At 67.5% G+C, this 53,970-nt stretch carries 57 protein-coding genes and 1 tRNA gene (1 of these 58 only partly in view); 25 read left to right on the top strand and 33 right to left on the bottom strand.

The window, feature by feature from the left end:
- The 7 genes from ACMUOO_RS00290 to ACMUOO_RS00260 form a co-directional block, all read right to left on the bottom strand.
- Positions 1-639, bottom strand: partial view of an OmpA family protein gene (locus ACMUOO_RS00290; protein WP_413854652.1) — the 5' portion only. Its footprint begins 42 nt before the window's first position; the window shows 639 of its 681 coding nt (coding positions 1-639); its start codon is at positions 637-639; the stop codon falls past the left edge of the window.
- Between the two features lie 4 nt (positions 640-643).
- Positions 644-2,056, bottom strand: coding sequence for a type II and III secretion system protein family protein (locus ACMUOO_RS00285; RefSeq protein WP_301919304.1), 1,413 nt, complete (start codon positions 2,054-2,056; stop codon positions 644-646).
- A 240-nt stretch (positions 2,057-2,296) separates the two neighbouring features.
- Positions 2,297-3,169: a Flp pilus assembly protein CpaB gene (gene cpaB, locus ACMUOO_RS00280; protein WP_301919303.1), complete on the bottom strand. Its 873-nt coding sequence runs from the start codon at positions 3,167-3,169 to the stop codon at positions 2,297-2,299.
- Between the two features lie 231 nt (positions 3,170-3,400).
- Complete coding sequence (locus tag ACMUOO_RS00275; protein ID WP_301919302.1) at positions 3,401-3,595, bottom strand: hypothetical protein; 195 nt, start codon at positions 3,593-3,595, stop codon at positions 3,401-3,403.
- Positions 3,596-3,821: 226 nt separating this feature from the next.
- Positions 3,822-4,016 (bottom strand): hypothetical protein, encoded by a 195-nt coding sequence (locus ACMUOO_RS00270; RefSeq protein ID WP_291335765.1) that lies wholly within the window; start codon positions 4,014-4,016, stop codon positions 3,822-3,824.
- Positions 4,017-4,296: 280 nt separating this feature from the next.
- Complete coding sequence (locus ACMUOO_RS00265) at positions 4,297-4,491, bottom strand: hypothetical protein (RefSeq protein WP_291335765.1); 195 nt, start codon at positions 4,489-4,491, stop codon at positions 4,297-4,299.
- A 280-nt stretch (positions 4,492-4,771) separates the two neighbouring features.
- Complete coding sequence (locus tag ACMUOO_RS00260; RefSeq protein ID WP_291335765.1) at positions 4,772-4,966, bottom strand: hypothetical protein; 195 nt, start codon at positions 4,964-4,966, stop codon at positions 4,772-4,774.
- Between the two features lie 348 nt (positions 4,967-5,314).
- Between ACMUOO_RS00260 and ACMUOO_RS00255 the strand changes: the two genes are divergently transcribed.
- Both ACMUOO_RS00255 and ACMUOO_RS00250 read left to right on the top strand, forming a co-directional pair.
- A complete protein-coding gene (locus ACMUOO_RS00255; RefSeq protein WP_301919301.1) occupies positions 5,315-6,199 on the top strand; it encodes a lytic transglycosylase domain-containing protein in 885 nt (294 codons plus the stop codon).
- 10 nt (positions 6,200-6,209) lie between these two features.
- Entirely contained in the window at positions 6,210-7,643 is a 1,434-nt protein-coding gene (locus tag ACMUOO_RS00250) for a UbiA family prenyltransferase (protein WP_301919300.1), read from the top strand.
- A gap of 3 nt (positions 7,644-7,646) precedes the next feature.
- Here ACMUOO_RS00250 and ACMUOO_RS00245 read toward each other — a convergent pair whose 3' ends face one another.
- Positions 7,647-7,889, bottom strand: coding sequence for a hypothetical protein (locus tag ACMUOO_RS00245; protein WP_301919299.1), 243 nt, complete (start codon positions 7,887-7,889; stop codon positions 7,647-7,649).
- A gap of 148 nt (positions 7,890-8,037) precedes the next feature.
- On the opposite strand from ACMUOO_RS00245, the gene ACMUOO_RS00240 reads away from it, so the two are divergent.
- The 3 genes from ACMUOO_RS00240 to ACMUOO_RS00230 all read left to right on the top strand — a co-directional run bounded on the left by ACMUOO_RS00240 (position 8,038) and on the right by ACMUOO_RS00230 (position 9,564).
- Complete coding sequence (locus tag ACMUOO_RS00240) at positions 8,038-8,745, top strand: M48 family metallopeptidase (protein ID WP_301919298.1); 708 nt, start codon at positions 8,038-8,040, stop codon at positions 8,743-8,745.
- A gap of 90 nt (positions 8,746-8,835) precedes the next feature.
- A complete protein-coding gene (locus ACMUOO_RS00235; RefSeq protein ID WP_301919297.1) occupies positions 8,836-9,111 on the top strand; it encodes a DUF6455 family protein in 276 nt (91 codons plus the stop codon).
- A gap of 90 nt (positions 9,112-9,201) precedes the next feature.
- A complete protein-coding gene (locus tag ACMUOO_RS00230) occupies positions 9,202-9,564 on the top strand; it encodes a diacylglycerol kinase (RefSeq protein WP_301919296.1) in 363 nt (120 codons plus the stop codon).
- 178 nt (positions 9,565-9,742) lie between these two features.
- Here the strand turns inward: ACMUOO_RS00230 and ACMUOO_RS00225 are convergent, their stop codons facing one another.
- The 5 genes from ACMUOO_RS00225 to ACMUOO_RS00205 all read right to left on the bottom strand — a co-directional run bounded on the left by ACMUOO_RS00225 (position 9,743) and on the right by ACMUOO_RS00205 (position 15,104).
- Positions 9,743-10,117 (bottom strand): hypothetical protein, encoded by a 375-nt coding sequence (locus ACMUOO_RS00225; protein ID WP_301919295.1) that lies wholly within the window; start codon positions 10,115-10,117, stop codon positions 9,743-9,745.
- Positions 10,118-10,273: 156 nt separating this feature from the next.
- Entirely contained in the window at positions 10,274-11,644 is a 1,371-nt protein-coding gene (gene rimO / locus ACMUOO_RS00220; RefSeq protein ID WP_301919294.1) for a 30S ribosomal protein S12 methylthiotransferase RimO, read from the bottom strand.
- Positions 11,645-11,690: 46 nt separating this feature from the next.
- Positions 11,691-12,452, bottom strand: coding sequence for an ABC transporter permease (locus tag ACMUOO_RS00215; RefSeq protein WP_301919293.1), 762 nt, complete (start codon positions 12,450-12,452; stop codon positions 11,691-11,693).
- Positions 12,449-13,387 carry an ABC transporter ATP-binding protein gene (locus ACMUOO_RS00210; protein ID WP_301919292.1) on the bottom strand — a complete coding sequence of 313 codons (939 nt, stop codon included), beginning with the start codon at positions 13,385-13,387 and terminating at the stop codon, positions 12,449-12,451. The genes ACMUOO_RS00215 and ACMUOO_RS00210 overlap by 4 nt, the downstream gene beginning before the upstream one ends.
- Positions 13,388-13,472: 85 nt before the next feature.
- Entirely contained in the window at positions 13,473-15,104 is a 1,632-nt protein-coding gene (locus ACMUOO_RS00205; protein ID WP_413854645.1) for a hypothetical protein, read from the bottom strand.
- Positions 15,105-15,268: 164 nt separating this feature from the next.
- Between ACMUOO_RS00205 and ACMUOO_RS00200 the strand changes: the two genes are divergently transcribed.
- Positions 15,269-15,484: a hypothetical protein gene (locus ACMUOO_RS00200; protein WP_301919290.1), complete on the top strand. Its 216-nt coding sequence runs from the start codon at positions 15,269-15,271 to the stop codon at positions 15,482-15,484.
- A gap of 62 nt (positions 15,485-15,546) precedes the next feature.
- Here ACMUOO_RS00200 and ACMUOO_RS00195 read toward each other — a convergent pair whose 3' ends face one another.
- Positions 15,547-16,146 carry a GcrA family cell cycle regulator gene (locus ACMUOO_RS00195; protein ID WP_301919289.1) on the bottom strand — a complete coding sequence of 200 codons (600 nt, stop codon included), beginning with the start codon at positions 16,144-16,146 and terminating at the stop codon, positions 15,547-15,549.
- 336 nt (positions 16,147-16,482) lie between these two features.
- Between ACMUOO_RS00195 and ACMUOO_RS00190 the strand changes: the two genes are divergently transcribed.
- The 3 genes from ACMUOO_RS00190 (at position 16,483) to ACMUOO_RS00180 (ending at position 19,508) form a co-directional block, all read left to right on the top strand.
- Positions 16,483-17,676 carry an aspartate aminotransferase family protein gene (locus ACMUOO_RS00190; RefSeq protein WP_301919288.1) on the top strand — a complete coding sequence of 398 codons (1,194 nt, stop codon included), beginning with the start codon at positions 16,483-16,485 and terminating at the stop codon, positions 17,674-17,676.
- 64 nt (positions 17,677-17,740) lie between these two features.
- Positions 17,741-18,667, top strand: coding sequence for an ornithine carbamoyltransferase (gene argF / locus ACMUOO_RS00185; protein ID WP_413854642.1), 927 nt, complete (start codon positions 17,741-17,743; stop codon positions 18,665-18,667).
- A gap of 145 nt (positions 18,668-18,812) precedes the next feature.
- Positions 18,813-19,508, top strand: coding sequence for a hypothetical protein (locus ACMUOO_RS00180; protein WP_301919286.1), 696 nt, complete (start codon positions 18,813-18,815; stop codon positions 19,506-19,508).
- A 3-nt stretch (positions 19,509-19,511) separates the two neighbouring features.
- Here ACMUOO_RS00180 and hrpB read toward each other — a convergent pair whose 3' ends face one another.
- Positions 19,512-21,965, bottom strand: a complete 2,454-nt coding sequence (hrpB, locus tag ACMUOO_RS00175; RefSeq protein WP_301919285.1) for an ATP-dependent helicase HrpB — start codon at positions 21,963-21,965, stop codon at positions 19,512-19,514.
- Positions 21,966-21,972: 7 nt separating this feature from the next.
- Positions 21,973-22,698, bottom strand: a complete 726-nt coding sequence (locus ACMUOO_RS00170; RefSeq protein WP_301919284.1) for a DUF3108 domain-containing protein — start codon at positions 22,696-22,698, stop codon at positions 21,973-21,975.
- Between the two features lie 123 nt (positions 22,699-22,821).
- Here ACMUOO_RS00170 and meaB point away from each other — a divergent pair, with 123 nt between their 5' ends.
- Positions 22,822-23,811, top strand: a complete 990-nt coding sequence (gene meaB / locus ACMUOO_RS00165) for a methylmalonyl Co-A mutase-associated GTPase MeaB (RefSeq protein WP_301919283.1) — start codon at positions 22,822-22,824, stop codon at positions 23,809-23,811.
- On the opposite strand, the gene ACMUOO_RS00160 is transcribed toward meaB, so the two are convergent.
- Positions 23,812-23,985 carry a hypothetical protein gene (locus ACMUOO_RS00160; protein ID WP_301919282.1) on the bottom strand — a complete coding sequence of 58 codons (174 nt, stop codon included), beginning with the start codon at positions 23,983-23,985 and terminating at the stop codon, positions 23,812-23,814.
- Positions 23,986-24,081: 96 nt separating this feature from the next.
- Here ACMUOO_RS00160 and ACMUOO_RS00155 point away from each other — a divergent pair, with 96 nt between their 5' ends.
- Complete coding sequence (locus ACMUOO_RS00155; RefSeq protein ID WP_301919281.1) at positions 24,082-25,044, top strand: LysR substrate-binding domain-containing protein; 963 nt, start codon at positions 24,082-24,084, stop codon at positions 25,042-25,044.
- Here ACMUOO_RS00155 and ACMUOO_RS00150 read toward each other — a convergent pair.
- The 5 genes from ACMUOO_RS00150 to ACMUOO_RS00130 all read right to left on the bottom strand — a co-directional run bounded on the left by ACMUOO_RS00150 (position 25,025) and on the right by ACMUOO_RS00130 (position 28,915).
- Positions 25,025-25,762 (bottom strand): SDR family oxidoreductase, encoded by a 738-nt coding sequence (locus tag ACMUOO_RS00150; RefSeq protein ID WP_301919280.1) that lies wholly within the window; start codon positions 25,760-25,762, stop codon positions 25,025-25,027. The two genes, ACMUOO_RS00155 and ACMUOO_RS00150, sit on opposite strands and share 20 nt — an antisense overlap.
- Positions 25,759-27,072 (bottom strand): FAD-binding oxidoreductase, encoded by a 1,314-nt coding sequence (locus ACMUOO_RS00145; protein ID WP_413854638.1) that lies wholly within the window; start codon positions 27,070-27,072, stop codon positions 25,759-25,761. The genes ACMUOO_RS00150 and ACMUOO_RS00145 overlap by 4 nt, the downstream gene beginning before the upstream one ends.
- The gene (locus tag ACMUOO_RS00140) at positions 27,053-28,063 is read right to left on the bottom strand and encodes a lysylphosphatidylglycerol synthase transmembrane domain-containing protein (RefSeq protein WP_301919278.1); all 1,011 of its coding nucleotides are present in this window, start codon (positions 28,061-28,063) and stop codon (positions 27,053-27,055) included. Before ACMUOO_RS00140 ends, ACMUOO_RS00145 begins: the two co-directional genes overlap by 20 nt.
- A gap of 266 nt (positions 28,064-28,329) precedes the next feature.
- Positions 28,330-28,405, bottom strand: a tRNA-Ala gene (locus ACMUOO_RS00135).
- Between the two features lie 183 nt (positions 28,406-28,588).
- Positions 28,589-28,915: a TIGR02300 family protein gene (locus ACMUOO_RS00130; RefSeq protein ID WP_301919277.1), complete on the bottom strand. Its 327-nt coding sequence runs from the start codon at positions 28,913-28,915 to the stop codon at positions 28,589-28,591.
- Between the two features lie 159 nt (positions 28,916-29,074).
- Here ACMUOO_RS00130 and ACMUOO_RS00125 point away from each other — a divergent pair, with 159 nt between their 5' ends.
- From ACMUOO_RS00125 to ACMUOO_RS00115, 3 genes are all read left to right on the top strand, one after another.
- Positions 29,075-29,782 (top strand): M48 family metallopeptidase, encoded by a 708-nt coding sequence (locus ACMUOO_RS00125; protein WP_301919276.1) that lies wholly within the window; start codon positions 29,075-29,077, stop codon positions 29,780-29,782.
- A gap of 28 nt (positions 29,783-29,810) precedes the next feature.
- On the top strand, positions 29,811-30,467 hold the full coding sequence (locus ACMUOO_RS00120) for a GntR family transcriptional regulator (protein WP_301919275.1): 657 nt from the start codon (positions 29,811-29,813) through the stop codon (positions 30,465-30,467).
- Positions 30,468-30,554: 87 nt separating this feature from the next.
- Positions 30,555-31,052, top strand: a complete 498-nt coding sequence (locus ACMUOO_RS00115; RefSeq protein ID WP_301919274.1) for a DUF4405 domain-containing protein — start codon at positions 30,555-30,557, stop codon at positions 31,050-31,052.
- Between the two features lie 48 nt (positions 31,053-31,100).
- Here ACMUOO_RS00115 and lpdA read toward each other — a convergent pair whose 3' ends face one another.
- The 9 genes from lpdA to mdh all read right to left on the bottom strand — a co-directional run bounded on the left by lpdA (position 31,101) and on the right by mdh (position 41,857).
- Positions 31,101-32,489: a dihydrolipoyl dehydrogenase gene (gene lpdA / locus ACMUOO_RS00110; RefSeq protein WP_301919273.1), complete on the bottom strand. Its 1,389-nt coding sequence runs from the start codon at positions 32,487-32,489 to the stop codon at positions 31,101-31,103.
- 117 nt (positions 32,490-32,606) lie between these two features.
- Positions 32,607-32,849, bottom strand: coding sequence for a hypothetical protein (locus ACMUOO_RS00105; protein WP_301919272.1), 243 nt, complete (start codon positions 32,847-32,849; stop codon positions 32,607-32,609).
- Positions 32,850-32,896: 47 nt separating this feature from the next.
- Complete coding sequence (gene odhB / locus ACMUOO_RS00100; RefSeq protein WP_301919271.1) at positions 32,897-34,450, bottom strand: 2-oxoglutarate dehydrogenase complex dihydrolipoyllysine-residue succinyltransferase; 1,554 nt, start codon at positions 34,448-34,450, stop codon at positions 32,897-32,899.
- Positions 34,450-37,419: a 2-oxoglutarate dehydrogenase E1 component gene (locus tag ACMUOO_RS00095; protein WP_413854633.1), complete on the bottom strand. Its 2,970-nt coding sequence runs from the start codon at positions 37,417-37,419 to the stop codon at positions 34,450-34,452. Before ACMUOO_RS00095 ends, odhB begins: the two co-directional genes overlap by 1 nt.
- A gap of 93 nt (positions 37,420-37,512) precedes the next feature.
- Complete coding sequence (locus ACMUOO_RS00090; protein ID WP_301919269.1) at positions 37,513-38,232, bottom strand: sulfotransferase family 2 domain-containing protein; 720 nt, start codon at positions 38,230-38,232, stop codon at positions 37,513-37,515.
- A 22-nt stretch (positions 38,233-38,254) separates the two neighbouring features.
- Positions 38,255-39,139, bottom strand: coding sequence for a succinate--CoA ligase subunit alpha (gene sucD, locus ACMUOO_RS00085; protein WP_301919268.1), 885 nt, complete (start codon positions 39,137-39,139; stop codon positions 38,255-38,257).
- A gap of 3 nt (positions 39,140-39,142) precedes the next feature.
- Complete coding sequence (locus tag ACMUOO_RS00080) at positions 39,143-39,457, bottom strand: hypothetical protein (protein WP_301919267.1); 315 nt, start codon at positions 39,455-39,457, stop codon at positions 39,143-39,145.
- Positions 39,458-39,459: 2 nt separating this feature from the next.
- Positions 39,460-40,653: an ADP-forming succinate--CoA ligase subunit beta gene (gene sucC, locus ACMUOO_RS00075; protein WP_301919266.1), complete on the bottom strand. Its 1,194-nt coding sequence runs from the start codon at positions 40,651-40,653 to the stop codon at positions 39,460-39,462.
- A 241-nt stretch (positions 40,654-40,894) separates the two neighbouring features.
- Entirely contained in the window at positions 40,895-41,857 is a 963-nt protein-coding gene (gene mdh, locus ACMUOO_RS00070; protein WP_301919265.1) for a malate dehydrogenase, read from the bottom strand.
- Positions 41,858-42,018: 161 nt separating this feature from the next.
- Here mdh and ACMUOO_RS00065 point away from each other — a divergent pair, with 161 nt between their 5' ends.
- The gene (locus ACMUOO_RS00065; protein ID WP_301919264.1) at positions 42,019-42,768 is read left to right on the top strand and encodes a sulfite exporter TauE/SafE family protein; all 750 of its coding nucleotides are present in this window, start codon (positions 42,019-42,021) and stop codon (positions 42,766-42,768) included.
- Here the strand turns inward: ACMUOO_RS00065 and ACMUOO_RS00060 are convergent.
- Positions 42,765-42,920, bottom strand: a complete 156-nt coding sequence (locus ACMUOO_RS00060) for a hypothetical protein (protein ID WP_301919263.1) — start codon at positions 42,918-42,920, stop codon at positions 42,765-42,767. The two genes, ACMUOO_RS00065 and ACMUOO_RS00060, sit on opposite strands and share 4 nt — an antisense overlap.
- A gap of 210 nt (positions 42,921-43,130) precedes the next feature.
- Here ACMUOO_RS00060 and ACMUOO_RS00055 point away from each other — a divergent pair, with 210 nt between their 5' ends.
- The 10 genes from ACMUOO_RS00055 to ACMUOO_RS00010 all read left to right on the top strand — a co-directional run bounded on the left by ACMUOO_RS00055 (position 43,131) and on the right by ACMUOO_RS00010 (position 52,219).
- On the top strand, positions 43,131-44,006 hold the full coding sequence (locus tag ACMUOO_RS00055) for an HpcH/HpaI aldolase/citrate lyase family protein (protein WP_301919262.1): 876 nt from the start codon (positions 43,131-43,133) through the stop codon (positions 44,004-44,006).
- A gap of 40 nt (positions 44,007-44,046) precedes the next feature.
- Positions 44,047-44,604, top strand: coding sequence for an NnrU family protein (locus ACMUOO_RS00050; RefSeq protein ID WP_301919261.1), 558 nt, complete (start codon positions 44,047-44,049; stop codon positions 44,602-44,604).
- Between the two features lie 33 nt (positions 44,605-44,637).
- Positions 44,638-45,669, top strand: a complete 1,032-nt coding sequence (locus ACMUOO_RS00045; RefSeq protein ID WP_301919260.1) for a MaoC family dehydratase — start codon at positions 44,638-44,640, stop codon at positions 45,667-45,669.
- 35 nt (positions 45,670-45,704) lie between these two features.
- Positions 45,705-46,397, top strand: coding sequence for a DUF1194 domain-containing protein (locus ACMUOO_RS00040; protein WP_301919259.1), 693 nt, complete (start codon positions 45,705-45,707; stop codon positions 46,395-46,397).
- Between the two features lie 185 nt (positions 46,398-46,582).
- Positions 46,583-46,972 carry a succinate dehydrogenase, cytochrome b556 subunit gene (gene sdhC / locus ACMUOO_RS00035; RefSeq protein WP_301919258.1) on the top strand — a complete coding sequence of 130 codons (390 nt, stop codon included), beginning with the start codon at positions 46,583-46,585 and terminating at the stop codon, positions 46,970-46,972.
- A gap of 12 nt (positions 46,973-46,984) precedes the next feature.
- Positions 46,985-47,356, top strand: a complete 372-nt coding sequence (locus tag ACMUOO_RS00030) for a succinate dehydrogenase, hydrophobic membrane anchor protein (RefSeq protein ID WP_301919257.1) — start codon at positions 46,985-46,987, stop codon at positions 47,354-47,356.
- Positions 47,357-47,367: 11 nt separating this feature from the next.
- Positions 47,368-49,173, top strand: coding sequence for a succinate dehydrogenase flavoprotein subunit (gene sdhA / locus ACMUOO_RS00025; protein WP_301919256.1), 1,806 nt, complete (start codon positions 47,368-47,370; stop codon positions 49,171-49,173).
- Positions 49,173-49,469 (top strand): hypothetical protein, encoded by a 297-nt coding sequence (locus ACMUOO_RS00020; protein ID WP_301919255.1) that lies wholly within the window; start codon positions 49,173-49,175, stop codon positions 49,467-49,469. The genes sdhA and ACMUOO_RS00020 overlap by 1 nt, the downstream gene beginning before the upstream one ends.
- A gap of 3 nt (positions 49,470-49,472) precedes the next feature.
- On the top strand, positions 49,473-50,249 hold the full coding sequence (locus tag ACMUOO_RS00015; protein WP_301919254.1) for a succinate dehydrogenase iron-sulfur subunit: 777 nt from the start codon (positions 49,473-49,475) through the stop codon (positions 50,247-50,249).
- Positions 50,250-50,467: 218 nt separating this feature from the next.
- Positions 50,468-52,219 carry a PHA/PHB synthase family protein gene (locus tag ACMUOO_RS00010; protein ID WP_301919253.1) on the top strand — a complete coding sequence of 584 codons (1,752 nt, stop codon included), beginning with the start codon at positions 50,468-50,470 and terminating at the stop codon, positions 52,217-52,219.
- A gap of 47 nt (positions 52,220-52,266) precedes the next feature.
- Here the strand turns inward: ACMUOO_RS00010 and ACMUOO_RS00005 are convergent.
- Positions 52,267-53,970: NADP-dependent isocitrate dehydrogenase (locus tag ACMUOO_RS00005; protein ID WP_413854625.1), on the bottom strand; the 1,704-nt coding region annotated here is incomplete at its 5' end.

Here is a 53,970-nt window from a genome sequence, read left to right as displayed (position 1 = left end):
GACCGAGTCCACCGTATGCGCCGTGGTTGCGCTGGTCACATACTCGCGCCAGATGATCTCGGCGTACTTGCCATTGAGGACCAGCGGGTTCTTGGCGACAAAGCCCGACACCTCCGTGACCGTGCGGCGGTTGCGCCGCTCTTCGGTCTGGACATAGACGAGCGGCTGCGTTTCGCCGAAGGACGCGACGGCTTCCAGCCGCGACCGGCTGATGCCCTGGCTTGCCAGGAAGGCGACGACGGCCTTGGCTCGGCGCAGGCCCAGCCCCTTGTTGTAGGCGTCCGAGCCCACGAGGTCGGTATGGCCGTAGACGCGGAAGCGCACCTCGGGGAATTGCCGGATCCAGTCGGCCTGACGCATCAGCGCCTGCTGGGCCTCGCCGTCCAGAACCGCGCTGTCGAAGGCGAAGTTGACCGTATTCGGTACCTCGGCCGCGAAGCGGCGCGTCAGGTCGATGACATAGGACCGTTCGCCCTGCTGGATGAGCGTGTTGTTCATCGTCGCGTTGCCGAAATCGTGCGTCTCGATCTCGGAACCTGCCTCCGAATAGAAGGTGCGGGCGATATTGGTTTCCTTTGAGCAGGCCGCAAGAGCGGTCAGGCTTGCCGAAAGGAGGAGAAGGCTTGTCTTGGCTCGCATCGTCTCACTCCATCACATAGCCATAGGAGCCGCTGTAGTCCTGCTTCGACACTTCGCCGATGGCGCCCTTCGACTTCCCGGTCGAGGCCGTCTTGCCGAAGAGGAAGAGCTCGGCTTCGGTGGGCGCCTTCACGCGGTCGGTCGGCAGCGCCAGCGCCTCGCCCCGGGTGGGTGACACGAGGTGCGGCGTGATGATGATCACGAGCTCGGACTGGTTGCGCTGGAAGTCGGCGCTGCGAAAGAGCGCGCCGAGCACCGGAACGTCGCCAAGCCAGGGGATCTGGCCGTTCGAATCCGTGAAGTCGTCCTGCAGGAGCCCCGCGATGGCGAAGCTCTCGCCGTCGCGCATTTCGACCGTGGTCTGCGCCTCGCGGCGCTTGAAGGCGTTCAGGGTGATACCGGTCCCGACACTCGTCTGGATCGTCGTGTCGATGCTCGAAACGGCTGCGTTGATCGAAAGGTTGATGATGTCATCATCCACGACGACCGGCTTGAACGTGAGTTCCACGCCGAACGGCTTGTATTCGACGGTCACGGTGTTGTTCTCGCTGGCGACAGGGATCGGATATTCGCCGCCGGCGAGGAATGCCGCCTCCTGTCCCGAAAGCGCGGTCAGGTTCGGCTCCGACAGGGTTCTGACAAGGCCTTTCTGTTCGAGCGCTTCCAGCAGGATGCCGAACTGGACGCTTCCGCCCGTGAAGCCGATGCCGAAGCCGCCGGTCTGGGCCGTCGTGAAGCCGCCACCGCCGGCGACGCTGACAGCGCCGTTCAGGTTTGCACCCGTGCCGGCCTCGACGTTGACCGACCGTGTCGGGTCGGGGGTGCGTATGCCGAGACTCGTTTGCAGTCGCTTGGTGACCGAACGCTGCATCTCCGCGAAGCGGACCTTCAGCATGACCTGCTGGGTGCCGCCGACGACCATCAGGTTCGACACCCGGTCGGGCGCATAGCGCTTGGCGAGGTCGAGTGCCCGATCGAGCTTCGCGGTCGAGGACACGACCCCCGAAAGCACGATGCCGTCGTTCGCGGTCCTGACCTCGATGTTTTCACCGGGTAGAATTTGTTGCAGCCGTTCCTTGAACTCCGCCACGTCGAGCGAGACCTGAACGTCGACGTTGGTGATGAGCTTTCCGTCCGGCGCAAGAAGCGTAAGGGTGGTGCGCCCCGGCGCCTTGCCGAGGACGTAGATCGACCGGTCCGACAGCGTCGAGATGTCGGCGATGCCTGGGTTGGCGATCGACAACTCGGCGAAGGGTTGGTCGGATTCGACGACGACCGCCCGGTTCATCGGGACCGTCAGCGCGCTCGTGGCCGATCCGTTCACGATCTTGAGGGTTTCCGCTTGGGCGGCCGGGACGGCGACGGTGCAGAGCGAAACGCCCAGCATTCCCGCCGCAAGGGTTCTTTTCATGCTCATGTGACCTGCCTCTCCGATCACGCCTCTGGGATGGGTCTTCGCGCCCGTTGATCGGGTCTTGGATGCCCATATTGCTGCCAGAATGCGGGACGCGGGCTTTTTTTGCAAGAATCAACCGGTTGCCGCAGGGTTCTTATGTGGATAACCGGCAACACAAGGGAATCTGTGGTGCGAAATGACAGCACCGGCCACTTGATGTTGTGGCCGGTGCGGATAACGGATGGCGGCTTTCGGCCCGCGTCAGTTGGTGCAGGGAATCACGGTCTCTACGATTTCACCACCCTTGTTGGTGCGGATGGTGCAGACCTTCGGCGCCGCCACCTCCTGGACCGGGGCTTCCTCGACGATGCCGAGAAGCGTGTTGCGGTTGATCTCGATGGCGCCCACCTTCTGCTCGTCTCCGGTGCCCACGAGCGAGAGGGTCAGCCGGCCGGTCTGCTGGGCGAGCGCGAGCGCCGCGACCTGCTCCGGCGTGGCCTCGACGGTGACGGTGCGGGCGATCATCGTTTCCTCGCTGCGGTCGGCGTCCGCACTCTGGTTGATCGCGATGAGGCGCACGGCCGAGTCGATGAGCTTCGCCACGTCCTGGCCATTGACGGCGCCGGACCAGTATACGTCGACCCGGTCTCCCGGTCGCAGGAAGCCCGACACGCCCGAGGTCACGTCCACGTTGATGGCGAAGGCGCGCATCCCGGCGGACAGATTGGCGTTGATCCCGGCATCGATACCGGGTTCGGTGATCTTTGCGAGAAGGACCGGTTCGAACGGCTCATAGCTCCGCAGCGCGGCGCGGGGGCGGGTTTCGCCTTCCCAGAACACCGGCACGATCGCAGGGTCGCCGCCCTGAGGGGCCACCACCGCGTTGAAGATGCCGGTGGGCGTCTTGCCTTCTTGGACCTTGATCACCTCGAGGTCGTCGCGGGTGAAGCGGTCGCCGTATTTCATCGCCCTCTTGGCAACGACAACGTTCACGAGCTTCGGCGCATTCGCCTGTTCGGCCGCAAGACGGTCGCGTTCGGCCTGGGTCTGGGCGATGAAGCCCTGCGCCATGTAGACGGCAAAGCCGGCAAGCGCGACCCCCAGAACCAGAACCAGAGCAAATACCAGACGCATCGTCCTTCCTTTCGTCCATCGGCATGATGTCCGGATCCCATCAGGATCGGGCCTCCTGCCTCATCAAGGTTTATATCTTAACCGAATACGGCGAAATGGTGGTCAAAGCACGCCCGATAGGTGGAATTTCTTCTGCTTCGGAAACATTTGCCCCGGAAGTCTCTCCCGAGACAGCAAATCGGGCGCCGCGTTGCCGCGCGCCCGATCCTGTCACTCCTGTGCGCCGGGCGCTCAGAACGTGGTGTTGATCGATTGGGAAGAAAGCCAGGATTCCGTTTTCTGGCCGATGCTTGTCATCTGGCCCTTGAGGCCGGCCATGGCGACCAGCACCAGACTAACCACGCTTGCCGTCAGCACGACCCAATCCACGGTGACCGCGCCATCGTCGTTGGCGAGAAACCGCTTGCTACGCTTGAATACCGTCATTTCACGCTCCGTTGTCTTTCGCGGCGCCGCATCCGGGCGGCCGGCACAAGTCTCGCCCTTGACCCTTGTGTTCAGTAAAGGCGCTCAAGATGGCACGATTTGGGCACTCGTCGTCCTTTTTCGCGCAAGGGCGGCCGGCATCTGGAAACGATCGGTTGCAGTTGCCGAAACGAAAACCGCGCCCGGGTTGGGCGCGGTTTCGCAGTCGTCCTGGTCCTGAGCCGGATCAGAAGGTCGAGTTGATCGACTGGCTCGAGAGGTAGGAGTTGATCTTCGTGGTGAGCGAGCCCGTGCCCTTCTTCACCGCGGCGAGCGCGGCGACGCCGAGGCCGACGACGGCGGCGGTCAGCACGACCCAGTCGACGGTCACAGCGCCGTCTTCCTCGTTGTTGAACTTCTTCGCAAGCTTGAACAGTTTCATGTCTCTCTCCGTAGGTTCGCTTCAATGCACCCGCGAACCGTGTCGGTCGTCTCTCCGACCCGTAACTTCCCGTCGCGGAATGAGTGCAAGGTGCCCCCGAATCGTGACCCAAGTTGGGCGCTGTTCGTATATTTCGGTGGAGGCTCGCGCGTTTCGGGAAACGTTCCGGATGCGCCGTTTCCATCCCGTCGATGCCGGCCGAGCGAGCTGCCCGCCGCCCGAAACGAAAACCGCGCCCGGGTTGGGCGCGGTTTCGCAGTCGTCCTGGTCCTGAGCCGGATCAGAAGGTCGAGTTGATCGACTGGCTCGAGAGGTAGGAGTTGATCTTCGTGGTGAGCGAGCCCGTGCCCTTCTTCACCGCGGCGAGCGCGGCGACGCCGAGGCCGACGACGGCGGCGGTCAGCACGACCCAGTCGACGGTCACAGCGCCGTCTTCCTCGTTGTTGAACTTCTTCGCAAGCTTGAACAGTTTCATGTCTCTCTCCGTAGGTTCGCTTCAATGCACCCGCGAACCGTGTCGGTCGTCTCTCCGACCCGTAACTTCCCGTCGCGGAATGAGTGCAAGGTGCCCCCGAATCGTGACCCAAGTTGGGCGCTGTTCGTATATTTCGGTGGAGGCTCGCGCGTTTCGGGAAACGTTCCGGATGCGCCGTTTCCATCCCGTCGATGCCGGCCGAGCGAGCTGCCCGCCGCCCGAAACGAAAACCGCGCCCGGGTTGGGCGCGGTTTCGCAGTCGTCCTGGTCCTGAGCCGGATCAGAAGGTCGAGTTGATCGACTGGCTCGAGAGGTAGGAGTTGATCTTCGTGGTGAGCGAGCCCGTGCCCTTCTTCACCGCGGCGAGCGCGGCGACGCCGAGGCCGACGACGGCGGCGGTCAGCACGACCCAGTCGACGGTCACAGCGCCGTCTTCCTCGTTGTTGAACTTCTTCGCAAGCTTGAACAGTTTCATGTCTCTCTCCGTGACTTCACCCGTTGCACCATCCGCTTCGCCGGGGCGGGGTCGCCATTTCCACCCCGTCTGCGTTGCGGCATGGGCTCATGAGGCCCCCGAATCGTGGCGGCAATTGGGCAGTGATCGTACATTTTGAAGTTGTGTTAACATCAGCCTCAGAATGCGATAAAACATTGTAATATATACAAAAAAGCTGCGCCTGCCGGGCGGATCGCCGCCCCGACCTGTTGCCGAAAGGCCGAATCGCCGTGAAATGGCGCGCCAGGGACGCAAAACCCTTGGCTCCGCGATGCGATTTCTGCGACAACTCGACCAACGATAAGATCATGAGGCAGGTTGGGCGGAATGCTGCGAGGCATCGCACCAATTCTATCTTGCGGCGCGGTTCTGAGCCTGATCGTAGGGATTGCCGTCGCCGAGACCCCGGCGGGCGCCACGTCCGGCACCGGGCCTGCGGGCTATGCGGAGTTCACCTTCAAGCGCATCAGCGCGCCTTCGGCCACCTCGGCCAAGCGGATCACCGTCCAAATCGACCCCGAGGAGCAGGCGAAGCGGCTCGCCACCGGGCCCCTGCCGCCGGCGGTGCATCCGATCCCGCACGGTGGCGCAGCGCCCGGGCTCGAACCCGCCTTGCCGCAGCCGAGCGCCTACGACTGGTACTGGGAAAAGGTCTCTCCCGCGATCGGTAACCGTGACGGTCGCTTCCCGGCGGCGCTCGCCGCGCTGACGCAGGGTCCCGCCGGCACCCAGGTCGGCGCTCCGCGCCTGCAACGCCTGCAGGAAATCGCGACCGTCCACGGGGCCGAGATCCTCAAGGCCACGATCGGCACCGAGGTGTCGCCCGCGCTCGTCCTCGCCGTCATCGGCATCGAAAGCGGGGGCCGGGTCGATGCCGTGTCCACGGCGGGCGCGATCGGGCTCATGCAGCTCATCCCGGCGACGGCGGATCGCTTCGGCGTCGTCGACAGCGCCAATCCGGTCGACAACATCAAGGGCGGCGTGGCCTATCTCGACTGGCTGATGAAGGAATTCGACCGCGATCCCCTGATGGTGCTCGCGGCCTACAACGCGGGTGAGAACGCGGTGAAATCCAATGGCGGCGTGCCGCCCTATGCCGAGACCCGGGCTTATGTGCCCAAGGTGCTCGCCGCCTGGGCGGTCGCCCGCGGGCTCTGCGTCACGCCGCCGGAGCTGGTGACCGACGGCTGCGTCTTCGCCGTGAAAGGATGAGTGTTCCGAGATGACCGAGGTGAAGCCGCTTGTCCTGGACGTCGACGGGACGTTCCTGAAGACCGACATGCTGTTCGAATGCCTCTGGGCCGGGCTCGGCACCGACCCCCTGCCAACGCTGCGTGCCGCCGTGACGCATTTCCGCCACCCCGAGCGGCTGAAGGCCGAGCTTGTGCGGATCGCGCCGATCCGCACCGATCTTCTGCCGGTGAACCCCGCCGTCGCCGACCTCGCGCTCCGCTCCCGCATGGCCGGCCGCGAGGTCGTGCTCGCCTCGGCGTCCGACCGCAGCCTCGTCACCCGTCTCGCCGCCGAATACGGACTTTCGGAACGCGTCTTCGCCTCGGATGCGACGCAGAACCTCAAGGGCGCGCGCAAGGCCGAGGCGCTTGTGCAGGCGTTCGGCGAGCGGGGCTTCGACTACGCGGGCGACAACCCCGTGGACATGGCGGTCTGGGCGCGGGCCGAGAACGCCATCGTCGTCGGTCGGGTGCCGCAGGCGCGGGAGCTTTCCGCGCGCGGGCAGAACGTGGTGGAGATCGGCGGCGGCTGGAACTGGCGCGCGCTGGTCAAGTCGCTCCGGCCGCACCAGTGGGTGAAGAACGTCCTGCTTCTCCTCGCCATGATCGCGGCGCACCGGTTCGACCTCGCGACGTTGATTCCGATCCTCTGGGCCATCGTGGCCTTCTCGGCCGCCGCCTCGTCGATCTACATCGTGAACGACCTTCTCGACCTGGAGGCGGACAGGCTCCACCCGACGAAGTGCCGCCGACCCTTCGCCAGCGGCGATGTCCCGATCCAGGTCGGCATGGTGGCCTTCGCGGGGCTCGCCATCCTCTCGCTCGGCATCGCGGCCACGCTCAACGCCCAGTTCTTCGGTGTCGTGGTGCTCTACATGGTCACCTCGCTCGCCTATTCGCTGAAGCTGAAGCGGATGCGCTGGATCGACATCTCGACGCTTGCCGCTCTCTACACGATCCGCGTCGTCGCCGGCGCCGCCGCGGCGCAGGTGGATGTCTCGGTCTACATGCTCATCTTCATCTTCCCGATCTTCATCACGCTCGGCTGCGTCAAGCGGCTGACCGAGCTGACGCTCGCCACTTCCGACGACCGCCTGCCAGGGCGCGGCTACGGCCGGCCCGACCGCAGCGACCTTCTCAACGTCGCCATGCTGGGCACCTTCTGGGCGCTGGTGATCTTCTTTCTCTACTCGCTCAGCGATCAGGGACAGGAACTTTATCCCACGACCTGGATTCTCTGGGTGGCGATGATTCCGATGACCCTTTGGCTCGTGCGGATGGTGATGCTCGGCTGGTACGGCAAGCAGGACTACGACCCGATCGTCTTCGCCATGCGCGACAAGTTCGGGATCGGGTTGTTGATGATAATCCTCAGCCTGATGTTCTGGGCGGCCGGACTCTGGTCCCAGTGGTTCGGCGGCTGACGCTCAGTCCTTGCGCCTCGGCGCGAGCCGGTAGATCCCCTCGGGCAGGTTCAGCGCGGCGGCGAGTTCGTTCACCTGCGCCATCGACAGGACGATCTTCACCACCTCGTCGCGGCGCGGGTCGTACTGTTCGATTGTCACGCATTCCTCGAACGCCTGGATCGTCACATCCTCTTCAAGATGCGGGCTGCCCTCGTCCACGAGGGTGATCACGGTGGCGTCGAAGTCGTGCTCTATGGTGAACATGGAGCAAGCCTAGCGCGCCCGGCTCGCGTCCACAATGCCGGTTCCCCGTCGCTCAACCCCGCGTGACGTCGGCGGGCCGGGGCTTTTCCGCAGGCCACTTGGGCGCTACCTTGTGACGCAAGAGCAGCAATGGCCCGGGAGAGGCGCAATGAGACACCTGACCACGGCGGTGATGGCGCTCGCCCTCGGGGGATGCGTCGCAACCGCCCCGCCGGCGCCGATGCCGATGGAACCGCTGCCGCCGGCCGGAGCAATGGTTCCACCCGACGTCGCTGCCGCGAACTTCGTCTCCGTCGTTGCCCGGATGGAGCCGGTGGTAGAGAGCGAATGCCTTGCGCGCCGCGCCGCCACGAACTGCGATTTCCGCATCGTCGTGGATGACCGCCCGGGCCAGCCGCCCAATGCCTACCAGACGCTCGACCCCTCGGGCCGGCCAATCATCGCCTTCACGATCCCGCTCATCGCCGAGGCGCGCAACAGAGACGAGCTGGCCTTCGTCATGGGCCACGAGGCCGCGCACCATATCGCGAGCCATATCCCCCGCCAGCAGCAGGAGGCGGCGACGGGGGCGATCATCTTCGGCGTCCTCACCGCCGCCACCGGCGGGGACGAGCGGGCCGTCCAGACGGCACAGGACATCGGCGGCAACCTGGGCGCGCGCCGCTACGCCAAGGACTACGAGCTTGAGGCCGATGCGCTCGGCACCGTCCTGACCTGGAAAGCGGGCTACGACCCGGAGAGGGGCGCGGCCTTCTTCGCGCGCATCCCCGACCCGGGGAACCGCTTCCTCGGCACCCATCCGCCGAACGCCGCCCGGATCGAGACGGTGCGACGGACGCTCGCGACATTGCGATGACGGCCGAGCGCGGGCTTGATCCAAGTCAATGCGAGGCGCATGCTGGTGCGATGATGCTGGGGCCAACGTAACGCATCGGGAGCGTGAGCCATGGGCAAGATCGTGCAGATGGATGCGACCGGAACGCCGGACATCCCCTATTTCCTGACCGAGGCCGAGACGCGCCGCCATGGCGTCGACATCGGCGAGGCAGTCCAGACGGGCATGTTGACGGCCGAGGACTTCCGCGCCTTGCTGGCCGCCTGCCGGACCTGCGACGACGGGCAGGCTGTCCGCTGCGAGCCCGGCCACGACCGCACCGCCCGCGCCGCGCCGGACTGGTGTGCGAACCGGACGGTGCTGGAGGCGCTGCGGGGTATCGTCTGATCCGCCGCGACCGCACCGCCTGCCACTCCGGGCGCGTGACAACGGGGTGCGGGCGCCGCTAATCTTTCCCCGAGGACGGGGGAGGATTACATGCGCGACCTGCTGGCCGGCGAAATCCGGCGCTTCGCCAATACCTGCATCTGGTCGGTTCAGGGCTGGCGCGCGGCCTGGGCCAGCGAGAAGTCGCTGCGCCAGTGGACGCTGGTGAACCTCCTGTCGGCCACGCTCGCCTTCACGCTGGACCTCACCTCCGGCGAACGCGCGCTTATCGTTGCGCTCGGTCTCGTTGTCCTTGCGGCCGAACTTCTGAATACCGCCATCGAGGAGGTTGTGGACCTCGTCTCGCCGGGGCCGCATCCGCGCGCGGGAAAGGCGAAGGACTGTGGCTCGGCCGGCGTGGCGCTCGCTGCGCTGGCGGGTGGCGCCGCCTGGGTCGTGATCCTCCTCGGCTGACCCAAGGTAAGGGATACCAGTATCGGCACTGCACCGGTGGCGTGCTAGACCTTGCGGAAGTCGAGGCTCATCGGTTTGGGGTGGGTGACCCCGGGGCACCGGGCGCGAGGGTAGGGCGCGCCCCTGCCGTGGTCCCGCCGCCGCACTCTCCCGGCGGCGGCGGGTCCTTCCTCAGGGCTCAGGCGTTGCGCCAGACGTTATGGGCGAAGCTTGCCACCCCGAGCAGCACCAGAAGTTCGGCAAGGGGCGCCAGTGGCGGCATGCCTGCTTCTGTTATGCGGCCAGTCAAGAGCATCGACAGCATGATCAGCAGGATCACCGACCCCGCCAGATGCAGCCAGAAATGCGCCCGCGCCAGCGACGTCGCCGCCATCGCCGGGATTACCCTGTAGACCAGTCCGAAGACGGTCATCAGCGTGAAGCCGAGAAGGTTGATGTGCGCGTGCAGCGGCGCGAGCGAATGGTCGCCCGAGCCGCCCATGTACATGCCGAGAACGATACCCAACACCAGATAAGCAACACCGATCACCATGAAGTTTCTTGAGATCTGCATAGCCGTTTCCTGATTGAAAGCGGGTGTCCTGTCGCCCGCGGGCCGGACTCTATGCACGTTCACGGAAACGTGAAGAAAAATCGGCCCGGACGGCGCCGTTTGCAACCCGGGAAGGAATTCGAGAAGGGGACTTCGTGCGAAGCGGTCAGAACAGCGTCAGAGCCTTCGCGCCCAGAGGTCGTAGTCGCCCGCCTCGTCCACCTCGACGGTCACGATGTCGCCGGGCTGGACCCCTTCGAAGCCCTCGTCGATGAAGAGGTTTCCGTCGATCTCGGGCGCGTCGGCCTTGGTTCGGCAGGTGGCGCCCTCGTCATCGACCGCATCGACGATGGCTTCAAGCCGGGTGCCCACCTTCGCCGCGAGCCTGGCCGCAGAGATCGCCTGCGCCTTCTCCATGAAGCGGTGCCAGCGTTCGTCCTTCACCTCTTCAGCCACATGGTCGGGCAGTTCGTTCGACCGCGCGCCGGCGACGTTCTCGTATCTGAAGCATCCGACCCGATCGAGCCGGGCCTCGTCCATCCAGTCGAGAAGGGTCTGGAACTCTGCTTCGGTCTCGCCGGGGTAGCCCACGATGAAGGTTGACCGGAGCGTGATCTCGGGGCAGACGCGCCGCCAGGCCGCGATCTCGTCTAGCGTCTTTGCGGCGGCGGCCGGCCGCGCCATACGCTTCAGGGTGTCGGGGTGGGCGTGCTGGAACGGGATATCGAGGTAGGGCAGGATCAGCCCCTCCGCCATCAAGGGCACAAGGTCGCGCACATGGGGGTAGGGGTAGACGTAATGGAGCCGCACCCAGGCACCGAGCGACCCGAGGTCGCGGGCGAGGTCGGTGACATGGGCGCGGTGGCCGTTCTTCTCGGCGTGCCTGATGTCGACGCCATAGGCCGAGGTATCCTGGCTGATGACGAGGAGTTCCTTCACCCCCGCCTCGACCAGCTTCTCCGCTTCGCGCAGCACCGCATGGGCGGGGCGGCTGACGAGGCGGCCCCGCATGTCGGGAATGATGCAGAAACGGCAGTGGTGATTGCAGCCTTCGGAAATCTTCAGGTAGCTGTAGTGCCTTGGCGTCAGCTTGACCCCTGTCGCGGGCAGGAGGTCCACGAACGGGTCGGGAGCGGGCGGCACGGCGGCGTGGACGGCGTTCAGCACCTGCTCGTATTGCTGCGGTCCGGTGACGGCCAGCACTGACGGGTGGACCCCGGTGATGTAGTCGGGCTCCGCACCGAGGCAGCCCGTGACGATCACCCGGCCGTTCGCGCTGAGCGCCTCGCCGATCGCCTCCAGGCTTTCCGCCTTGGCGCTGTCGAGAAAGCCGCAAGTGTTCACGATGACCGCGTCCGCGCCCGCGTAGTCCGGGCTGATCGCATAGCCCTCGGCCCTCAGCCGGGTCAGGATGCGCTCGCTGTCCACCAGCGCCTTGGGGCAGCCGAGCGAGACCATGCCGACCCTCGGCTGGCCCGGACGGGCCGCGGTGTCGAAGACCGGTTTCGGTGCGAGGTCGGGGCGGAGGTTCGGCGGGTTCTGGGTCATCGCGCGGATATAGTCGCTCGGCGAGTGGCGGAAAAGCGGGATCGCGTCAGGGCCTCAGCCGCCAGCCGGTACGGAAGATCGCCCAGACCGCCGCAAGGCCGAGGCCGAGGAAGACCGCGAGGGCCGCGAGCGAAGCCGCCACGGGCACGTCGGCAAGCCCGAAGAACGCCCACCGGAAGCCCGAGACGAGGTAGAGGACCGGGTTGAGATGCGCGACCGCTTCCCAGAACGGGGGCAGCATCGAGGCGGAGTAGAAGGCGCCGCCAAGGAAGACCAGGGGCGTGATCACCATCAGCGGGATGAACTGCAACTGCTGCCAGTCTTTCGCCCAGATGCCCATGAGAAACCCCATGAGCGAGAAGCCGAAAGCGGTCAGCACCAGGAATCCCAGCGCCCAAAAGGGGTGGACGATGGGAATGTCGACGAAGAAGAGCGCGGTCAGGTAGATCACCACCGCAATGATGACCGACTTCAGCGCGGCGGCGCCGACGTATCCCATCACCACTTCGAGAAACGACACGGGCGCCGAGAGAAGCTCGTACATGGTGCCCACGAACTTCGGGAAGAAGATGCCGAAGGAGGCATTGGACAGCGACTGCTGCAGCACCGTCAGCATGATGAGCCCCGGAACGATGAAGGCACCGTAGCTGACGCCCTCCACATCCTGGATGCGCGCCCCGATCGCGGCGCCGAAGACGACGAAGTAAAGGACCGTCGAGACGACCGGGGAGGCAAGCGATTCCCAGGGCGTGCGCCAGAAGCGCGCCATTTCGTGGTTGAAGATCGTGGCGACAGCCTGCCAGTTCATCCGCCTTGCTCCACCAGGTGCAGGAACACTTCTTCGAGCGAGGACTGCTCGGTCTCGAGGTCCCGCACGGCGATTCCCGCCGCCGCGAAACCGGCCAGAAGCCGCGCGATCCCGCTCCGGTCGGCGCGGGTGTCGTAGTCGAAGCTGACGTGGAGCCCGTCCGGCGAGAGCGTCGGCATGTGGCCCGTCATCGTCTCGGCGACCCCGGCCGGCAGCGCAGCCAGCGGTTCCGCCAGTTCCAGCGTCAGCCTCTTGCGGCCGAACTCGTGCATCAGCTTCGCCGTCTCCTTCAGAAGGAGAAGGCGTCCCTTGTCGATGATGCCGATCCGGTCGGCCATTTCCTCGGCCTCCTCAAGATAATGCGTCGTGAGGATGATCGTCACTCCCGAGGCGCGCAGGTCGCGCACGACCGCCCACATCTCTCGGCGCAGGTTCACGTCGACGCCGGCGGTCGGCTCGTCGAGAAAGAGGATGCGCGGCCCGTGCGACAGCGCCTTGCCGATCAACACCCGCCGCTTCATGCCGCCCGAAAGCTCGTTCAGCCGCGCATCGCGCTTGTCCCAGAGCGCGAGCGAACGCAGGACCTGTTCCAGGTGCGCATCGTCCGGCCGCTTGCCGAAAAGCCCGCGCGAGAAGCGCAGCGTGTTCATCACCCGCTCGAACGGTTCGACCGCGATCTCCTGCGGCACGAGACCGATGAGCGCACGCGCCGCGCGGTAGTCGCGCACGATGTCGTGCCCGCCCACCAGTGCCCGGCCACCCGAGGGCGTCACGAGGCCGCAGAGGATGGAGATGAACGTCGTCTTGCCCGCGCCGTTTGGCCCGAGCAGGGCAAGGATCTCGCCCTCGGCGATATCGAGCGTGACGCCCGAAAGCGCGACCGTGCCGCTCGCATAGGTCTTGGAGAGGTCCTGGACCTCGATGATGGGGGACATTTGACCGATCGTTCCTGTCGTGCGTGGCGACAGGTTAACCGCTCGGTCCGGCGACTTCCAGCGCGGGTATTCCTGACCCCGTCGACTACCGCTCGGGAAGGCCGCAGCGCCCGATGGCATCGACGTACTCGGGATTCGAGTGCAGGACGGAGGGGGGCCAACTGGCCCGCACATAGGCCACGGTCGCATGCGGGTAGTACCGCAGGAATTCCCGCGCCTCCGCCCGCGCCTCGGCCTCTCGCCCGGCGAGGACGAGATCGCAGAGGATCATCCGATAGGCCCAGGTCATCCCCGGATTGGCGCGCATCCCGGCGCGGACCAGGTCCAGCGACGCGTCGAGCTCGCCCAGCCCCCGAAGCGCCGCGGCGCGGCCGAGAACCACGTTGAAGCGGAACGGATCGAGCGGGCTCAGCTTTTCGGCGCGGTCGAAATGGCGAAGCGCATCTTCGGATGCGCCGGCGTAGATCGCCGACCACCCCTTGCGCATCCAGCCCCAGGCGTTGTTCGGGTCGATTGCGAGCGCCCGGTCGATGAAGCTGTCGGCCAGCGCGACATCGGTGGAACTCAGCGAGAAGGCGGCGCCCAGGGCGACGAGGGCCGGGGGATCGTCGCCGAGCCCACTGGCGACAGAGCTTGCCAGATTCAGCGCGATCGCCCGATCGGCCCCGATATCGGCGGACCACATGTATGTGGCCTGCTGCGCCAATGCCCAGGCCTTGTAGGCAAGCGCCAGCGCATAGCCGGGCGCGCGCGCCGCCGCCTCGCCGAAGAGCGCGATCGCCCTCTCGTTCCCGTCCTGCCGGTGTGCCCAGAAATGTGGCATCGCAGTGAGGACGAGATCATAGGCCGTTCGATCGGTCGGAACGGTGGAATGTGCGCGGTCGATCTCGGCCGCCCGCAGCGAGGGCTGAACCTGCCCCGCGACCTGCGCGGCGATCCTGTCCTGCAGCGCGAAGAGATCGTCGAGCCGGTCGTCGAACCGCTGCGACCAGAGCAGCCGGCCATCGCGGCCGCGCACGAGCTGCACCGAGATGCGCACGCGGTCCCCCGCACGCTGGACGGAGCCCTCGACGAGGTAGTCGGTCCCCAGCCGCTCGGACGTGGCGCGAATGTCGAGACGCTCGTTGCCGAGCGCGAAGGCGGACTGGCGCGCGATCACCTCGAACTCGCGTGCCCGGCTCAGCGCGCCCGTGATTTCCTCGACCACGCCATCCGCGAACATGTCCGTCTCGGGCACGCCGATCTCACTGAAGGGGAGGACCGCAAGACGCGGCAGGCGGCCGCTGGAGACCGGGGAAGCGGGCGACACCGGGCTCTCCGTCGCTGAGTGCGACATGCGGGCAGTGCGAAGCCAGTCCTCGAATGCTTCCGACGCAAGGTCGAAGCCTTCGAGAAATTCGCCCGGGCCGCTCACGTCGGGCGTGACCGCGGTGGTGCAGAGCCTGACGCTCTGCCGGTCCGCCTCGATCACGGCGGAGGGCAGGGCGCGGCGAAGCGCCGACAACTCCTGCCGGAGCGACGCCCGCGCCTGCTCCTCTGGGCGATCGCTCCAGAGCAGGTCGGCGAGGAGACCGCGCTCGGCCTTCTGGCCCGGCTGCAGCGACAGGAAGGCAAGCATCGCCTGGGCGCGGCGGGAAAGGCCGCGAATCTCGGTTCCGCTGCCATCGCGAAACGTGACCGGTCCGGTAAGGGTGATCGTGATCGGAAGCTTCGTCATCACGGTTCGACTGCGGACGGTGCCGCACCTTTTGCACAAGCGCCGGTCAATATTGCGGAAATATTGCACGGTGGTCGCCCCATTTCACGAAGGAATTTGCGCCGCTCTTGCGGGCGGGTGCGACGCTGGCGCCAGTCGAAACCGTTTGCACGGAGGACGAAGAGATGACCGAGATCGCCGGTTCGCGCCACCGCATCAACCTCGCGCCGCTGTCGCGCGCGTTCCCCCGGGCCATGTCCGCGCTGCTCGATGCCGACCGCCGCCATCGCGAGGCCACGCGCCTTCGGAGCCTGCCCGCGGAGCGTCTGGAGGACATCGGGCTGTCACGCCAGGCCGACCGGGGCGCCCCGCCGGCACCGTTCCTCGCGCCCGCCTGGTAAGACTGCCGGCGGCGCGAAGGGGAATGGCCCTGCGTCGGCGGGTTCTTCCTGCCGACCTGGTGTCAGCGCCGCCTGTCGCGGCGCGACGACATTGGCTGGAAGGCGACGCCGACATGAGCCTCGCAATAAGGCTTTCCCGGCTGCGCGGCGAGACCGCAGAACCAGAAGTCCTCGGTCGCGGGATCGCCGATCGGCCATTTGCAGGTCCGCTCGGTCAGTTCCATGAGCGTGAGCCTGCGCGCCCTCTTCTCGATCTCGCGCACCGAGGCGAGCGCCTCGGGGCTGATCTCGCCGGCCGAGGGTTGTGGCGGCAGCGGCTGGCCCGCCGGCACGACGGGCTTGCGCTGACCTGGCTGTCCCTGTGCTGGCGCCGGGTCGGGACGGACTGCGGCGGGGGCAGCCGTCGACTGGGCCGGCTTCGCCGTGGGCTGGGCGGGCTTGGCGGCGACGGCGGGTTTCGCGTCCAACTTCGGCGCCTGATCGGCGCGGTCCTTCGCCGGCTCCGGTGCGCCGCCCACCCGGTTAGACAAGCCAAGCCGGTGGACCTTGCCGATGACCGCATTGCGGGTGACACCGCCGAGTTCCTTGGCGATCTGGCTCGCCGACTGGCCCTCGGCCCACATCTTCTTCAGCGTCTCGACGCGCTCGTCGGTCCAGGACATGATCGTTCCTCGGCTTGTCAGGAGCCGCGCGGAGGGCGCCAAGGGCGGGCGCCGGCGGTCCGGCATTCGGGTTCGCCCCATTCTAGCGGGGACGTGCCGAGATACAAGGGAAGGCGGGCCGAGGCAAGCGCGACGGAGGGTTTCGATGTGGACAGAAGCGCGATTTCCCGCTATGCGGCCCGCATGACGATCCGGACGCTCATCCTTGCCCGTCCCCGACGCAGCCGCAGCCGCGCCTGACGTCCGTCACCTCTTGGCCCTGCGCCAACCCCCATACATCGTTGACACGGCTTGCCTGCTTTGGCACCCCTTGGCCTTCCCCTACGGAGTTTGTCCATGATCCCGTCGATCCTGCCGACCTACAACCGCGCGCCCCTCGCCTTCGTGAAGGGCGAGGGTTCCTGGCTCGTCGCGGAGGACGGCACCCGATACCTCGACCTCGGCGCCGGCATCGCGGTCAACGCGCTCGGCCATGCCCATCCCGACCTCGTGGCGGCGCTCACCGAACAGGCGGGGCGGGTCTGGCATGTCTCGAACGTCTACCAGATACCGGAACAACAGCGCCTCGCCGACCTGCTGGTGGAGAAGACCTTTGCCGACACGGTCTTCTTCACCAACTCCGGCACCGAGACGGCCGAACTGGCGATCAAGATGGCGCGCAAGTACTGGTACGAGAAAGGCGCCCCCGAGCGGATCGAGATCCTGACCTTCGAGGGCGCCTTCCACGGCCGTTCCACCGGTGCCATCGCCGCCGCCGGGTCGGAGAAGATGGTGAAGGGATACGGGCCGCTCATGCCCGGATTCCGTCTGCTGCCCTGGGGCGACATGGCCGCCCTGAAGGCCGCGATCTCCGAGAGGACGGCCGCCGTCATGGTCGAACCGATCCAGGGTGAGGGCGGCATCCGGCCCATCCCCGACGAGGACCTGAAGGCGATCCGCGCCCTCTGCGACGCGACCGGAGCGCTCCTGATCCTCGACGAGGTCCAGTGCGGCGTGGGCCGAACGGGAAGGCTCTTCGCGCACGAATGGGCGGGGATCACCCCGGACATCATGATGGTCGCCAAGGGGATCGGCGGGGGCTTCCCGCTGGGTGCGGTGCTCGCGACCGAAAAGGCTGCCGCCGGCATGACCGCCGGCACCCACGGCTCCACCTATGGCGGCAATCCGCTTGCCTGCGCGGTGGGCGCCAGGGTGATCGAGATCGTCTCCGACCCGGCCTTTCTCGCGGAGGTCGGCCGCAAGGCGGGGCTTTTGCGCCAGAAGCTCGAAGGGCTTGTCGCCGCTCATCCGGAGGTCTTCGATTTCGTCCGCGGCCAGGGGCTGATGCTCGGCCTGAAATGCAAGGTCGCGCCTGCGGACCTGGTCGCCGCCGGCTACGGCCAGCATGTCCTCACGGTCGCGGCCGCCGATAACACGCTGCGGCTCCTGCCGCCGCTCACGATCACCGACGAGGAGATCGCCGAGGCCGTCCGCCGCCTCGACGCCGCCGCCACGAGCCTCGAAACCGCGCCCGCCGCTTCACCCGTCTGAAAACACCCTCGGGCGTCCCCGGGGCATGTAGCCCCCGGCGACGGTGCGGGGAAAGGACCGACCGATGCAAAGCTTTCTCGACATCCACAAGACCGAAGCCACAGAGCTTCGCGCCATCATCGACCAGGCGCGCGCCATGAAGGCCGCCCGCAACGGCCGCCCGAAGGGCGAGGCGGACGACGAACAGCCGCTGAAGGGGCGCATGGTCGCGCTGATCTTCGAGAAGCCCTCGACCCGCACGCGTATCTCCTTCGACGTGGGCGTGCGGCAGATGGGCGGGCAGACGATGGTGCTTTCCGGTGCCGACATGCAACTCGGCCATGGCGAGACCATCGCGGACACCGCCCGCGTCCTGTCGCGCTACGTCGACCTCATCATGATCCGCACCTTCGAGGAGCAGACGCTGCTGGAGATGGCCGAATATGCCGATGTCCCGGTCATCAACGGCCTGACGAACCGCACCCATCCCTGCCAGATCATGGCCGACGTGATGACCTACGAGGAACATCGCGGGCCGATCGCGGGGAGGAAGGTCGTCTGGTCCGGCGACGGCAACAACGTCTTCGCCTCCTTCGCCCATGCGGCCGGCCAGCTCGGTTTCGACCTGACCTTCACGGGGCCCGAGACGCTCGACCCCGAGCACGCCTGGCTTGATTTCGCGGCCGTAAAGGGCCATCCGATCACCATCGAGCGCAATCCGGAACTTGCCGTCCGGGGCGCCGACCTCGTCGTCACCGACACCTGGGTCTCGATGCACGATCCGCAGTCAGCGCGCGAGCGGCGGCACAACCAGCTTCGGCCCTACCAGGTGAACGAGCACCTGATGAGCCTCGCCCGGCCCGATGCGCTTTTCATGCATTGCCTGCCGGCGCACCGCGACGACGAGGCAACGAGCGCGGTGATGGACGGCCCGCATTCGGTGATCTGGGACGAGGCGGAAAACCGGCTGCATGCCCAGAAGGCGATCATGCGCTGGTGCCTGGGCGTCTGACGGCCCGGCAGGGCGCCTGTCGCGCGGGCATTTCGGCAACGCGGGAAGCAATGGCTGCGCCCGGCGCTTGGCGTTCCCGCGAACACTGACTAGTCTCGTGCCACGCGGGCAGCACGACCGGGCAGCGATGCGCAGGGGGCAGGAAATGGCGGCGAAGGCAGCGAAGGGGGCGGTCAACCTCACCGACCTCGCTGACCGCTACGGGTCGGACAAGGGTTCGACCAAGCACCGCTATACCGAACTCTACCACATGCTCTTCTCGCCGTTCCGCGACCGGGCCATCAGCTTCCTTGAAATGGGGCTCCAGATCGGCGGTCCCGAGCACGGGGCCTCGCCCGACCGGCAGACGACCGACCTGCCATCGGTGCGCATGTGGCTCGAATTCTTCCCCAAGGCGCGCATCCACGGGCTCGACGTGTCGGACTTCTCTTGGTTCGCCGCAGACCGCTTCACCTTTCACAGATGCGACATGGACGACCGGTCGAACATCGCCCGCGCCGCCGCCGACATGCCGGAGTTCGACATCGTGATCGACGACGCGAGCCACGCCTCGCACCACCAGCAGAACGCCTTTCTGGAGCTTTTCCCGAAGCTGAAGCCGGGTGGGCTCTACGTCATCGAGGACCTGCGCTGGCAACCCGAAGCCTATGAACGGCCGGGAATCACAAAGACTGCCGATCTCTTTCGCGCCTTCTCCCAAACGCGCGCGTTCCGCCACGCCGATCCCGCGGCGGAGGCGGAGTTCACCGCGCTGGCACCCGCCATCTCGGGCTGTTTCCTCTTCCAGGTCCGCTACGACAAGGCCCGCCGCGACCAGGTGGCCGTGATCCACAGGCGGTGAGACTCAGGTCCCGCGCGGCTTTGCGCGCAAGGTCGGCGCGTGGGCGGTCGGATCCTCGGGCCAGGGGTGCCGGGGATATTGCCCGCGCATATCCTTCCTCACATCGGCGTAGCTCGTCGCCCAGAACCCCGGCAGGTCGAGCGTCACCTGCACGGGGCGGTTTGCCGGCGAGAGGAGCGTGATCCGCAAGGGCAGCCGCCGCGGTCCGACCACGGGATGCAGGGTGACGCCGAACAGTTCCTGAAGGCGCAGGGAAATCGAGGGGTGGTCGCCTTCGTAGTCGATCGGCACCTGCCGGCCGAGGGGCGTCGTGAACTGGGCCGGTGCGAGCCGGTCGAGCATCTCGCCCTGTTCCCAGGTCAGCATCCGGCGCAAGGGGTCCGCGAGGTCGAGCGCCCGCAGGTCGGCCTCGCTCCGCCGTCCGGAAAGATGGGGGAGGAGCCAGTCCCCGGCCGTTGCGAGCAGGCCCTCGTCCGAGACGTCGGGCATCTCGGCGCCCTCGGCGCGCAACAGCGCGATCCGGGCGCGGAGCCGCCGCGCGGGCTCGTTCCAGGTCAGGCCGATCTGGCGGAGCCCGTCGAGTGCTGCCCGGGCGAGCGCCTCGGCCGGGGCGTCGGGCCAGGGCCGGTCGTCGAGCACGAGCGCCCCGAAACGTTCCTGCCGCCGGGCTATCACGCGGGCCTCGCGGCGCGACCATTCGGCCACCTCCTGCCAGCCGATCCCGGCTCCGAAGAGCCGGCGGAGCGATGCCTCGGGCAGCGCGATCCCCTGGCGCACCTTCGCCTCGCGGGGGGCGCCGTCAAGGTCGGTGGCGACGATGAGTCCTGCGCGACCGAGGGGGTCGCCCTCGGCCACAACCGCCCCCTTGCCGCCCGAAAGCACGTAACGCGGCGCCGCGCCCTTGCGGCGAAGCCCGATGCGGTCGGGATAGGCGAGTGCCGCCATCTCGGCTGGGCCGAAGGTCTCCGCCACCGGCCCGACCATCCGCGCGAGCCGCTTTGCCTCGGCGCGGGTATGTTCCACCGTGGCGCGGTCCGGGCGCTCCGGGTGACCGGCCTCGAACCCCTTCGGATCGCGGATCGCGGCGAGCCGCAGGGCAAGGTCGGCGGTCGCCCCCCGCAAGGGGTCGCGTTCGGCCAGAAGTGCTGCGAGCGTCGCGCCCTCCGGTCCCGCCGTCACCAGCATGTGGCCGAGGCGCGGGTGCAGCGGCAGCCCGGCGAGCGCGCGGCCATGCGCGGTGATCCGGTCCTTCGCATCGAGCGCGCCGAGGCCCTTGAGGAGAGCCCGCGCCTCGGCGAGCGCGGGGGCGGGGGGCGGCGTGAGGAAGGCGAGGTCCGCCCCGTCCGACCCCCAGAGCGCAAGCTCGAGCGCGAGCCCGGCAAGGTCGGAGGCCGCGATCTCGGGCGGGGGAAAGGGGACAAGCCCGCCTTCCTCGCCCTTCGCCCACATCCGGTAGCAGATGCCCGCCGCCACCCGTCCCGCGCGGCCGCGCCGCTGTTCCGCCTCGGCCCGCGTCACCCGTTCGGTGACAAGGCGTGCCATGCCCGAGCAGGGATCGAACCGCGCCCGCCGGGCGCGCCCGGCGTCGACCACGACGCGGATGTCCTCGATCGTCAGCGAGGTTTCGGCGATCGAGGTTGCAAGCACGATCTTGCGCCCGTCCCTCGCGGGCAGGATGGCCGCGCGCTGCGCGGCGAAATCCATCGCGCCGAAAAGCGGCCTGAGATGGCAGCCTTCGGGCAGTCGCCCGGACAGGAGCGCCTCCACCCGCCGGATCTCGCCCTCGCCGGGCAGGAAGACGAGAACGCCGCCCTCCGTCTCCGCCACCGCCTGATGCACAAGGTTCGCGGCCGCGCCCTCGAGCCGCATGGAGGCATCGACGGGACGTGGCAGCCAGCGGGTCTCGACCGGATAGGCACGGCCCTCGGAGGTGATCACGGGGGCATCGTCCAGCATCCGCGCCACCGGGTCGGCGTCGAGCGTCGCCGACATCACGAGGATCAGAAGATCGGGGCGCAGCGCCTGGCGCACTTCCCAGGCCAGCGCGAGGCCGAGGTCGGCGTTGAGCGACCGCTCGTGAAACTCGTCGAAGATCACCGCCCCGATTCCGGTCAGTTCCGGGTCGGACTGCAACATCCGCGTGAGAATGCCCTCGGTCACGACCTCGATCCGGGTCCCGCCTGAGACCTTCGCCTCGCCGCGAATCCGGTATCCGACGGTCCGGCCCACGGGCTCGCCCAGCGTCTCGGCCATGCGTTCGGCGGCGGCGCGCGCGGCAAGGCGGCGTGGCTCCAGCACGACGATGCGGCCTGCGGTTAGACCGGCGTCTAAGAGCGCGAGCGGCACCCGCGTGGTCTTGCCCGCTCCGGGCGGCGCCTGGAGTACCGCACGGCCCGCGTCGCGAAGCGCGGGCAGAAGCGCGGGCAGCGCCGCGTCTATGGGAAGCCGGTCGGTCACCTGCGGCTTATCGCCGAGTGAGCCGGCCTTTTCCATAGATCGTGTCCATCGCCACCTCTACCACGCGGAGCCGACCGTCGGGCAGGGGCGCATAGGTCATGCGGAAGGGAAACCGGCTCTTTTCCGCCATCTCCTTGTCGGAAAAGCCTTCGAGCCGCCGGTATTCGCCGGCGCAGGCAAGGCCGCCCCCCCCGGTCGGCTGCGGATCGGCCAGCACCACCTGGCTGCGCCTGCGGCCGTCGAAAAGGACGAGCTTCAGCCGGCAGGCTTCCTCCGGCGCCACGTCGCGAAGTGCCGCGAAGGCTGCCGTCAACGGATCGACCGTGCCGCCCTGCGTCGCGGGGTCGATATCGCTGGGGCGGGGCGTTTTCGGCGGGTTGTAGACCTTCACCTGCGGCACCCCGGCCTTGTATTCCATGACCGACTGCGACTGGCGCTTGCCTGTATCGGCGTCCTCCTCATAGCGCACGGGCGTGAAACGGCCGTTCGTGACGCGACCCGACACGCGCGCGTCGTAGCGCACCTTCCGGACGAGCGCGACGAGCCCGCCGCTTTTCAGAACGCCCGCGGCGGCATAGCTCCGGCCCTCGATCGCGCCGGAGACGGAGAGCGTTCCGGTCGGGATGCCGCGCAGCGTCAGGTCGAAGACGGCGCTGTCCTTCTGGTCAGCCGGCGCCGCGCCGGCGAAAAGGCATAGTGCCGCCGCCGCGGCGCAACGGGAAAGGATCGTCATGGCACCCACTGCTCTTTTTCGCGCCTATGCTCTGGACATCGGCCCCGGGGAACAGGCAGAAAAAACGCCGGAAGGTCAACCGACATCCGGGAAAAGTCAGCGAAAGGCCGCCGGTTGCGTAACATGGACATGAGCGAATTCGCCGCCCGCGTGGCCGCTGGCGACCGCCGGGCGCTGGCCCGCGCGATAACGCTCGTGGAAAGCGGCCGGGCGGATCACCGGACGCAGGCGACGGCGCTCCTGGAGGCGTTGGGCACGGCGCGGCAGGCGCTCAGGATCGGGCTTTCCGGAACGCCTGGCGTTGGCAAGTCGAGCTTCATCGAAGCTTTCGGCAAGATGCTGACGGGGCAGGGCCACAGGGTTGCGGTTCTCGCTGTCGATCCCTCCTCCGCCCGCTCGGGCGGGTCGATCCTCGGCGACAAGACACGGATGGAGCGGCTGAGCCGCGACCCCCTGGCCTTCATCCGTCCCTCGCCCAGCCAGGCGCAGATGGGCGGCGTCGCGCGACACACCCGCGAGGCGGTGGCCCTTTGCGAGGCGGCTGGCTTCGATGTGGTGCTCGTCGAGACGGTGGGCGTCGGCCAGTCGGAGACCATGGTGGCCGAACTGACCGATCTCTTCGTCCTTCTCATCGCGCCGGCGGGCGGTGACGAGTTGCAGGGGGTGAAGCGTGGCATCATGGAGATGGCCGACCTCATCCTCGTCAACAAGGCCGACGGTGACCTGAAGGCTGCGGCCACGCGCACCCGCGCCGATTATGCGGGGGCGCTGCGGCTCCTGCGGAAGCGGCCGCAGGACCCGGATGGGTTTCCGAAGGCGATGTGCGTCTCCGCCGCCGAGGAAGCCGGACTTGCCGAAGCCTGGGAGGAGATGCAGGCGCTGATCGCCTGGCGGCGCGAAAGCGGGCATTTCGCCGCGCGTCGTGCCGAGCAGGCCCGCCGCTGGTTCGAGGAGGAGGTGCGCCACGGCCTTCTCGCCCGGCTGACTTCCGACCCGGCGCTACGGGCGCGGATGGAGACGCTGGGCGACGCGGTGGCGGCAGGCGGCGCCGCGCCCGGCAAGGCCGCTGCCGAGCTTCTTGGCGAGGTCGCCCGCCGCCCGGACAAGCCGTAATCAGTCATCGAAAAGCCCTATATCCCGTTTGAGGTATTCGGGCAGGTGCGCGAGATCGATCCGCGCCCGGCGCTTGATTGCCCGCGGGTCGTCGGGCGCGGGGGCGGGGTGGCGGCGAAAGATGCCGTGAAGAAGGATTTCAGTGACCCTGAAGGGTGCGGAAAGGCTGGTCATGACAGGCTCCGGGAATGGCGGGAACTGAGTGTCACCCTGCCCGAATCCGGGCTTTGACACCAATCGAAGTCGCGGTACAAGGCATAAGGAGATTCTATGCCAGACCCGTCAAACCCACCCCTGCCGCCGCTTGCCGCGATCCGCGCCTTCGAGGCCGCGGCGCGTCATGGCAGCTTCACCGCCGCCGGTGCCGAACTCGGCATGACCCAGGCGGCGGTCAGTTACCAGATCCGGCTCCTGGAGGAGCGGGTGGGCGCGCCGCTCTTCCGTCGCCGGGCGCGGGGCGTCGTGCTGACCGCCGAGGGGCAGCGCCTGGCCGAACCGGCGGGCGAGGCGATGGCGATCCTGCGCGAGGCATTCGCCGAGGTGCGGCGCGACGCCGGCGAGACGCTGGTGATCAGCGTGCTCGCCACCTTCGCCACCCATGTCCTGGCGGTCGGGCTAGGCCGGTTCCAGATCGCCCATCCCGCCATCACCACGCGGGTCGAGATTGACCACCGCATGGTCGACCTCCTCGCCGGCGAGGCGACCGTGGCAATCCGGTCGGGGCAGGGCGTCTGGCCGGGGCTCAGGGCCGATCACCTGATGCGGGCGACCTATACGCCGATGGTCAGCCGGGCCTTCCTTGAGCGCCACGGGCCGCTGCGACGTCCCGAAGACCTCCTGACTGTGCCCCGGCTCGATGCCGACGATCCGGACTGGGCTCTCTGGTTTCGCGCGGCCGGGGTGGAGCCGCCGCCCGCAGCGGCGCGGCCTGCCTCCTCTCTCGGTATCCAGGCGCTGGACGCCCAGGCAGTCATGGCGGGCCACGGTGCCGGCATCCTGACGCCGGTCTATTTCCGCGACGCGCTGCGGCGGGGCGACCTGATCCAGCCTTTCGACATCGTGGCGGAGGGCACGCTGTCGATCTGGCTCGCCTATCCCGAGCGGCGCCGCAACGGGCCCGCGATCCGCGCCTTTCGGGCCTGGCTCCTGGAGGAGATGCGGGCGCTAGGCGCGCGGCCCGAGGAAGGACCGGCGACGCGGCCGGTTGAGGGCGTCAGATTTTCATCTTCTTGAAGACCGGCTCGGGAATGTGACGGATGATGAGCATGATGTAGCGCCAGAAGAAGGGCGTGTAGATCACGTTCCGCCCCTTCCGCACCGCCTTAAGGATGTCAGCCGCGACCGCCTCAGGCGGCGCGACGAGGAAGAGGCCGGGAAGCCCCCAGGTCATCGCGGTATCGACAAAGCCGGGTTTCACCGTCACCACATGCCCGCCCGCGCGGGTGAGCCGGTTCCTGAGCCCCGAGAGATAGGTCGCAAATCCCGCCTTGGCTGCGCCATAGACGTAGTTGCCGAGCCGTCCGCGGTCGCCCGCGACCGATCCGACCCCGACAACGGTGCCCTGGCCGCGCGCCTCAAGCACCGGGGCAAGCACCTGCAGGAAGCGGGCCGGCCCGGTGAAGCTGTCCGCCACGACCCCGTCGATCAGCGCCGGATCGGTGTCGATCGCAGCCTGTTCGGGCATGGAGCCGACGAAGACGGCGGCGTTGATCGTGCCTTCCTCAGCCTCGGCCCTCTCGACGATGGGGCCGAAGGTTCGCGCATCGCGGGCGTCGAAGGTGACGGCCTCCGCCATCCGCGCGCCGCGCAGCCGGCAGTCGGCGGCAAGGGCGGCGAGTTCCTCGGCATCGCGCCCGGCAAGGAGGACGCCCGCACCCTCAGCCGCCACGGCCCGGGCGAAGGCGCGGGCCATCGACGAGGTCGCACCGAGGATGATCCAGGTCGAGTTCATCGGGTGCTCCTGAGGTTGAGGCGACGGACGAGGTCGGTGGCGAGTGCGGTGCCCGGATCGGCCTTCGCCACCGCCTCCTGCCAGTCCGGAAGTTCGGGATACATCGACCGGATCGCCGTTCCCTGCGCGAGGCTGTCCTTGGCGAAGTAGAGCCGCCCGCCCGCATCTGCGGCCCGATCCTCCAGCCGTCGGATCAATTCGCGCGCCTCGGCCCGGTTGGGAAAATCGACGGCGAGCGTGTAGCCCTCCATCGGAAAGCTGAGAAAACCCGCGCGCCCCTGTCCCATGCGCTTCAGGACGGCGAGCGGCGAGGCCAGGCCCGATGTCGCGATGGTGTCGAGCATGTCCCTCAGCGCCGGCGCGGCCTCCAGCGGCACGACGCACTGGAACTGGTGAAAGCCGCGCTTGCCGTAAAGCCGGTTCCAGTCGTGAATCTTGTCGAGCGGGAAGAAGAAGTCGCCGATGGGCCTCACCACGGTCCGCCCGGAGGCCGGCACCCGGCGGTAATAGGCGTTGTTGAAAGCACGCACGATGGGGCCGGCCAGCGCGAAATGCGGCGCGTCGATCGGCACCCGGCGGTTCCGGACCCGCTTTGGCATCAGCCCCGAGCCGGTCTCGCCCTCCTCCAGTATGCCGCGCCCGAGCACGGCGCCGGTGGCGGTCGCGTCGATCCAGCCTACGGTATAGGTCGCCTCCGAGGCGTCGAGCCGGGCGATGTGCTCATCCCAGTCCTCGACCCGCCGCTCGGTCACGACCATCACGTCGCCCTTGGCCGGCAGAAGCTTGAGTCGCGCCTTCGCGATCACCCCGGTCTGGCCGAGCCCGCCCGCGGTGGCGCGGAAGAGGCCGGGCGTACCCTCGGGCGTGACCTCCACGGACCCCTCGGCGGTGATCAGCGTCAATCCGGCGACATGCTGGCAGAACGAGCCCGCGTGGTGGTGGTTCTTGCCATGCACGTCCTGGCCGATGCAGCCGCCCACGGTGGCCAAGCCGGTGCCCGGCATCACCGCCGGCAGCCAACCCTTCGGCCCGAAGGCGGCCGCGATCTCGCCGACGCGGGCGCCGGCCTCGACCTCCAGCACGCCGGTCGCCGGATCGAACGCGAGCATCCGGTCGAGCCGGGTCATGTCGATGACGCGGCCGCCGTCGTTCAGGGCCGCGTCGCCGTAGCTGCGCCGCATCCCCACGGCGGGGGCAAGCCCGTCCTTCAGGATATCGTCGAGCGCACGGCGGCGTTCGGGGCGGGCGATCTCGCCCGTGGCGCGCAGGGCGCGGCCCCAGCCGGCATAGTCAGCGGTCTTCCAGAGCATGTCTCTCTCTCAGGGAAAGGCGTTCGGCGAGGGGAAACACGGCCATGCCGATCCCGAGCGCGAACCAGAGCGTGGTGACGCGGATGATGGCGGTCGCGGGCACGGAGACCTCCATCGGCACGCCGTCGAGCGCGAGAAGCGCGATCATCGCCGCCTCCGCCCCGCCGACGCCGCCCGGCGCGCCGGTCAGGCCGCCGGCGAGCGTCGAGAAGACGAAGATCGCGATCGCCTTCGCGACCCCGATGTCCGTGCCCATCCAGCCGAGGAGGAGGTGGAAGGCATATCCTTCCGCCAGCCATCCGGCGATGCCGAGGGCGAGCGCGGGTGCCATCGTCTCGGCCCCGGCGAAGCGGTCGAGCGAACGCGCCGCCGCGCGGAGCTTGCCGAAAAGGCGCGGCATCCTGCCCACCGCGCGGTGGGCCTGCGTCACCACGAAGGCGAGGAGCCTCGGGTGCGTCGCCACGAAGGCGGTGCCAAGGGCTAGGATCGCCACGGGAACCGCGCCCCGGACCCCGGTCGTGGCCAGCGCCACGGACAGGCCGAGGATGATCGCCATGGCCGCAAGGTCCGCCGCACGGTCCATGAGCGCGAGCGGCGCCGTGCGCTCGAACGCCCAGCCGGTCTCGCGTCTGAGCCAGCGCATCCGCACGAGTTCCCCCAGCCGGCCCGGCGTCACCACCATGGCGAAGCCGCCGAGGAAATGGCGCAGGTCCTGCACCAGCCGTGTGGAGAGCCCGAGGCGGCGGGCGAAGAGGTGCCAGCGCAGGCCACGGAGAAGGTAGTTGACGAGCGAGAGCGCGAGGAGGGCGGCACCCTGCGCGAGCGTCAGTCGGGCGATCTGCGCCCGCGTCTCCTCCCATCCCGTCGCGGCGAGAAGCCCGGCCACCCCGGCGGCGAAGAGCGCGACCAACCCGGCCATGAGCAGGAAGTCGCGCGCACGGCGGCCGCGCGGCGCTTGGGGCTTGGGGGAGAGGGGCAGATCGGTGGTCATCATTGCCCCGCTGGCTAGCAACGCATTGGGGCAGGATTATGGATTTGTTTCGCAAAAAAAGACAATTGCGCCCGCCTGAAACGCCCCCGCTCCCCGCCATGCGTCAATCGCCGGGCACCTCGGTCCCGGCCCAGGACCGAGGGATGCGACATCGGACGCCGGCCCGTTCAGGGTGCAGCAGCCAGACAAATGCTGGCCCGTGCGCCGGTCTTTGCCGTGGTGTCGGCGCTGGCCAAAGGGCGGGACAACCATTCTGCGGTATTGTTTGGTGGAGCCAAGGGGGGTCGAACCCCTGACCTCTTGAATGCCATTCAAGCGCTCTCCCAACTGAGCTATGGCCCCACCGGAGGTCCGGACGACGGCTGTGCCGGCCGCCCGCGTGACGGGCGATATAGGCAAGGCGTACGGGGGGTGCAAGCGAAAAGTGGGGCGCGCGGCCAAGTTCGCGGGGGCCGCGACGGAACGGAAAAGGGCGCGGCCCGGCCGCGCCCTTCGCATCCACGGAGGGTGCTGCGTGGTGCCGGATCAGCCCTCGTCCTCGCCGCCGGCGACGTCGGCGATCTCGTCAAGCGAGACCTCGTCGTCCTCGTCATCCTCAAGGAGGTCGTCGTCGAGTTCGTCGTCGCCGGCATCGGCGTCGAGATCGTCCTCGGCCAGATCGTCCATTTCGACATCCTCGTCCTTGGCCGAGGTCTTGTCGCTGACCATGACACGGCCGCGGCCCGCGAAGAGGCTTTCGGCGGTGAAGCTGTGGCCGCACTCGGGGCAGGTCATCGGGTCGCGCTGAAGGTCATAGAACCGGCTGGTACAATGCGGGCAGAGGCGCTTGACGCCCCATTCGTCCTTGGGCATGGAACACTCCTTGCGTGCTCGTCTGTGCGAGAGTCGACGCCCTCTGCCACAACGGGGCAGGGCTGTCAAAGGCTTTCGGCCGCATTCCGCGCGCGGGAGGTCGAGGGCCTTTTCCGGCGCGCGGGGGCGGGGCTAGACTGCTGACAAAGGGGGGGCGAGATGAGCCGACACATGCTGCCGGGCGAGCCGCCTGTCGAGATCACGTTGCGCCGCTCCGCCCGCGCGCGGCGCTTCTCGCTCAGGGTCTCGCGGCTGGACGGACGGGTGACACTCTCGATGCCCGCGCGCGCGCGGGAGGCGGAGGCGCTCCGCTTCGCCGCCGATAAGGCGGGCTGGCTCCGCGCTGTCCTCCGCGATGCCGCCCCGCGCGAGGGACTCGCCTTCGGCGCAACGGTGCCGTTCGAGGGCCGCGCGCTCGGCGTGACGGCCGCCTCTGTCCGCGCGGTCCGCGTCGAGGGCACGGCGCTGCTTGCCCCGCCTGATCCCGCGCGGCTCGGGGCCCGGGTGGCGGCATTCCTGAAATTCGCGGCGCGGCAGCGCCTCCACGCGGCCTGCGAGGCGCATGCCGGGGCGATCGGGTGCCGGTTCAGCCGCATCACGCTCCGCGATACCCGCTCGCGCTGGGGGTCCTGCACCGCGGACGGCGGGCTGATGTTTTCCTGGCGGCTGATCATGGCGCCACCCGAGGTGCTCGACTATGTCGCGGCGCACGAGGTCGCCCATCTGGTCGAGATGAACCACTCACCGGCCTTCTGGGCGGTGGTCCGGGGCCTGATGCCGGGCTACGAGCCGCACCGGCGCTGGCTGAAGCGGAACGGTGGGGCATTGCACCGGCTGGACTTCGGCACCGGTGCGGCCGATGATTGACCGCGTTCCGCCACCTTCCGGTCCACCGATGCCAAATCCGCCCCGTCCTGCCGAACCGGGCGCCGGCATCGCCGCGCACGACCGGCTTTACCGGTCGCTGCGTCAGCAGATCATGCATGGCGAGCTTGCGCCGGGGCAGGCGCTGACCCTGCGCGGCCTGGCAAAGGCCTACGGCGTCTCGATGACCCCCGCGCGGGAGGCGCTGCGCAGACTCGCGGCAGAAGGCGCGCTGACGCTCTCGGCCTCGGGCCGTGTCACCACGCCCGATCTTTCGCACGAGCGGATCGAGGAACTGGCGACGCTTCGGGCATTGATCGAGACAGAGCTCGCGACCCGGGCGCTGCCGCGCGCCCACATGGCGCTGATCGAGCGGTTGCAGGTGATCAACATGGCCAACGCGGAGGCCGCGGTGAAGCGCGATGCCGTGGCCTACATTCGCACCAACCTCGAGTTCCATCGCACACTCTACCTGCGCGCCCAGGCGCCGGCGATGCTGGCCGTGGCGGAGACGGTCTGGCTCCAGCTTGGCCCGACGATGCGCGCGGTCTATTCGCGCCTGCATCGCAGCGACCCGCCGCAGACGCACCGTATGATTCTTGCTGCGTTGAAGGCCGGGGACGAACCGGCGCTCCGGCTCGCGGTGCGGACGGATGTCACGCAAGGGCTGCGGCATCTTCTGACGTAGATTTCTGCGCTGCCGCGACGGAGACGCCGCGCTGCCGCGTTCAAGCATCGAGGGGCGCGGCTGGCGCCCCGGCGCCAGGAGTTTTCGATGCCATCGCTTCCAAACCGCTACGCCACCCCGCTCATCACGGGGCTCTTTCTCGTATCGCTCGTCTCTGGGCTCGCGCTTTTCTTCCACGTCGGGCCGGCGGCCTTCCACGGGATGCACGAATGGCTCAGCATGGTCCTCATCGTGCCGTTCGCGCTGCACCTCTGGAAGAACTGGCGGCCAATGACCGCCTATCTGAGACGCTTGCCCATGGCTCTGTCGCTGGCCCTGTCGGTTGCTGCGGCGGCGGTATTCTTCGTGCCCGCCGGCGACGCGCGGACCGGCCCGCCGCAATTCCAGCTCGCCCAGGCGCTCTACGCCGCCACGCCGGAACTCGCCGCGCCGGTCTTCGGAATGACCGGGGCAGAGCTTGTCGAGGGCCTGAGGGGCGCAGGTCTCAGCGGCGCCGAAATCGGCAGGACGCTGCGCGAGATCGCCGCGGCCTCGGGCAAGAGCGACGCTGAGCTCGCCGTGGCGATCATCGGCCTGTCGTCCTGAACGAAGACGCCCCTCCATGGCGGGGCGTCTTCCATCAGAAGCGGTCCTTCATGCGTGAATGGGGCCGTCCCCGCAGGCCAGTGCCGCTTCCCGCACCGCCTCCGAGAAGGTGGGGTGGGCGTGACAGGTGAGCGCCAGATCCTGCGCGGCCGCCCCGAACTCCATCGCCACGCAGACCTCGTGGATGAGGTCGCCCGCCGCCGGCCCGATGATGTGACAGCCGAGCACGCGGTCGGTCTCCTTGTCGGCGAGGATCTTCACGAAGCCCTCGCCCTGGAACACCGCCTTGGCGCGCCCGTTGCCCATGAAGGAGAACTTGCCGACCTTGTAGGCGCGGCCTTCCTCCTTCAGTTGCTCCTCTGTCTTGCCGACGCTTGCCACCTCGGGCGTGGTGTATATCACCCCGGGGATGACGCCATAGTTGACGTGCCCGGCCTTGCCCGCGACGACTTCGGCGACCGCCATGCCCTCGTCCTCGGCCTTGTGGGCGAGCATCGGCCCCGCGATCGCGTCGCCGATGGCGTAGATGCCCTTGACGCTTGTCTGCCAGTGGGCGTCGGTCTTGACCTGGCCGCGCTTTTCCATCTCGACGCCCAAGGCCTCAAGCCCGAGTCCGGCGGTATAGGGCCTGCGTCCGGTCGCGACGAGCACCACCTCGGCCTCGAGCGTCGCCTCGCTGTCGTCCTTGCGGAGCCTGTAGGTCACCGCGTTCTTGCCCTTCGCGGTTTTCACACCCTGGACGGCAGCGCCCATGACGAACTTGAATCCTTGACGTCCAAGGATTCTCTGGAAGGTCTTTGCCACCTCACCATCCATGCCCGGAGTGATCGCGTCGAGGTATTCGACAACCGTCACCTCGGTGCCGAGGCGGGCATAGACCGACCCCATCTCGAGCCCGATGACGCCGGCGCCGATGACCACCATCGACTTCGGCACCTTGGGCAGCGCGAGCGCGCCGGTGGAGGTCACGACGGTCTCCTCGTCGATCTCGACCCCGGGGAGAGAGGAGGGTTCCGACCCGGTGGCGATGACGATGGCCTTCGCGGTGTGGATCTCGTCGCCCACCTTCACCTGGCCCGCAGCGGGGATCTGTCCCCAGCCCTTCAGCCAGGTCACCTTGTTCTTCTTGAAGAGAAATTCGATGCCCTTGGTGTTCTGGGCGATGACGTCGTCCTTGTAGCCGAGCATCTTCGCCCAGTCGACCTTCGGCACCGACGCCACGAGGCCCATCTTCTCGAAATTGTGTGCGGCCTCGTGGAGCATGTGGCTGGCGTGAAGCAGCGCCTTCGACGGGATGCAACCGACATTGAGGCAGGTCCCGCCGAGCGTCTCGCGACCCTCGACACAGGCGGTCTTCAGCCCCAACTGCGCGCAGCGGATGGCGCATACATAGCCGCCCGGGCCGGCGCCAATCACGATCACATCAAACTCAGCCATGTCCTGCTCCTTCGGATTCCGGTGTCCGGCCCGCGTCCCGCGGGCGTCGGTCTTGCGTCTGGCATCCGTCCCGACACCCGTCGGGACGGAGTCTGGTTCCGGTGGCCCCGCGGGGCCTCATGCCGTCCTCAGAAAGCGGGCCGCGACGGGCGCGTGGAGCGCGCCTTCGGTCCGAACCCACTCCTCTGCCCGCGCCCGGTCGTGGACCTCGAAGAGGACCACGGCGCGGGCACCGTCATCGGCATCGCGCCACATCTGGAGCATGGTCAGCCCGGCCTGGCCGCGCGCCTCGGCACGGTCGTCGAAGCCGGATTTCCAGGCGTCGAAACCGCCGGTGTCGATCTCGCAGATGAGTTGCATGGGGGCTCCTTTTCCGGGTTGATGGTGGGACAACGCCCGCCATCCGGTCAGAGATCCATCAGCAGCCGTCTCGGGTCCTCCAGCGCCTCCTTCACCCGCACCAGGAACGTCACCGCCCCTTTCCCATCCACGATGCGGTGGTCGTAGCTGAGGGCGAGATACATCATCGGGCGGATGACGATCTGGCCGCCGACGACGACCGGGCGGTCCTGGATCTTGTGCATGCCGAGGATGCCCGATTGCGGCGGGTTCAGGATCGGCGAGGACATGAGCGAGCCGTAGACGCCGCCGTTCGAGATGGTGAAGCTGCCGCCCTGCATCTCCGCCATGCTCAGTTTCCCGTCACGGGCGCGGAGGCCGAGTTCGGCGATCTTCTTCTCGATCGCGGCGAAGCCCATCTGGTCGGCATCGCGCACCACCGGCACGACGAGGCCCGAGGGCGTGCCGACCGCGACGCCCATATGGACGAAGTTCTTGTAGACGACATCGCCGCCGTCGATCTCGGCGTTGACCTCGGGCACTTCCTTCAGCGCGTGGCAGCAGGCCTTCACGAAGAAGGACATGAAGCCGAGCTTGACGCCATGCTTCTTCTCGAAGGCATCCTTGTATTCGTTGCGAAGGTCCATGATGCCCTTCATGTCCACCTCGTTATAGGTGGTCAGCATCGCGGCGGTGTTCTGCGCGTCCTTGAGGCGGCGGGCGATGGTGGCGCGCAGGCGCGTCATCTTCACCCGTTCCTCGCGCGCGGCATCCTCGGCCGGGACCGGGGCGCGAGGGGCGGCGGCAGGCGCGGGCGCGGCCGAAACGACCGGGGCGGCCGGCGCGGCGGCGGCCTTCGCCACGTCTTCCTTCATGATCCTTCCGTCGCGGCCGGTGCCGATGACCTGATCGGCGGTGAGACCCGCCTCGGCCATGGCCTTCTTCGCCGATGGGGCGTCCTCGACGTCGGCCCGCGGCTTCGGCGTTTCCGGACCCGCGCCGGGCGAGCCGACGGCGGCCAAGGCTGCGGCCTTGGGTTCTGCCGCCTTCAGGGCCACGCCGGCCGCGCCTTCGGTCACCACGGCAAGCCGGGCCTTGGCATCCACGGTCGCGCCCTCGGGCGCGACGATCTCGGCCAGCACGCCCGCGACCGGCGAGGGCACCTCGACCGAGACCTTGTCGGTCTCGAGTTCGCAGAGCATCTCGTCCACGGCGACGGCGTCGCCCACCTTCTTGAACCAGGTGGAGACGGTCGCCTCGGTCACGCTTTCGCCGAGCGCGGGAACCATCACATCGGTATTCTTTCCAGACATCTTGCCCTCTTCGGCTATCGGCGCGGCAACGGCGCTTTTCTTCGGGGTCATTTCTTCCGGGCCGGTGTGGCCCTCTTCGGCGATCTGGGCGAGAAGCGCGTTCACGCCCACGGTCTCGCCTTCCCGCGCGACGATCTCGACAAGGCGGCCGGCAGCGGGGGCGGGCACCTCCACTGTCACCTTGTCGGTCTCGAGTTCGCAGAGCATCTCGTCGGCCGCGACCATCTCGCCCACGTTCTTGAACCAGGTGGCGATGGTGGCCTCCGTCACGCTCTCGCCGAGCGTGGGGACGCGGACTTCGGTGGCCATCAGCCCGATGCTCCCACGGTCAGCGCCTCGTTCACCAGTGCCTCCTGCTCGGCCTTGTGGCGCGAGGCGAGGCCGGTCGCCGGCGATGCCGAGGCGCTGCGACCGACGTAGCGGGCGCGGCCGTGCTTCGCGCCGATGCGCCCGAGCACCCATTCGAGGTTCGGCTCCACGAACGACCAGCCGCCCTGGTTCTTCGGTTCTTCCTGGCACCACACGATCTCGGCCCCCTTGAAGCGTTCAAGTTCCTTCACCAGCGACTGCGCCGGGAAGGGGTAGAACTGTTCGAGCCTGAGCAGGTAGACGTCCGAAAGCCCGCGCGCATCGCGTTCGGCCAGAAGATCGTAGTAGACCTTGCCCGACGAGATCACCACGCGGCGGATCTTCTTGTCGGCGGCAAGCTTCGTCGCCGAATGGCCCTTTTCCGCATCGTCCCAGAGGACGCGGTGGAAGGTCGAGCCGGTGGTGAAATCCTCCGCGTCGGAGACGCACATCGGATGCCGGAGGAGCGACTTCGGCGTCATCAGGATCAGGGGCTTGCGGAACGACCGGTGCACCTGCCGGCGCAGGATGTGGAAGTAGTTCGCGGGCGTCGAGCAGTTTGCGACGATCCAGTTGTCCTGCGCGCATTGCTGCAGGAAGCGTTCGAGCCGCGCCGAGGAGTGTTCCGGCCCCTGGCCTTCGAACCCGTGCGGCAGGAGGCAGACGAGGCCCGACATCCGGAGCCACTTCGATTCGCCCGATGAGACGAACTGGTCGAACATGATCTGCGCGCCGTTCGCGAAATCGCCGAACTGCGCCTCCCAGATGGTGAGCGCGTTCGGTTCGGAGAGCGAATAGCCGTATTCGAAGCCGAGCACGGCATATTCCGAGAGCATCGAGTCGATGACCTCGTAACGCGCTTGGCCCGGCTTGATGTGGTTGAGCGGATAGTGCCGTTCCTCGGTCGCCTGATCGACGAAGGCGGAATGGCGCTGCGAGAAGGTGCCCCGGGTGCAGTCCTGGCCGGAGAGGCGCACGGGATAGCCCTCGGTCAAGAGACTGCCGAAGGCCAGCGCCTCGGCCGTGGCCCAGTCGAAGCCGCGCCCCGACTTGAACATCTGCGCCTTTGCCTCGAGCTGGCGCGCGACGGTCTTGTGGATGTCGAAGCCCTCCGGCACTCGGGTCAGGGCGGCGCCGATCTCCGTCATCGCCTTCTTGGTGATCGCGGTCTTGCCGGGCGAATATTCCTCCCCCTCGCGGTCAAGGTGCGCCCAGCGGCCGTCGAGCCAGTCGGCCTTGTTCGGCTTGTAGGTCTTGCCGACCTCGAACTCCTCGTTGAGATGGGCCTGGAAGGCGGCCTTCATGTCCTCGATCTCGCCCTCCGGGATGAGGCCATCCTTCACCAGACGCTCGGTATAAAGTTGCAGCGTGGTCTTGTGGGTCTTGATCGTCTTGTACATCGCCGGGTTGGTGAACATCGGCTCGTCGCCTTCGTTGTGACCGAAGCGGCGGTAGCAGAAGATGTCGATGACCACATCCTTGCCGAACATCTGGCGGAACTCGGTGGCAACCTTGGCGGCGTGGACGACGGCCTCGGGGTCGTCGCCGTTGACGTGGAAGATCGGCGCCTCGACCATCAGGGCAATGTCGGTCGGGTAGGGCGATGTGCGGCTGAAGTGGGGCGCGGTGGTGAAGCCGATCTGGTTGTTCACGACGATATGCATGGTGCCGCCGGTACGGTGGCCCTTGATGCCCGAAAGCTGGAAGCACTCGGCCACGATGCCCTGTCCGGCGAAGGCCGCGTCGCCGTGCAGAAGGACCGGCAGGACGGCGCGGCGTTCGGACTGATCACCGAGCTGGTCCTGCTTGGCGCGCACCTTGCCGAGGACGACCGGGTTCACCGCCTCGAGGTGGCTGGGGTTGGCGGTCAGCGACAGGTGGACGGTGTTGCCGTCGAAGGTCCGGTCGGAGGAGGCGCCGAGGTGGTATTTCACGTCGCCCGAGCCGTCCACGTCCTCGGGCTTGAAGCTGCCGCCCTGGAACTCGTTGAAGATGGCGCGGTAGGGCTTGGCGAGCACGTTGGCGAGGACCGAGAGCCGGCCGCGGTGCGGCATGCCGATGACGATTTCCTTCAGACCGAGATTGCCGCCGCGCTTGACGATCTGCTCCATCGCGGGGATCAGCGCCTCGCCGCCGTCGAGGCCGAAGCGCTTGGTGCCCATGTACTTGACGTGCAGGAACTTCTCGAAGCCTTCGGCCTCGACGAGCTTGTTCAGGATCGCCTTCCGGCCCTCGCGGGTGAAGCTGATCTCCTTGCCGTAGCCCTCGATCCGCTCCTTCAGCCACGCCGCCTGGGCGGGGTCGGAAATGTGCATGTACTGGAGCGCGAAGGTGCCGCAATAGGTGCGCTTCACGATGTCGATGATCTCGCGCATCGAGGCGTGGGTGAGGCCGAGCACGTTGTCGATGAAGATCGGCCGGTCCATGTCGGCATCGGCGAAGCCGTAGGACTTCGGGTCAAGCTCGGGATGCGGGTTTTCCTCGCGCATGCCGAGGGGGTCGAGGTCGGCGATGAGATGGCCGCGGATGCGGTAGGCGCGGATGATCATCAGCGCGCGGATGCTGTCGAGGACAGCACGCTTGATCTGGTCGTCGCTGACGGCAACGCCCTGTTCGGCGGCCTTCGCCTTGATTCTGTCGCCCGCGCCTTTCATTTCCCGAGCCGCCATCGGCCATTCGCCGGTGAGCGCGGCGGTCAGGTCGTCGGCAGGCTGCGGCGGCCAGTCGGGCCGGTCCCAGGACGCGCCCCTGGCCTCGCGCCGAACGTCGGTCTCGCTGTCGCCGAGGCTTCGGAAGAAAGCGGCCCAGCTTGCATCGACGGCGTCCGGGTTGGCGGCATAGCGGGCGTAGAGCTGTTCGACATATTCCGCATTGTGTCCCTGCAGGAAGGACGAGGCGTGGAACTGGTCGTTGGGTTTCTGTTCCGTCATGATCTCATTCGGCGGGCGCTCGGCCGGCCGCTCCTCACATGAAAGGGGTCGCGCGCTGGGCGCTCGGGGGGGGCGTCGGGTGGGGGCCGCGCATCATCCGCGTCTCCCGGTCAGGGTGCCGACGAGGGCTTTCAGGCCCTTCGGCTTTGGCGCGGCATGGGCGGACTTCGGCGCGGCGCCCTCGGCATAACCGAACCGGGCGAAATCCTCGCCGTAGAAGGCTGCGATGCGGCCGAGCGTTTCGGCAGAGGGTTTCAGCCGCTCGGCATCGGGCGCCATGCCCTTCTTGCGGACGTTCTCGGCCGGGATGGCGCGGGGTCCGCCGGTGTCGCCGGCAAGGCGGTCGAGATGCGGCACGATGGCGTCGAGCCCGTCCTCCAGCCGGAAGACCGTGGCGTCCTTCGGCACGATGGCCGATTGCGGGCAGAGGTGGTTGTCGTAGAGGAAGGGCTCCCCGGCCGCGCGTTTCAGCCAGTCGTCGAACCATTCGTCGATCGACCAGAGCGGGGCCACCGTGCCCTCCACCTCCACCTGGTACTGGAACGCGCTGACGAGCCGCCTCACGGGGTGGCGCACCACCGCGAAGGACGAGGCGATCCAGTCGGCGGGGACAAGCCGGGTGAAGGCGTCCCAGGGAAGGTGCTGCGGCGAGGAGCGCGTCCAGCGCCGCGCCTCGGGCAGGTCGAGGAAACGGGTGTTCAGGAACGCGAGTCCGCCGAAACGGGCCTTCAGATATGCCTCCACCGACGAGCCGCCGCATTTCGGCACATGGGCATAGTAGTGGAGCCTGTCACCGATCCGGAAAACCGGCATGTCCCGTCCTCCCGCCCGGCTCTCAGCCCTTGATCGCCTTCATCACCGCCTCGCCAAGATGGGCTGGGCTGTCGGCGACCACAATGCCGGCGCGCTTCATCGCTTCGATTTTCGATTCCGCGTCGCCCTTGCCGCCCGAGACGATGGCGCCGGCATGGCCCATGCGGCGGCCTTTCGGCGCGGTGCGCCCGGCGATGAAGCCGGCGGTCGGCTTCCAGCGGCCCTTCTTCCTCTGCGCGGCAAGGTATTCCGCCGCCTCTTCCTCGGCGCTGCCCCCGATCTCGCCGATCATGATGATCGAGGTCGTCTCGGGGTCGGCGAGGAACATCTCCAAGACGTCGATATGCTCGGTGCCCTTGATCGGGTCGCCGCCGATGCCCACGGCCGAGGACTGGCCGAGGCCGAGGTCCGAGGTCTGCTTCACCGCCTCGTAGGTGAGGGTGCCGGAACGGCTGACCACCCCGCAGGAGCCGCGCTTGTGGATATGGCCGGGCATGATGCCGATCTTGCATGCGCCCGGGGTGATGACGCCGGGGCAGTTCGGGCCGATCAGCCGCGACTTCGAGCCTTCGAGCGCACGCTTCACCTTCATCATGTCGAGGACCGGGATGCCTTCGGTGATGCAGACAATGAGCGGCATTTCGGCGTCGATGGCTTCGAGGATGCTGTCGGCGGCGAAGGGCGGCGGGACGTAGATCGCGGTCGCGTCGGCGCCGGTCTTCGCCATCGCCTCGTGGACCGAGTTGAAGACGGGGAGGTTAAGGTGCTCGCTCCCGCCCTTGCCCGGCGTCACGCCGCCGACCATCTTGGTGCCGTAGGCGATCGCCTGTTCGGAGTGGAAGGTGCCTTGCGAGCCGGTGAAGCCCTGGCAGATGACCTTGGTGTTCTTGTCGACGAGTACGGACATTGCTTAGGCCTTCTCGATAAGCAGAGAATTCTGCGACGTTTTCGTAATACGAATAGCCATGCCTTCGCGTGCCCCAACTCGGGAGAAGAAATCCTTGGTGTGCGGATTTCGATTGGCGAACAGCATTTTATCCGAATAGAACCACTGTTGGCTCACGCTTCCCGGTTTGAACGTGACGGTGATCGTCCTTGCTGCCGGGGCGCTGGCGTTAGTCCCTCCGACGAAGGCCGGATCAATCGTGAAGGGGCATCCTTTGAACGAGATGTTTCCATTCTTGATTGCGCCGCTGGTGAGGACTTTCTCCCACTGTTCGGTCATACTCACCCCCGCACCGCCTTCACGATCTTCTGCGCGGCGTCCGACAGGTTGTCCCCCGCGATCACGTTGAGGCCGGAAGTCGCGATGATCTCCTTGCCCTTCTCGACGTTGGTGCCCTCGAGCCGCACCACCAGCGGAACCTGGAGGCCCACTTCCTTCACCGCGGCGATGATGCCCTCGGCGATGATGTCGCAGCGCATGATGCCGCCGAAGATGTTGACGAGGATGCCCTTCACGTTGGGGTCCGAGGTGATGATCTTGAAGGCCTCGGTCACCTTCTCCTTCGTCGCCCCGCCGCCCACATCGAGGAAGTTGGCGGGTTCCGCGCCGTAAAGCTTGATGATGTCCATCGTCGCCATCGCAAGGCCCGCGCCGTTCACCATGCAGCCGATCTCGCCGTCGAGCGCGATGTAGTTCAGGTCGAACTTCGAGGCCGCGAGTTCCTTGGGGTCCTCTTCCGTCTCGTCCCGGAGCGCCATGACCTCGGGCTGGCGGTAGAGCGCGTTGTTGTCGAAGCCGATCTTGGCGTCGAGCACCTTGAGGTTGCCGTCCTTCAGCACGACGAGCGGGTTGATCTCCAGCATCTCCATGTCCTTCTCGATGAAGGCGCGGTAGAGCGTCTTGATCAGGCCCACGCATTGTTTGACCTGGTTGCCTTCGAGCCCGAGGGCGAAGGCGACGCGGCGGCCGTGGAAATCGGACAGCCCGGTGGCCGGATCGACGGCGAAGGAAAGGATCTTCTCGGGCGTCCTCGCGGCCACGTCCTCGATGTCCATCCCGCCTTCGGTCGAGCAGACGAAGGAGACACGGGAAGTGCCGCGGTCGACGAGAAGCGCGAGGTAAAGCTCGCGCGCGATGTCGGAGCCGTCCTCGATGTAGATGCGGTTGACCTGCTTGCCCGCCGGCCCGGTCTGGTGGGTGACGAGCGTGCGGCCGAGCATCTGCTTGGCCATCGACGCAGCCTCCTCGACCGATTTCGCGAGGCGGACACCGCCCTTTTCCCCCGCTTCGGCTTCCTTGAACCTGCCCTTGCCGCGGCCGCCCGCGTGGATCTGCGCCTTCACGACCCAGAGGGGCCCGTCAAGCTCGCCCGCCGCGGTCTTGGCCTCTTCGGCCCTGAGCACGACGCGGCCGTCGGAGACCGGCGCGCCGTAGGAGCGCAGGAGAGCCTTGGCCTGGTATTCGTGGATGTTCATCGCTGATCCCCGCTTGCGTTCGGTTTTGCGGGTTCTTCGCACAACGGCGCGGATTGGCGAAACGATAAATGCGGCAAATCCGCGGGAGCGGCAGAAAACTGCATTTTTGTGATCACGGCCAGAAAAAGTGTGATCACATAGGGATCGCCTGGGCCGGATCGTCTGCGGGGAGGGGGATTCGCGCGGGGTCCGGCGGGTCCGCGCCGGGAAGGCGGGGCGCCCGGCGGGCGCCCCGGAAATGTCAGGCGAGCGAGGGGTCGATCGCCTTGCAGGCGGCGACGAGGCCGCGCACGGCCTCCACCGACTTGTCGAACATCACCTGTTCGTCGCGGTTCAGCTTGATGTCGACGATGCGCTCCACGCCGCCGGCGCCGAGGATCGTCGGCACGCCGACATACATGCCGCTGAGCCCGTAGGCACCGTCCACATAGGCGGCGCAGGGCAGCAGGCGCTTCTGGTCCTTGAGGTAGGCTTCCGCCATCTCGATCGCCGAGGCGGCGGGCGCGTAGAAGGCCGAGCCGGTCTTCAGGAGGCCGACGATCTCGGCCCCGCCGTCGCGGGTGCGCTGGACGATGGCATCCAACCTTTCCTGCGTGGTCCATCCCATCTCGACGAGGTCGGGCAGGGGAATGCCGGCGACGGTGGAGTAGCGCACCAGGGGCACCATCGTGTCGCCGTGGCCGCCAAGGACGAAGGCGGTCACGTCCTTCATCGACACGTTGAATTCGAGGCTGAGGAAATGGCGGAACCGCGCCGAGTCGAGCACGCCGGCCATCCCGACGACCTTGTTCGCGGGCAGCCCCGAGAACTCGCGCAGCGCCCAGACCATCGCGTCCAGGGGGTTGGTTATGCAGATCACGAAGGCGTTCGGCGCATGGGCCTTGATGCCCTCGCCCACGGCCTTCATCACCTTTAGGTTGATGCCCAGAAGATCGTCGCGGCTCATCCCGGGCTTGCGCGGCACGCCGGCGGTGACGATGCAGACATCGGCGCCGGCGATGTCCTCGTAGCTGTTGGCGCCCTTCAGGGCCGCGTCGAAGCCCTCGACGGGACCGGACTGCGCGATGTCCAGCGCCTTGCCCTGGGGCGTGCCTTCGGCGATGTCGAAGAGAACGACGTCGCCGAGTTCCTTGATCGCGGCGAGATGGGCGAGCGTGCCGCCGATCTGTCCCGCGCCGATGAGGGCGATCCTGGGTCTGGCCATGATGGTCTCCGGCTCCTGCTGAGATGGGTCATTTCCGCCGCACTGCCTAATCGCTCCGGCCTTTTCGCGCAAGCCTGCCGCAATGCGGCATGTCCGGCCCCTTTTGCGTCATGCTGCGGCACTGTAGGGGTTGGGCCCGGATGGCAGGAGGGTTTCTGGGCATGATCGGCGCGGAGTTCTGGGTTCTGGGATGTCTCGCCGCGGTGCTTGTCGGGCTGTCGAAGGGCGGGCTGCCGGTCGTGGGAATGCTCGCGGTGCCTGTCCTGGCGCTCGCGATTTCGCCCGTGGCGGCGGCGGGGCTGCTGTTGCCGGTCTATGTCGCCTCGGACCTGATCGGGCTTTACGCCTACCGGAGGGCGTTCGACCGGCGGGTCCTCTCGATCCTCGCGCCCGCCGCGGTGCTGGGTGTCGGGTTCGGCTGGATGACCGCGGCCTCGGTGCCCGACCGGCTGGTGGCGGGGATCGTGGGGGCGATCGGGGTGGCCTTCGCGCTGACGCTTCTTCTCGGCCGGCGGCCAGAGAATGCGGGGCGCGGTCCGGCCCGCGTCGGCCCCGGGATCTTCTGGGGCGCGATCACCGGCTACACGAGTTTCGTCAGTCACGCCGGCGCGCCGCCCTATCAGGTCTATGTCCTGCCGCTCGGGCTGGAAAAGACTGTTTTTGCGGGCACGGCGACCGTGTTCTTCGCCTTCGTGAATGCCGTGAAACTGATCCCCTACTGGGCGCTCGGCCAGTTTTCGGCGGCGAACCTGAAGGCGGCGGCGATCCTGTCGCTGCCGGCGGTGGCGGCGGTGCTGGCGGGGGTCTGGCTGGTGCGCGTCCTGCCGGAGCGGCTCTTCTTCCGTCTTGTCACCTGGGCGCTTCTCGCGGTGTCGCTGAAGCACCTCTGGGACGCGGCGGTGGGTGGCTAGGGACCAAAGGCCGCCACGGTATCTGCGTTGGCGATCCCGATCCACGTCCCGGCCGGCGCGCCGGTTTGCGGCGGAACCGCCGCGAAGGAGTGGTGCGTGGCGAGGATGAGGACCGCGAAGCCGAGCGAGAGGGCGAAGAGTTTCTGCTGCATGGGGCGTTTCCGCTGTTTCGTGGGGCGAGGCGATGCTGCGGCCGGGCGGCGAAGATGCGGTGAACGGAGCGCGCGCGGTGGCGACGGAGCCCCCGCGGGAGCCTTGCAGGCACGGTGAGGGTCGGGGGTTTCTGCGTTGCGGCAAATAGCTCTTGCCGAAAGTGCCGCCACTGTGGTCTTTGACGCAATAATGTTGCGAGGAGATTCCCGATGGTCGCCGCCCTTCGCCCGCGCCCCTATCGTTCGGTGCTCTACATCCCCGGCTCGAAGGAGCGTGCGCTGGACAAGGCCCGCGAACTTGACTGCGATGCGATCATCTTCGACCTCGAGGATGCCGTGGCGCCGGACGAGAAGGCGAATGCCCGCGCGCTCCTCGCGCGGGTGCTGGCCGAGGCCGATTTTGGCGGGCGGGCGCGGATCGTGCGGGTGAACGGGCTCGACACCGACTGGGGGCGCGAGGATGCAATCGCCCTCGCCGCAGCGATCCGGGCGGGCGCTATGGTCGATGCGATTCTCGTTCCTAAGGTCTCATCCCCCGCCGATCTCGATACGGTGGCGGCGCTCGTGCCCGACATTCCGCTATGGGCGATGATGGAGACCGCGCTCGGCATGTTGAATGCCGCCGCCATCGCCGCGCATCCGCGACTGGAGGGCATGGTGATGGGCACGAACGACCTCGCCCGGGAACTCGGCAGCCGATTCCGGCAGGACCGGCTCGCGATGCAGGCGGGGCTCGGGCTCTGCCTTCTGGCCGCCAGGGCCTACGGCCGGATCATCGTCGATGGAGTCTACAACGCCTTCAAGGACGAGGCGGGGCTGATGGCGGAATGCGAGCAGGGCCGCGACATGGGCTTCGACGGCAAGACGCTCATCCATCCGGCGCAGCTTGCCATCGCCAACGCGGCCTTCGCGCCGTCGGAGGCCGAAATCGACCTCGCCCGCCGCCAGATCGCGGCCTTCGAGGAAGCGAAGGCAGCGGGGCAGGGTGTCGCCGTGGTGGACGGGCGGATCGTCGAGAACCTGCATGTCGCGACCGCCCGCCAGGCGCTTGCCCGCGCGGAAGCCATTGCGGAGCGCGCGAAATAGGGAAAGGCTCTGCCCGCGTTTCGGTCAGGGAGATTTCGCAATGCAGATCCTGGTTCTCGGCCTCATTCTCTGGGTCGCCGCGCACCTGTTCAAGCGCCTCGCCCCCGGTCTCAGGGCGCGGATGGGCGAGATGCCGGGCAAGATGGCCGTGACCGTGCTCTCGCTCGCCGCGCTCATCCTCATGGTGATCGGCTACCGGCGGGCCGAGGTCGAGCCCGTCTACACGCCCCTGCCGGGGATGGGGCACCTGACCGACCTTCTGATGCTCGTGGCGCTCTTTCTCTTCGGCCTGTCGCACAGCAAGGGGCGGCTTCGCGCCCGACTGCGGCATCCGATGCTGACGAGCGTGGTTGTCTGGGCCGTGGCGCATCTTCTGGTCAATGGCGATCTGGCGTCGATCGTGCTCTTCGGCGGGCTCGGCCTCTGGGCCGTGGCGTCCATTCTCCTGATCAATGCGCAGGGCGAATGGGCGCGGCCGGCGCCGGGCGGGCTCAGGGGCGACGCGATCGCCCTTGCAATCGCGGTCGTCCTCTACGGGCTGATCGCGGGCATCCATATCTGGCTCGGCTACAACCCGTTCCTCGGGACCTACGGCTAGGGCCCCGCCGCGACAAAGACAGAAGGAAGAGCGATGAAAACCAATCCGGGCCGGTTCTTCGAGGACTATCAGGTCGGCGAGGTCATCGCCCATGCTGTGCCGCGGACCGTCTCGGGGGGCGAGCGTGCGGTCTACCACGCGCTCTACCCCGCCCGTCACGCGCTCCATTCCTCGGACGCCTTCGCCCGCGCCTGCGGCCTGAAGGCCGCCCCGATGGACGATCTCATCGCCTTCCACACGGTCTTCGGCAAGACCGTGCCGGACATCAGCCTGAACGCCGTCGCCAACCTCGGCTATGCCGAGGGGCGCTGGATCCAGCGGGTCTGGCCGGGGGATACACTCCGCTCCGAAAGCCAGGTGATCGGGGTGAAGGAGAACTCCAACGGCAAGTCGGGGGTCGTCTGGGTCCGGACGCGCGGACTGAACCAGCACGACGAGGTCGTGCTGGAATACGTCCGCTGGGTGATGATCCGCAAGCGCGACGCCGCCGCCCCGGCGTCCGAAGCGGCGGTGCCGGTCCTCCAGCCGGTCGTGGCGCCCGCAGATCTGGTGCTGCCCGAGGGGCTCGACTTCACGGGATACGACTTCGGACTCGCCGGAGAGCCGCACCGCTGGGGCGACTACGCGGTGGGCGAGAAGATCGACCACGTGGACGGCGTGACGGTCGAGGAGGCCGAGCACATGCTGGCCACCCGGCTCTGGCAGAACACGGCCAAGGTTCATTTCGACGCGACGAACCGCGAGGACGGGCGGCGGCTGATCTATGGCGGGCATGTGATCTCGCTCGCCCGGGGGCTCAGCTTCAACGGGCTGGCGAATGCGCAGATGCTCGTGGCGCTGAACGCGGGCGCCCATGCCAGCCCCTGTTTCGCGGGCGACACGGTGCGGGCCTGGTCCGAGGTGCTCGACAAGGCCGAAACCGCGGCGCCCGGCGTCGGCGCGATCCGGCTCAGGCTGGTCGCGGTGAAGCACGGCGCGGCGCCCTTCGCGCTAAGGGACCCGGAGGGGAGATACCGGCCCGAGGTGCTTCTGGACCTCGACTACTGGGCCTTGATGCCTTTGTGATCGCTCGCGCCCGGGCCGCGCGCTATGCTCTGCCCATGCGCCGGGTCCTTGCCCTCTGTCTTCTCCCTGTGCTCGCCGCCCCGGCGGCGGGATGCGAGCTTGCGCTCCTCCTCGCTGTCGACGTCTCGGGCTCGGTCGATTCGGGCGAATATGCGGTGCAGATGCAGGGGCTGGCAGAGGGGCTGCGCGACGGGGTCGTGACCGAGGCGCTCGTAAGGGCCGGGGCGGCGGTCGCGCTGATGCAATGGACGGGCGCTTCGCGGCAGGAACTGTCGGTCGGCTGGACGCGGATCGAGCGGCCCGAGGATGTCGAAGCCCTTGCGGCGCGGATCAGGAGGGTGCCGCGCGTCTGGACGGAGTTCTCGACCGCCATCGGGCAGGCGATGACCTTCGGCATGGGCGTCTTCGATCAGGCGCCCGCCTGCCGCCGGCGGGTCATGGACATCTCCTCGGACGGGCGCAGCAACGAGGGGACGGAGCCCGGCGAAATCCGGGCGGAAATGGACAGCCTCGCCATCGTCGTCAATGCCCTCGTGATCCGGGGCGAGGACGCGGAGCTGCCGGATTATTTCGCCCGCAACGTCATGACCGGCGCGAACGCCTTCGTCGTGACCGCCGAAAGCTATGACGAGTATCCGGAGCGGATGCGCCGCAAGCTCAGGCGCGAGACGGAGCGGCCGGTGTCCGCGCTGCCGGCCGGGGCGATTCCCGCACGTTTCGAGCGGTGACCAGCGCACTGGAAAGTGTGATCACGAATTTTTTCCATGTGATCACAAACCGCGACTTTAACGCTAACGCGCACCGATTCCGCGCATTTCGTCCATTCGCGGCGTGACATGGGCGGGATTTGCGCTATTGAGAAGGGCGAAGGCGCCCCCCTGCGCGGCCGGGCGCGAGAAAAAGGGGGACCGAAATGGCCGATGTCAACCGGGGCAAGCGCCCGCTGTCGCCTTTCATGATCGGGCCATACTATCGTCCGCAGCTCACCTCCATCAGCTCGATCCTGACGCGGATCACCGGCAACGCCCTGATCGCCGCCGCCCTTCTCATCGTCTGGTGGCTGCTCGCTGCGGCGACGAGTGCCGAGTATTTCGCCGTGGCCGACGCGGTGGTGCGGAGCTGGATCGGCAAGCTCGTCTTCGCAGGATCGATCTGGGCGGTCTGGTACCACTATCTCGCCGGGCTCCGGCACCTCTGGTTCGACAGCGGCCGCGGGCTCGACATTCCGACCGCCGAGCGGCTCGGCTGGGGCGTGATCCTCGGGTCGGTCGGGCTGGCCCTCATCACCATCACCATTCTCTGAAAGGGGGCGGACATGCGATACCTCACCGATGCCAAGCGCGCCGCCGGCCTCGGCTCCGCCAAGACCGGAACCGCGCATCACTGGTACATGCAGATGAGCGCGGTCGGCCTTGCCGTCCTCGTGCCGCTCTTCATCTTCACCTTCGGCCGGGTTGTCGGCGCCGATCACGCGACGGTGGTCGAATATTACGGCCGTCCGTTTCCGGCGATCGTCGCCGGGCTGACGCTCTGGGTAGGGATGCTCCACTTCCGCCACGGCGCGCAGATGATGATCGAGGATTATGCCCACGGCTTCATGCGCAAGGCGCTGATCGTCGCGGTCGTCTGCATCACCTACGCGACCATCGCCACCGGGCTTTACGCGCTGATCCGGCTCGCGCTTTAAGGAAACTCACGATGACCGCTGCTTATCCTTACGAAACGCATGAATACGACGTGGTCGTGGTGGGCGCCGGTGGCGCGGGCCTCCGCGCGACGCTGGGCATGGCCGAACAGGGGCTGCGGACAGCCTGCGTCACCAAGGTCTTTCCGACGCGCTCGCATACCGTGGCGGCACAGGGCGGCATCGCCGCCAGCCTGTCGAACATGGGGCCGGACCACTGGCAGTGGCACATGTACGACACGGTGAAGGGCTCGGACTGGCTTGGCGATACCGATGCGATGGAATACCTCGCGCGGGAGGCGCCCAAGGCGGTCTACGAGCTCGAGCACTACGGCGTGCCCTTCAGCCGCACCGAGGAGGGCAAGATCTACCAGCGCCCCTTCGGCGGTCATACGACCGAATTCGGCGAGGGCCCCCCGGTGCAGCGCACCTGCGCGGCCGCCGACCGCACCGGCCATGCGATCCTGCACACGCTCTACGGCCAGTCGCTGAAGCAGAAGGCGGAATTCTTCATCGAGTACTTCGCCATCGACCTCGTCATCACCGACGGCGCCTGCACCGGCGTGGTGGCCTGGAAGCTCGACGACGGCACGATCCATGTCTTCAATGCCAAGATGGTGGTGCTGGCGACCGGCGGCTACGGCAGGGCCTATTTCTCGGCGACGGGTGCCCACACCTGCACCGGCGACGGCGGCGGGATGGTGGCGCGTGCGGGCCTGCCCTTGCAGGACATGGAGTTCGTCCAGTTCCACCCGACCGGCATCTACGGTGCCGGCTGCCTCATCACCGAGGGCGCGCGGGGCGAGGGCGGTTACCTCACCAACTCCGAGGGCGAGCGGTTCATGGAACGCTATGCGCCGACCTACAAGGACCTGGCATCGCGCGACGTGGTCAGCCGCTGCATGACCATCGAGATCCGCGAGGGGCGCGGCGTGGGCGAGCACAAGGACCATATCCACCTGCACCTCAACCACCTGCCGCCCGAAACGCTGCACGAACGGCTGCCGGGCATCAGCGAGTCGGCGAAGATCTTCGCCGGAGTCGATGTGACGAAGGAGCCCATCCCGGTGTTGCCGACGGTGCACTACAACATGGGCGGGATCCCGACGAACTACTGGGGCGAGGTGCTGAATCCCCTGCCAGGCAAGCCCGACAACGTCTTCCCCGGCCTCATGGCGGTGGGCGAGGCGGGTTGCGCCTCCGTCCACGGGGCGAACCGTCTCGGCTCCAACTCGCTCATCGACCTCGTGGTCTTCGGCCGCGCCGCGGCGATCCGGGCGGGGCAGGTCGTGGACCGTGTCCGTGCCGTGCCCGCGACGAACACTGGCGAGGTGGACAGGGCGCTTTCCCGCTTCGACGGCCTCCGCCACGCCAAGGGCAACCTGTCGACCGCCGAGCTGCGGCTTGAGATGCAAAAGACCATGCAGTCCGACGCGGCCGTCTTCCGCACGGACAAGACGCTTGCCGAGGGCGCGGAGAAGATGAAGCGCATCGCGGCCAAGATGGACGACCTCAAGGTAACCGACCGCTCGCTGATCTGGAACTCCGACCTGATGGAGACGCTGGAGCTGACGAACCTCATGCCCAACGCGCTCGCCACCATCGTGGCTGCCGAGGCGCGGAAGGAAAGTCGCGGGGCGCATGCGAGCGAGGATCATCCCAACCGCGACGACGCCAACTGGCGCAAGCATTCGCTCGCGCGGGTGGAGGGCGCGGAGGTCCGGCTCGACTACCGGCCCGTCCATCTCGATCCGCTGACGTCCGAGGCCGAGGGCGGCATCAGCCTGAAGAAGATCGCGCCCAAGGCGCGGGTCTACTGATGCAGGCGCGCGCCGCCCTCCTGCCGGCCGTCGCGCTGGTCGCGGCCTGCGGGCCGATGTCGGTGGAACGCGCCGAGGAGGCGTGCTTCGACCGCGCCCGGCTTGCCGCCGGCCCGCGCGGGCTGGTGGCGGTGGGGGCGGGCTCGGGCGGGGCGAAGTCGAAGCTCCGGCTGGAGGTCTCCTCCGACTGGCTGCAGGGCAAGGACCCTGCGGCCCTCTACACCACCTGCGTCTATCAGAAATCCGGCCAGTTCCCGCGACGGCCGCTCTATGACCTCCCCGGTTGGAAGGGATAAGACATGGTCCAGTTCACGCTTCCCAAGAATTCCAAGGTCCGCGTCGGCAAGACCTGGCCGCGGCCCGAGGGCCGGAACGTCCGCAAGTTCCAGGTCTACCGCTGGGATCCCGACACCGGCGAGAACCCGCGGGTCGATACCTATTTCATCGACATGGACAAGTGCGGCCCGATGGTCTTGGACGCGCTCATCAAGATCAAGAACGAGATCGACCCGACGCTGACCTTCCGCCGGTCCTGCCGCGAGGGCATCTGCGGCTCCTGCGCCATGAACATCGACGGGATCAACACGCTGGCCTGCATCTACGGCCTTGACGAGATCACCGGCGACGTGAAGATCTACCCGCTGCCGCACATGCCGGTCATCAAGGACCTGATCCCCGACCTGACTCATTTCTACGCCCAGCATGCCAGCATCATGCCCTGGCTGGAGACGAAGACCAACCGTCCGGCGAAGGAGTGGCGCCAGTCGATCGAGGACCGCAGGAAGCTCGACGGGCTCTATGAATGCGTGATGTGCGCGTCCTGCTCCACCGCCTGCCCAAGCTACTGGTGGAACGGCGACCGCTATCTCGGCCCGGCAGCACTTCTGCACGCCTATCGCTGGATCATCGACAGCCGCGACGAGGCGACGGGCGAGCGGCTGGACCAGCTTGAGGACCCGTTCAAGCTCTACCGCTGCCACACGATCATGAACTGCACCAAGACCTGCCCGAAGGGGCTGAACCCGGCGAAAGCCATCGCCGAGATCAAGCGGCTGATGGTCGAGCGCGTGGTCTGAGGCGCCCGGCCCGTGCGCGCCGGCTCGGCAAGCGCGGACCCGGCCTCGGCCCGCGCCGCGGCTGAACGGACGTCGCCGGAGGGCGGTCGGTGGTTGACGCGACGCCCAAGCGGCCCGCGTGGTTGCGAAATCCGCGAGACGGCCGGTGTGGATGCCGCTAAGCTTGGCCTGCCCGGAGGGCGGCCACTGCCCTGACGGCCGCATGGAGGATTGCCGAGATGGATGTCGACACGCTGGGAAGCCGCCTGAAAGAATGGTCCGACCTGATGGCACGGACGCAGGCGGTTCTGGCGCAGTCCCAGGTCGCCGCTGCCGCCAAGGCCACGGGCGACGAATTCTCCATCGTCGACGCCAACTCGGTCATGTCCGCCTACCTGAAGATCTGGTCCGAGGTGATGTCGGACCCCATCGCCGTCACCGAATTTGCCCAGAACGCCTGGATGGACTGGGCCAAGGCCTGGCGCGATGCCTGGGCGGGGGAAGGGCAAGGCGCTGCCGACAAGCGCTTCCGCGACCGGAAGTGGGATGCCGACCCGATCGCCCGGGGGCTGCGGGATTCGCACCTTGCACTGGAACGCGCGACGGAACGGTTCCTGAAAGCCCTGCCCGATGGCACGAAGGACGCGCTGCGGGTGAAGTTCTACACAAGGCAGATGCTGAGCGCGCTGGCGCCGACGAATTTCCTCGCGCTCAACCCGGCCGCCCGCGAGCGCTTCCTCGAGACCGAGGGCGCGAGCCTGCTGGAGGGCTTCCGCAACCTCGTCGAGGACCTCGAGCGCGGGCAGGGCCGGCTCGACATCGCCACCAACGACCCCACCGCCTTCGAGGTAGGGCGCGATCTGGCGACATCGCCCGGCAAGGTCGTCTACCAGAACAAGCTCATGCAGCTCATCCACTATGCGCCCCTGACCGAGAAGCAGAAGAAGCGCCCGCTGCTTTTCGTGCCGCCGTGGATCAACAAATACTACATCTTCGATCTCAAGCCCGAGAACAGCCTTGTCCGCTACATGCTGAGCCAGGGGCACAGCGTCTATCTCATCTCCTGGGTCAACCCGACGAAGGAACATGCCGAACTGAGTTTCGAGGACTACATGAAGCTCGGCCCCCTCGCCGCCCTTGATGCGATGGAGAAGGACAGCGGCGAGAAGAAGTTCGACATCCTCGGCTTCTGCATCGGCGGCATCCTCGTGACCGCGACTGTCGCGCTCCTCGCGGCGCGGAAGGACAAGCGCATCGCCACCGCCACGACCTTCGCCACCATGGTCGATTTCACCGACGTGGGAGAGATCGGCGTCTTCATCGACCGCGACCGGCTGAAGGTTCTCAGGACGCATATGAAGGAGAAGGGGTACCTCGAAAACCACCACCTTCAGGACATGTTCTCGATGATCCGGGAAAACGACCTCGTCTGGTCGTTCCACGTGATGAATTACCTGATGGGACGGAAGCCGCCGGCCTTCGACCTTCTCTTCTGGAACGCCGACAGCACGCGGCTCCCGGCAGCGATGCTGCTCTGGTATCTGGAGAAGATCTACATCGAGAACGGGCTGAGGCAGCCCGGGCAGATCACGCTCGACGGAACGCCCATCGACCTCGGGCGGATCGAAGTTCCGTTCTTCGTGCTGGCGACGAAGGAGGACCACATCGCGCCCTGGACCTCGATCTACCCGACGACCCAGCTTCTGGGCGGCGAGGTGAAGTTCGTGCTCGGCGGATCGGGCCATATCGCCGGGGTGATAAACCCGCCCGTGGCGCGGCCGAAATACGGCTACTGGACGCGCGACGACTATCCGCCCTCGGCTGCGGACTGGTTCGCCGGGGCGGAGCAGCACCAGGGCTCCTGGTGGCCCGCCTGGTCGGATTGGATCGAGGCGCATTCGCCTGCGGCGCCGGTGCCGGCGCGGGTGCCGGGAAAGGGCGGTCTGAAGGCGATCGAGGACGCGCCCGGAAGCTACGTTCGGGCGAAGTAGCGGGCCGGCGGCGGCACCCCGGGGCAGGTGCCGCCTGACCTGTGGCCCTATCGGGACGCCGCCAGCCCGTCGATGATCGCGTTGAACCGGGCCGAGGGGCGCATCACACGCGCGACCTTCGATGCGTCGGGGTGGTAGTAGCCGCCAAGATCGGCGGGCTTGCCCTGCGCAGCACCGAGTTCGGACAGGATCGCCGCTTCGTCTTGTGCGAGCGCGTCGGCGACCTTGCGGAACCTTGCGGCGAGACCGGCATCGTCATCCTGCGCGGCGATGGCCTCCGCCCAATAGCGCGCGAACCAGTAGTGGCTGTCACGGTTATCGGGCTGGCCGGCCTTCCGTTCGGGCGAGCGGTCATTGTCCAGAATGCCCTGGGTCGCCGCATCCACGGCCTTGCCGAGCACACGCGCCCTGGCATTGCCGCTGGTCTCGGCGAGGAAGCTGAGGCTTTCCCCCAGGGCGCAGAATTCGCCGAGCGAGTCCCAGCGCAGGTGGTTTTCCTCGACAAGCTGCTGGACATGCTTCGGCGCGGAACCGCCCGCGCCCGTCTCGAACATCCCGCCGCCGTTCATCAGCTTCACGATCGACAGCATCTTGGCCGAGGTGCCAAGTTCGAGGATCGGGAAGAGGTCGGTCAGGTAGTCGCGCAGCACGTTGCCGGTGATCGCGATGGAGTTTTCGCCCCTGCGGATGGTTTCCAGCGTCAGCCGCGTGGCCGCGCGGGGCGACATGATCTTGAACCGGTCGGCAACCCCCGCCTTCTCGAGGAGCGGCTTGACGAGGCCGATGAGTACCGCATCATGTCCGCGGGCCGCGTCGAGCCAGAAGATTGCCTGACAGCCCTCTGCCTTCTGCCTTTCGATGGCGAGCTTCACCCAGTCCTCGATCGGGGCCTTTCGGGTACTGGCCGCGCGCCAGATGTCGCCGGCTTCGACCGCATGTTCGTGCAGGACGTCGCCATTGGCCAGAACGACCCTCACGGTGCCGTCGACGGGAATTTCGAAGGTCGTCGGGTGCGAGCCGTATTCCTCGGCCTTCTGCGCCATGAGCCCGACGTTCTGCACGGTTCCGGCCGTCCGCGGATCGAGTGCGCCGGTTTCCTTGAAGTAGCGCACCGCCTCGTCGTAGACCGGCGCGTAGGAGCTGTCGGGGATCACGCAGTTCGTGTCCGCCTCGCGGCCGTCGGGGCCCCAGGCCTTGCCGCCGGCGCGGATCAGCGCCGGCATGGAGGCGTCGATGATGACGTCCGAGGGCACGTGCAGGTTGGTGATGCCCTTGTCGGAGTTCGCCATGTAGAGCGGCGGGCGGGCGGCGAGGGTTTCCTTGATCGCCGCCTCGATTTCGGCCCCGTTCACCATCCCGGCAATGCTGTCGAGCATCGCGCCCAGGCCCGAGTTCGGGTTGACCCCGGCCGCGGAAAGCTCGGCGCCATAAAGGTCGAAGACGGGCTCGAGATAGGCGCGGACCGCATGCCCGAAGAGGATCGGGTCGGAGACCTTCATCATCGTGGCCTTCAGGTGCAGCGAAAAGAGCGTCCCGTCGGCCCTCGTGGTTTCGATCTGCTCCTTCAGGAAGCGGTCGAGCGCCTTCGCGGACATGAAGGTGGCGTCCGCGACGGTGCCGGCGGGGTATTGAACCTTGTCCTTCAGGACCTTGACCGTCCCGTCCTTGCCTGTGAGTTCGATCCGTGCGGCGCCGGCCTGCGCCTCGGTGACGATTGCGGATTTCTCGTTCGAGAAGAAATCGTCGGCGCC

The sequence above is a fragment of the Albidovulum sp. genome (assembly GCF_041919395.1).
In the GTDB taxonomy this organism is placed as follows: Bacteria; Pseudomonadota; Alphaproteobacteria; order Rhodobacterales; family Rhodobacteraceae; genus Albidovulum.
This window is presented reverse-complemented; position numbering and strand designations above follow the sequence as displayed.

What these genes read in the sequence shown, in the direction of transcription:
- ACMUOO_RS00285 (WP_301919304.1), bottom strand. Translation starts at nt 2,056, where the DNA reads ATGAGCATGAAAAGAACCCTTGCGGCGGGAATGCTGGGCGTTTCGCTC.
- cpaB (WP_301919303.1), bottom strand. Translation starts at nt 3,169, where the DNA reads ATGCGTCTGGTATTTGCTCTGGTTCTGGTTCTGGGGGTCGCGCTTGCC.
- ACMUOO_RS00275 (WP_301919302.1), bottom strand. Translation starts at nt 3,595, where the DNA reads ATGACGGTATTCAAGCGTAGCAAGCGGTTTCTCGCCAACGACGATGGC.
- ACMUOO_RS00270 (WP_291335765.1), bottom strand. Translation starts at nt 4,016, where the DNA reads ATGAAACTGTTCAAGCTTGCGAAGAAGTTCAACAACGAGGAAGACGGC.
- ACMUOO_RS00265 (WP_291335765.1), bottom strand. Translation starts at nt 4,491, where the DNA reads ATGAAACTGTTCAAGCTTGCGAAGAAGTTCAACAACGAGGAAGACGGC.
- ACMUOO_RS00260 (WP_291335765.1), bottom strand. Translation starts at nt 4,966, where the DNA reads ATGAAACTGTTCAAGCTTGCGAAGAAGTTCAACAACGAGGAAGACGGC.
- ACMUOO_RS00255 (WP_301919301.1), top strand. Translation starts at nt 5,315, where the DNA reads ATGCTGCGAGGCATCGCACCAATTCTATCTTGCGGCGCGGTTCTGAGC.
- ACMUOO_RS00250 (WP_301919300.1), top strand. Translation starts at nt 6,210, where the DNA reads ATGACCGAGGTGAAGCCGCTTGTCCTGGACGTCGACGGGACGTTCCTG.
- ACMUOO_RS00245 (WP_301919299.1), bottom strand. Translation starts at nt 7,889, where the DNA reads ATGTTCACCATAGAGCACGACTTCGACGCCACCGTGATCACCCTCGTG.
- ACMUOO_RS00240 (WP_301919298.1), top strand. Translation starts at nt 8,038, where the DNA reads ATGAGACACCTGACCACGGCGGTGATGGCGCTCGCCCTCGGGGGATGC.
- ACMUOO_RS00235 (WP_301919297.1), top strand. Translation starts at nt 8,836, where the DNA reads ATGGGCAAGATCGTGCAGATGGATGCGACCGGAACGCCGGACATCCCC.
- ACMUOO_RS00230 (WP_301919296.1), top strand. Translation starts at nt 9,202, where the DNA reads ATGCGCGACCTGCTGGCCGGCGAAATCCGGCGCTTCGCCAATACCTGC.
- ACMUOO_RS00225 (WP_301919295.1), bottom strand. Translation starts at nt 10,117, where the DNA reads ATGCAGATCTCAAGAAACTTCATGGTGATCGGTGTTGCTTATCTGGTG.
- rimO (WP_301919294.1), bottom strand. Translation starts at nt 11,644, where the DNA reads ATGACCCAGAACCCGCCGAACCTCCGCCCCGACCTCGCACCGAAACCG.
- ACMUOO_RS00215 (WP_301919293.1), bottom strand. Translation starts at nt 12,452, where the DNA reads ATGAACTGGCAGGCTGTCGCCACGATCTTCAACCACGAAATGGCGCGC.
- ACMUOO_RS00210 (WP_301919292.1), bottom strand. Translation starts at nt 13,387, where the DNA reads ATGTCCCCCATCATCGAGGTCCAGGACCTCTCCAAGACCTATGCGAGC.
- ACMUOO_RS00205 (WP_413854645.1), bottom strand. Translation starts at nt 15,104, where the DNA reads ATGACGAAGCTTCCGATCACGATCACCCTTACCGGACCGGTCACGTTT.
- ACMUOO_RS00200 (WP_301919290.1), top strand. Translation starts at nt 15,269, where the DNA reads ATGACCGAGATCGCCGGTTCGCGCCACCGCATCAACCTCGCGCCGCTG.
- ACMUOO_RS00195 (WP_301919289.1), bottom strand. Translation starts at nt 16,146, where the DNA reads ATGTCCTGGACCGACGAGCGCGTCGAGACGCTGAAGAAGATGTGGGCC.
- ACMUOO_RS00190 (WP_301919288.1), top strand. Translation starts at nt 16,483, where the DNA reads ATGATCCCGTCGATCCTGCCGACCTACAACCGCGCGCCCCTCGCCTTC.
- argF (WP_413854642.1), top strand. Translation starts at nt 17,741, where the DNA reads ATGCAAAGCTTTCTCGACATCCACAAGACCGAAGCCACAGAGCTTCGC.
- ACMUOO_RS00180 (WP_301919286.1), top strand. Translation starts at nt 18,813, where the DNA reads ATGGCGGCGAAGGCAGCGAAGGGGGCGGTCAACCTCACCGACCTCGCT.
- ACMUOO_RS00170 (WP_301919284.1), bottom strand. Translation starts at nt 22,698, where the DNA reads ATGACGATCCTTTCCCGTTGCGCCGCGGCGGCGGCACTATGCCTTTTC.
- meaB (WP_301919283.1), top strand. Translation starts at nt 22,822, where the DNA reads ATGGACATGAGCGAATTCGCCGCCCGCGTGGCCGCTGGCGACCGCCGG.
- ACMUOO_RS00160 (WP_301919282.1), bottom strand. Translation starts at nt 23,985, where the DNA reads ATGACCAGCCTTTCCGCACCCTTCAGGGTCACTGAAATCCTTCTTCAC.
- ACMUOO_RS00155 (WP_301919281.1), top strand. Translation starts at nt 24,082, where the DNA reads ATGCCAGACCCGTCAAACCCACCCCTGCCGCCGCTTGCCGCGATCCGC.
- ACMUOO_RS00150 (WP_301919280.1), bottom strand. Translation starts at nt 25,762, where the DNA reads ATGAACTCGACCTGGATCATCCTCGGTGCGACCTCGTCGATGGCCCGC.
- ACMUOO_RS00145 (WP_413854638.1), bottom strand. Translation starts at nt 27,072, where the DNA reads ATGCTCTGGAAGACCGCTGACTATGCCGGCTGGGGCCGCGCCCTGCGC.
- ACMUOO_RS00140 (WP_301919278.1), bottom strand. Translation starts at nt 28,063, where the DNA reads ATGACCACCGATCTGCCCCTCTCCCCCAAGCCCCAAGCGCCGCGCGGC.
- ACMUOO_RS00130 (WP_301919277.1), bottom strand. Translation starts at nt 28,915, where the DNA reads ATGCCCAAGGACGAATGGGGCGTCAAGCGCCTCTGCCCGCATTGTACC.
- ACMUOO_RS00125 (WP_301919276.1), top strand. Translation starts at nt 29,075, where the DNA reads ATGAGCCGACACATGCTGCCGGGCGAGCCGCCTGTCGAGATCACGTTG.
- ACMUOO_RS00120 (WP_301919275.1), top strand. Translation starts at nt 29,811, where the DNA reads ATGCCAAATCCGCCCCGTCCTGCCGAACCGGGCGCCGGCATCGCCGCG.
- ACMUOO_RS00115 (WP_301919274.1), top strand. Translation starts at nt 30,555, where the DNA reads ATGCCATCGCTTCCAAACCGCTACGCCACCCCGCTCATCACGGGGCTC.
- lpdA (WP_301919273.1), bottom strand. Translation starts at nt 32,489, where the DNA reads ATGGCTGAGTTTGATGTGATCGTGATTGGCGCCGGCCCGGGCGGCTAT.
- ACMUOO_RS00105 (WP_301919272.1), bottom strand. Translation starts at nt 32,849, where the DNA reads ATGCAACTCATCTGCGAGATCGACACCGGCGGTTTCGACGCCTGGAAA.
- odhB (WP_301919271.1), bottom strand. Translation starts at nt 34,450, where the DNA reads ATGGCCACCGAAGTCCGCGTCCCCACGCTCGGCGAGAGCGTGACGGAG.
- ACMUOO_RS00095 (WP_413854633.1), bottom strand. Translation starts at nt 37,419, where the DNA reads ATGACGGAACAGAAACCCAACGACCAGTTCCACGCCTCGTCCTTCCTG.
- ACMUOO_RS00090 (WP_301919269.1), bottom strand. Translation starts at nt 38,232, where the DNA reads ATGCCGGTTTTCCGGATCGGTGACAGGCTCCACTACTATGCCCATGTG.
- sucD (WP_301919268.1), bottom strand. Translation starts at nt 39,139, where the DNA reads ATGTCCGTACTCGTCGACAAGAACACCAAGGTCATCTGCCAGGGCTTC.
- ACMUOO_RS00080 (WP_301919267.1), bottom strand. Translation starts at nt 39,457, where the DNA reads ATGACCGAACAGTGGGAGAAAGTCCTCACCAGCGGCGCAATCAAGAAT.
- sucC (WP_301919266.1), bottom strand. Translation starts at nt 40,653, where the DNA reads ATGAACATCCACGAATACCAGGCCAAGGCTCTCCTGCGCTCCTACGGC.
- mdh (WP_301919265.1), bottom strand. Translation starts at nt 41,857, where the DNA reads ATGGCCAGACCCAGGATCGCCCTCATCGGCGCGGGACAGATCGGCGGC.
- ACMUOO_RS00065 (WP_301919264.1), top strand. Translation starts at nt 42,019, where the DNA reads ATGATCGGCGCGGAGTTCTGGGTTCTGGGATGTCTCGCCGCGGTGCTT.
- ACMUOO_RS00060 (WP_301919263.1), bottom strand. Translation starts at nt 42,920, where the DNA reads ATGCAGCAGAAACTCTTCGCCCTCTCGCTCGGCTTCGCGGTCCTCATC.
- ACMUOO_RS00055 (WP_301919262.1), top strand. Translation starts at nt 43,131, where the DNA reads ATGGTCGCCGCCCTTCGCCCGCGCCCCTATCGTTCGGTGCTCTACATC.
- ACMUOO_RS00050 (WP_301919261.1), top strand. Translation starts at nt 44,047, where the DNA reads ATGCAGATCCTGGTTCTCGGCCTCATTCTCTGGGTCGCCGCGCACCTG.
- ACMUOO_RS00045 (WP_301919260.1), top strand. Translation starts at nt 44,638, where the DNA reads ATGAAAACCAATCCGGGCCGGTTCTTCGAGGACTATCAGGTCGGCGAG.
- ACMUOO_RS00040 (WP_301919259.1), top strand. Translation starts at nt 45,705, where the DNA reads ATGCGCCGGGTCCTTGCCCTCTGTCTTCTCCCTGTGCTCGCCGCCCCG.
- sdhC (WP_301919258.1), top strand. Translation starts at nt 46,583, where the DNA reads ATGGCCGATGTCAACCGGGGCAAGCGCCCGCTGTCGCCTTTCATGATC.
- ACMUOO_RS00030 (WP_301919257.1), top strand. Translation starts at nt 46,985, where the DNA reads ATGCGATACCTCACCGATGCCAAGCGCGCCGCCGGCCTCGGCTCCGCC.
- sdhA (WP_301919256.1), top strand. Translation starts at nt 47,368, where the DNA reads ATGACCGCTGCTTATCCTTACGAAACGCATGAATACGACGTGGTCGTG.
- ACMUOO_RS00020 (WP_301919255.1), top strand. Translation starts at nt 49,173, where the DNA reads ATGCAGGCGCGCGCCGCCCTCCTGCCGGCCGTCGCGCTGGTCGCGGCC.
- ACMUOO_RS00015 (WP_301919254.1), top strand. Translation starts at nt 49,473, where the DNA reads ATGGTCCAGTTCACGCTTCCCAAGAATTCCAAGGTCCGCGTCGGCAAG.
- ACMUOO_RS00010 (WP_301919253.1), top strand. Translation starts at nt 50,468, where the DNA reads ATGGATGTCGACACGCTGGGAAGCCGCCTGAAAGAATGGTCCGACCTG.